The following is a 54,534-nucleotide window of genomic DNA, read 5'->3' on the forward strand; positions in this document are numbered from 1 at the left end:
TCAGCACTCAAATATAACGCGGGGTGGAGCAGCCCGGTAGCTCGTCAGGCTCATAACCTGAAGGTCACAGGTTCAAATCCTGTCCCCGCAACCAAAATTACTGAAGAAGCCCCGCCACAAAACGACGGGGCTTCTTCGCGTCCCCATCCCCCAAACCTACTGCGCGCGCAGAAGGCGAGCGTCGCGGGAGGTGGGCGTGAGATAAGCCGTGAACCAGGCGAGAGCGGTGGACGAAGCTGCTTCGAACTGGGCCAGATATGGGGCGAAGTGGCCGCCCGCGATAATCCGTAAGCGTTTCGGCTCCGTCGCGCGGTTGTATGCGGCCAAGGCCAAATCCGTGGGGAGTCACGTCATCCTTGTCGGCGACGATCATCACCTGCCCGCGTTCGTGACAATGGGGGAGGATGACGGTTCCGTTGTCATAGGTCCGGGTCAGCGCCCGGACCGGCGGGCCGGCGAGCCGCCCTTGAACCGTTTGCGGCTGGCGGGACGTCATGAGGATCTTTCCATGGGCGTCGATGTGAAGCGCAACAGCGTCGAAGCCAAGCGTCGACGAAGGCTCATCGTTTTGTGAGGGCGAGAATATCCTCGGGCGAAGCGGGATTTTGCGGATGGTGGCTGAGACAGAGCGGCGTGCGGATCTTGATGGGCGCGCTCATGGCCTCGGTCGCGTAATAGAACAGTCCGGCGGAAAGTTTTCCGAGATCGCCGGCCGCTTTCCCGCGCGCGCGCATCATCTCCTCGGTGGCGTCTATCAAGGCAGGGGAGCTCATGCGCCCATAGAAATGCGTTGTGCAGTTCGAAACGATTTTCGTTTCGATGCCTTTCGGCGCCTGCGTCGCGAAGATCATCCCCAGACCGAATTTTCGCGCCTGCGCGGCAAGCGCCATCGCGCTCGCCTTGCACGCCGTCGAGCCTTGGGATGGCGCGAAGTTTTGGGCTTCATCGAGGGCGTAGAGGCGCGGCGTCTCGCTCGGATGATTTCGGATGAATGTGAACAGCGCCATCTGCAACTGGTTGACGAAGTCCTGCCGGCTTCGCAAAGACGCGCGCGCCGAACAGAATGCGCTCATAGGGCGGGGAGGCCGGTGGAAGGTCGCGGCTCAGGACCATCACCGCCGCCCCCGCTGTCGTCGCCATCCATTCGACGGCCCGGACGAAGGCTTCCGGCGCCGCCGCGGCGTCGAGCGATGTGGCCAGCGCCAGCCCGTTCGGAGAGATGGCGTTGCAAAGCTGCGTGAATTCGACATCCGGACTGGCGCGCCTCACCCGTGGCGAACGGTCCTGGATGAGTTCCGAAATCGCGGCGCGCGCCCAGACCGGCGAAAGCGGGATTCCCCTGCGTTTCAGCGCGCGCAGCCTGATCGGGAGGGAGAGGCGGCCGAGCGCGTCGGCGCGCAAGTCGGAAAAATCTTCGCCGTCCCAGAGAAAGGGCCAAAGTTGGGCGACGGTGAGCGCCAGGCCGGAAATCGCCCGTTCGATCAGGGCTTCGGCGGAGGCGGCGTCCGCGAGTTCGATGAAAAGCAAGGGCCGCTTGACGCGGCGGCCAGCGCCCCCGTCTCGCAACTGATCGGCATCCAGTCCGACCAGAAGCCGAACTTCTCCGCCGCGAACGCTCTCGACGCAGTCGAAAGGGTCGGGCGGAACCAAAAAACAATGTGCCGAAAGGGAATGCACGAATGAACCTGCGGCGCAATGATGAAGCCCGTTGATCCGAGAGGATCGGAACCAAGCGTCAACGCAACGGAGTTTGTTGCCGCCGGCCGCCTTTTGCAACCGGCAAAATTCTCGTGTTGCGGAGCTCATCAAGCGCGGAATATTTTCGGTCGCCATTGGGCGCATCGGGCCGGACGCGCCGCCTTTGCTCGCGTCGCAGGAAACAATCAGAATTTTAATCATCATTTCGATTGCCGTCCGAAGATTTTCACCGATGATCGTGAAGGCGAGTGCACTTGATGGCGCTCTTGGCGATCGAGCAAGCCGATGCGTCATCGCGCCATTGGTCTGGCGGCGTCGGGCGCGCTAGGATAGGCGGACCCGCTCAGCCGAGCCGCCAACGTGAAACTGACCAGCTACAGCAACTACACGATCCGCGCGTTGATGATCGCCGCCATCCGCTTTCCCGCTCTGACGACCATCGGGGAACTGGCGGAGGCTTTCGCCATCTCGAAACCGCATCTGGTCAAATGCGTCCATCAGTTGGGCGTGTGGGGCTATGTCGAGACCGTGCGTGGCCATGGCGGAGGGTTCCGGCTGGCGCGCCCCGCCCATGCGATCTCCATCGGCGAGATCATTCGCCGGACGGAGGAAGGTTTCGACCTCACCGAATGTTTTCGCGCGGAGACCAACGCCTGTCCGCTGACCGCCCGCTGCCGGCTGCGTCCGGCGTTGCAGCGCGCCGTCGCCGCCTTCCTCGATACGCTGGACGCCATCACGCTGGACGAAGTCGCCGGCAATGGCGACGACGTCCTGCAGGCTCTAGGGTTGGCCGCGCCCGCGCGCCGGCGCCACGAGCTTCCGGCCTGAGGTTCAGACGTCGGCGTCCAGCGCGAGGTCGGCCACGGTTAACGTCTCCAATTCGCCGCGAAACGCCGCATGGGCCTTTTCGCAGGCGCGGCGCAGTTTGCAAACGGAGAGGATGCGGCATTCGCCGCTTTCGCCCACGCGACAGGGAAACAGGTTTTGCTTCGCCTCGAACAGGTCGATGATGTCGAGCGCGCCGATGCTGGACGCCGGTCGGTTCAACCGGTAGCCGCCGCCGCGGCCGCGCTGTCCCACAAGCATTCCGGCCTGCATGAGTTCGTTGCAGGTCTTGATCACCAAGGCTTCGGTCAGCCCGAGTTGGCGCATCATTTCGGGCATGGTCAGCGGCCTGTCTTCGCGACAGAGCATCAGAATGCGCAATGCGCCATTGGTCGCCGCGTTCAATCGCATGGGCGCCTCCGCCAACAGATCCGTCTTGACGTCCGGCGCGGGAAAACCGCGCCAGAGTCCCTCCGCGCGATGAGCCGGCGGCCACCATGGCGCGCCGGGTGGATCCAGCGGAAAAACATCCTATATTGCGAATGTCTTAAGTATCTTATAAACCGCATATATGTTCGGTGGCCGCGCAAAGATTTCCGGGCGGTCGCGCATCCGAGAAGGCGTTTTGGCCATGATCGATCCAGATTTCGTAGAATTGTCCCGCTGGCAGTTCGCCGCCACCGCGCTTTACCACTTCCTTTTCGTTCCCCTGACGCTCGGCCTGTCCTGGCTCCTTGTCATCATGGAGACGGTCTATGTCATGACCGGCAAGGAGATCTACAAGGACATGACCCGGTTCTGGGGCAAGCTGTTCGGCATCAATTTCGCCCTCGGCGTCACCACCGGCCTGACGATGGAGTTCGAGTTCGGCACCAACTGGTCCTATTACTCGCATTATGTCGGCGATGTGTTCGGCGCGCCGCTCGCCATCGAGGGCCTGATGGCGTTTTTCCTCGAATCGACCTTCATCGGCCTGTTCTTCCTCGGCTGGGAGAAGCTGTCGAAGCGCAAGCATCTCGCCGTGACCTTCTTCACCGCGCTTGGCTCCAATCTTTCGGCGCTTTGGATTCTCGTCGCCAACGGCTGGATGCAGAATCCCGTGGGCGCGGTGTTCTCGCCGCAGACCATGCGCATGGAGATGCAGAGTTTTTCGCAGGTGTTCTTCAACCCGGTGGCGCAGGTCAAATTCGTGCATACGGTGGCGGCCGGCTATGTCACCGGCTCGATGTTCGTGCTGGGCGTTTCCGCCTGGCATATTCTGAAGGGCCGCGACCTGCCGTTCATGCGCCGCTCCTTCGCGGTCGCCGTCGGATTCGGCTTGGCCTCCTGCCTGTCGGTGATCGTGCTCGGCGATGAGAGCGGCTACACGCTCGGCGACGTGCAGAAGGTGAAGCTCGCCGCCATCGAGGCGGAATGGCACACCGAACCCGCGCCCGCCGCCTTCACCCTGTTCGGGCTGCCCTCGCAGGAGAAGCAGGAGACGGAAGCCAAAATCCAGATCCCCTGGATGATGGGGCTGATCGCGACCCGCTCGCTCGACAAGCCGGTGGAGGGCCTGCGCGACCTGATGGTCAAGCACGAGCAGCGGATACGCTCGGGGATGCTCGCCTATGACGGGCTGATGAAAATCCGCGGCGGCGACGCCTCGCCGGAAACCAAGGCGCTGTTCGACGCCCACGCCAAGGACATCGGCTACGGCCTGTTGCTGAAACAATTCACCGACAATCCCGCGCAGGCGAGCGACGAGCAGGTGAAGGCGGCGGTCAAGACCACCATTCCCACGGTCTGGCCGCTGTTCTGGGCGTTCCGCGTCATGGTGGGCATGGGGTTTGTGATGCTGTTCGTGTTCGCCGCGGGCTTCTGGCTCAATGCGGCCAAGAGGCTGGAGCAGAACCGCTGGATGTTGTGGCTCGCCGTTCTCGCCATCCCCGCGCCATGGATCGCTTGCGAGACCGGCTGGCTCGTGGCGGAATTCGGCCGCCAGCCCTGGGCCATCGGCGAGGTGCTGCCGACCTTCCTGGCGACGTCGAGCCTCACCCGCGCCGATCTCGTCTTCTCGCTCGCGTGCTTCCTGACCTTCTACACGCTGCTGCTCGTGATCGAAATTTTCCTCATGCAGAAATATGCGCGGCTCGGCCCGAGTTCACTCGGCCTCGGGCGCTATCACTTCGAGACCAAGCACGCGCTCTACGCCGATTGAGGACCCCGCCATGTTCGACTTCCTGGACTATGCGACCTTGAAATTTATCTGGTGGATTCTCGTCGGCGCGCTGCTGATGGGCTTCGCCATCGCCGACGGCATGGATATGGGCGTCGGCGTCCTGCTGCCCTTCGTGGCGCGCGCCGACGCCGAGCGCCGCATCGCGATCAACACGGTCGGCCCGCATTGGGACGGCAACCAGGTCTGGCTGATCACCGCCGGCGGCGCGATTTTCGCCGCCTGGCCCGCCGTTTACGCCGCCGCTTTCTCCGGCTTCTACATGGCGATGCTGCTGGTGCTGTTCGCCCTGTTCTTCCGCCCGGTCGGCTTCGACTACCGCTCCAAGATCGACAACGACGTCTGGCGCTCGGCGTGGGACTGGGGGCTGTTTGTCGGCGGCGCGGTCCCCGCGCTGATTTTCGGCGTCGCGTTCGGCAACCTGCTGCAGGGCGTGCCGTTCCATCTCGACGACATGCTGCGCCCGCATTATCAGGGCAGCCTGCTGACGGCGCTGCTGCCGCTGCTGAATCCGTTCGCGCGGCTGGCGGGCGCGATCAGCCTGGGCATGTTCACGGTTCACGGCGGTCTGTGGCTGCAATTGCGCGCCGACGATCCCGTGGCGTCGCGGGCGCGCAAAACCGTGATGGCGCTGGCCCCGGCTGTGGCGCTGCTGTTCCTCGGCGCCGGCGTGTGGCTGTGGTTCGGCGTCGACGGCTATCGCGTGATCTCGGCGCCCGCCCATGACGCCCTGCCGAATCCGCTAGCCAAGGAGGTGGTTCGCGCCACTCACGCGTGGTTCGACATTTACGCCGCCGTTCCCGCCGCCGCTGCGGCGCCTGTCGCCGGCGTGCTCGGCCCGCTGGTCGCGGCGACGCTCGCCTTCGCGCGCCGCCCCGGCTGGGGTTTTGTCGCCAGCGCTCTGGGCATGGTCGGGGTCATCGGCTCCGCCGGCCTGTCGATGTTCCCGTTCATCATGCCGTCGAGCCTCGATCCGCGATCCAGCCTCACCATCTGGGACGCGCCGTCGAGCCATCTCACGCTGACGGTGATGCTGATCGCGACGGCGATCTTTCTGCCGATCGTGCTCGGCTACACGATCTGGTGCTACGCCAATATGTGGGGCCGCGTGACCGCCAAAGAAATCGAGGCGCAGTCGCATTCGGCCTATTGAACGGGAGGTTTCGTCATGTGGTATTTCGCCTGGATTCTCGGCGTGACGGCGGCCGCCGCCATCGGGGTCATCAATGTGATGTGGTTTGAATTTCAGGACAACCTGGATCGAAATGGATCAAGCGCGCAGTCGTCCAACTGATCCATTTCGCGCGCCCGGACGCGCCGCCTCCTGCGCGTCCGGGCGCGTCGCATGACCGACTCCGACTCGCTGTTGCAAGCGACGCGGGCGCAGGCGGGCGCCGCGCTGCGCCTCGCCATGGGCGCGGGCGTGGCGCGCGGCGCCGTCGCCATCCCCTTCGCCTGGCTGCTGTCCGACGCGCTCGCCCGGGCGGCGTTCGGCGGCGCCGATTTCGCGGCGCTCACGCCCACGCTCGCCGCGCTGGCGGGCTTGGTCGTTTTGCGCGCGCTGCTGTCCTATGCGGCGGAGCGCGCCGGATTTTTTGCGTCCGTGCGGGCGCGGACAGCCTTGTTCCGCCAATTGCTCGACCATGTGCGGGCGTTGGGGCCGGTGCGCCTGGCCGCCCGTCCCACCGGCGAACTGGTGGCGCTGCTCACCGACGCGGTCGCCGCCACCGATCCCTATTGGCGGCGCTATTTTCCCGCGCGCGCCGCCAGCGCGACGCTGCCCCTTCTCGTGCTGCTGTGCGTCGCCTTCGCCGATTGGCGCGCCGCGCTGGCCTTCGCGGTGGGCGCGCCGGTGGCGCTGCTGTTTCTGGTGCTGGCCGGTCGCGGCGCCGAGCAGGCGAGCCAGCGCCAATGGGCGCGTCTGCTGCGGCTGGGCGGTCATCTGCTCGACGCTGTGCAGGGTCTGCCCGATCTGAAAATCTTCAACGCCTCGCGGCGCGAAATCGCGCGGGTCGCGCGCATGGCCGAAGCCTATCGCAAGGATGCGATGGCGGTGTTGCGCATTGCTTTCCTCACCTCGCTGGTGCTGGAGTTCTTCACGGCGGTCGCAATCGCGCTGGTGGCGGTGCTGGTCGGCTTCCGCCTGCTGTGGGGCCAGCTCGATTTCCAAACCGGCCTGTTCGCGCTGCTGCTCGCGCCGGAATTTTACGCGCCGACCCGCGCGCTCGGCGCCGAGCGTCACGCCAAAATGGAAGCGCAGGCGGCGGCGGAAAAAATCGTCGCGCTATTGAGCGAGACGGCGCCCGAAATCCCGGCGGCGCCGCTCGCCGCGCCCATGGACGCCATTTCGCTGCGTTTCGAGCATGTGCGCTTCGCCTATGACGATGGGCCGCCCGCGCTCGATGACGTGTCGTTCGACATTGCGGCGGGCGAGACCGTCGCGCTGGCCGGGCCGAGCGGCGCCGGCAAGAGCACTCTGTTTGCGCTGCTTTTGCGCTTCATCGAGCCGGACAGCGGCCGCATTCTCGTCAACGGCGATCCGCTCGCCGCGTTCGACCCAAGGGACTGGCGCCGCCGGATCGCCCATATGCCGCAGCGCCCCTATTTCTTCGACGGCGACGTGATCGAAAATGTCGCCATGGGCCGCGACGCAGACGCGGATATCGCCGCCAGCGTCGGAACGGCGCTCGCGCAAGCGCGCGCGAAAATTTTGCCGGACGGCGCCCACATCGGCGAGGGCGGGGCAGGCCTGTCGGGCGGCGAGGCGCAGCGGCTGGCTTTGGCGCGCGCCTTCTATCGGCCGGGTCCGCTGGTCCTGCTCGACGAACCCACCGCGCATCTCGATGCCGAGACCGAGCGCGATCTCGCCGACAGCCTCGCGCGCCTGTGCGCCGGCCGCACCGCGCTCATCATCGCGCACCGGCTCGCCGCCGCGCGCCGCGCCGACCGCTTGATCGTGCTTGATCGCGGACGCGTCGTCGAGACCGGAACCCATGACGCGCTGCTGGCGGCGGACGGGTTCTACGCCCGCATGGTCGCGCCCGACCTCGCCCGGATGGAAGAGACGGCGACATGAGAAGCCTGTTGCGGCTGCTGGCGCTCTATCGCCCTTACGCGCTGTGGATCGGCGCGTCGTTGCTGGTGTCACTGGCGAGCCTGCTGGCCAATGTCGGCCTGATCGCCGTCGCAGGCTGGTTCATCACGGCCATGGCGGCGGCGGGCCTTGCTGGCGTCTCCATCGACTATTTCACCCCGGCGGCGCTGATCCGGGCGCTGGCGATCCTGCGCAGCGGCGGCCGCTATCTCGACCGCCTGATCAGTCACGAGGCGACGTTTCGCCTCATCGGCGGGTTGCGCGCCCATCTGTTCGCGCGCCTTGAGCCGTTGGCGCCGGGCGCGCTGGCGGACTTGCGGTCCGGCGACATTCTGGAGCGGCTGCGCGGCGATATCGACCGGCTCGAACATGTGTTCCTGCGCATGGTCTCGCCATTGCTCGTCGCCGGTCTCGCCGGCGCGATTCTGGTCGCCGCGCTGGCGCGCTGGAGCGGCGCGCTGGCTGCGGCGGCGGCGGCGATTTTTGTGCTCGCGGGCGTGGCGGCGCCGGCGTTGGCCGCATTTTTCGGGCGCGCGCCCGCCCGCGCGGCTTCGGCGGCGGCGGCGCGGCTGCGCGCGCGCCTGACGGAAGCGATCGAGGGACTCGCGCCGCTGCTGACGACCGGCGACGACGTCAGGCGTTTCGCGGGGTTGCGGCGCGACATGGCCGATCTGCTCGCGGCCGAATCCAGGGTCGCGCGCATCGGCGCCCTCGGCCAGGCCCGCGTCGGCGCGACCGGAGAGTTCGCCGCTCTCGCGATTCTCGCGCTGGGCGCGCCGCTGGCGCAGGCCGGCGCGCTCAAGAGCTCGGATCTGGTCATGGGCGCGCTGGCGGCGCTGGCCGCGCTTGAAGCTTTTGCACCGCTGGCGGGCGCGTTCGGCGGCTTCTATGGCGTGCTGGCCTCCGCCGACCGGGTGTTTGCGCTGATCGACCGCAAGCCCGTCGTCGCCGAGCCAGACGAAGCGGCGTCTCCCCCCGAAAAATTCGATCTTCGCCTGCGCGGGGTGTCGCTGACCTATCCCGGCGCCGCACGTCCCGCGCTGAGTCAGATCGACTGCGACATTGCGGAGGGCGCGCGCATCGCCTTCGTCGGGCCGAGCGGCGCGGGAAAGTCGAGCCTCGCGGATCTGCTGCTGCGCTTTCGCGATCCGAGCCTCGGCGAGATCCGCCTCGGCGGCGTCGCGCTGAGGAAGCTTTCGCGCCGCGCCCTTCACGCCCGCATTGTCGTGGCGCGGCAAAACCCGCATCTGTTCACCGCGAGCGTCGCGGACAATCTGCGTCTCGCGCGATCCGACGCGACGGACGCGGAACTGTGGGCGGCGCTGGCGGCGGTCGGGCTGGAGGAGACCATTCGCGCGCTGCCGCTCGGCCTGGAGGCGCCGGTCGGCGTCGCCGGTGAAAAACTTTCGGGCGGCCAGGCCAAGCGCCTGGGTCTCGCCCGCGTGCTGTTGAGCGCCGCGCCGGTGCTGTTTCTCGACGAGCCGACGGAGGGGCTCGACGCGGAAACGGCGCGGCGGGTTCTCGCCGCCATCCTGAAGCGCGCCGAGGGCCGCACGCTGTTGATCGCGACCCATCGCCCGGCCGAAATGGCCGCGATGGATCAGGTGATCGCGCTCGACGGCGGCGTCATCGTCGCGCGCAAGAGTCAGCCGGCTTTGCGGGCGACCATATAGGGGCCGTGCGGGTTCGCGCCGAACACGCGCTCCTCCACGATCGCGAAACCGGCGTCGCCGAGGGCCTGTCGCAGCGCCGTTTTGGTCAGCGCGCGCGCGGGCGGAAACATTTTGATTGCGCGCAAAATCGCGAACAGCGCGCGAAGATGAAGCCCCATGTCGGCGAAGCACCACGTCTTGGCGATCAGCAGGCCGCCGGGTTTCAGATGCGCGTGAATTTGGGCGAGCAGGCCGGGCAGGTCGTCCACCAGATGCAGGATCTGGAAGGCGCAGACGACGTCGAACGGGCCGTCGTCAAAGGCGTGTTCGGCGTCCGCGCGCACAAAGCGCAGAGTGTCCGGCGCGGGCTTGGCTCGGGCGATCCGCAGCATTGCGTCCGAAAAATCGGTCGCGATCCAGGCGCCGGCATGGGGCGCCAGCCGAATGGCCGTCGAGCCGGTGCCGCAGCCGATTTCCAGCACATGGTCGGTCGGCCGCAACCGGCTGGCCGCGGCGGCGAGCATGGCCTCGTAGGCGGCGACGTCCTTGATGGGACGGGCGGCGTAACGCGCGGCGATTCCGTCCCAAAAAGCTTCGGCGGTCATGGCGCTCTCCCGCTCACAGATGCAGCGCGATCAGCTCGCGCAGCGCGACGCGCGCCTGCAGACGCGTGGCCAGCAGGTAGATGCCGCCGAATTTGCGTTGCAGGAACAATGTGTCCATCGGCGGAATGACGAACGCGTCGCGATGCGCCGCCAGCGCCATGCCGCCATCGCGCAGCCGCAACGCGAGGTCCGACGCGCCGAAGTCGAATGGCGCATCCTGCCGCAGCGGTTCGATCGACAGGTCGAACAGGTCGAGCATGGCGCGCTCCAGCCCGGCGGGCGCGTCGGGCGCCAGAAAGCCGATTTGCCGCGCGGCGTCGCGCAGGCCGTCGCGGTCGCGCGCCATGCCGGCGCCGAGCAGGCGGCGATAAAGCGCGACGAAATCTTCGGGGAAGGCGCGGGTGGCGCCGAAATCGAGCAGAACGATCTGGCCGGTTTCGGGCGCATAGCGGTAATTGGCGAAATTCGGATCGGTCTGCATCAGGCGGAACTCGAACAGTTCGCGGAACAGCAAGCCGATCAGCAGCGTCATCACCCGGTCGCGCTCGGCCTGCGGCGCCGAAACGAGATCGTCGATCGGGCTGGACTCGACATAGTCCATCGCCAGCACGTTCTTCTGCGTCAGATCCGGGTGCAGCGCGGGCGCGCGAAACTCCGGCCGGTCGGCGAGCAGCGCGCCGAATTCGGCGAGGCGCCGGCCCTCGCACTCATAGTCCGCCTCTTCATGCAGCTGGCGCTTGGCCTCGGCGAGCATGGGCGCGATGTCCACGCTCTTGGGGACCAGTCCGGCGATGCGGATCAGCGTGGCGACATTGTCGACGTCGGAATCGATGCTGGCGCGCACGCCAGGATATTGCACCTTGATGGCGAGGTCGCGGCCGTCGTGGGTCCGCGCCCGGTGAACCTGGCCGATGGAGGCGGCGGCGATCGGATGGGTGTCGAAATCCGCGAATTGCTGCCGCCAGTCGGCGCCCCAGGCGGCGGTCAAAACCCGGCGCAACTGCACCCAGGGCATGTGATGCGCCTCGGCGCGCAGGCGCGAGAGAATCTCGGCAAGCTCCGGCGGCAGCATGTCGCCGGCGTCCATCGAAATCAGCTGCCCCACCTTCATCGCCGCGCCGCGCATCCGCGCCAGCTCGTCGGCCAGCTTGCGCGCATTGGCGGGCGTCAGCAGTAGATCCTCCAGCCGCGGACGCTCGCCGCGCGCAAACTTTCGCGCCGCATCGGCCGCGACATTGCCCGCGATGGCGGAGGCGAGGCCGCCGAGCCGCGACAGCCGCGACAGGCGGGAGCTCGGCACGGCCAGGGGTTTGCTCTCGAAGCGGCGGTTCGACATGAAAACTCCTTGGGCGCGGCTGCGAGCGACATATGGGGATCGGGCGTGTTCGCGGCCAGCCCCGCGCCCCAAATATGGAATATTTGTATATTGAAATATGCGATTTGACGGAGGTATTCTCGGCGCCTGAAACGAAGGCGGCGCCGCCGGCGCGGCCGGAACGGACGCCGCGTGGCGTCGGAGACGAAGCCATGAACTGCAAAGCGTTCGGCCTGATCCTGGCCTTGCTGGCGACGCCGGTCCTGGCGGGGCCTTACCAGCCGGTGGATGTGTCCCGGCTGCCGCAATCCAAGCAAACCGGGCTCGGCCTCTATCTGTCGGCGCCGGAAGCGTTCAAGATGAAGTCGGAGGGCGGCGCCAAGGTGTTGTTCATCGACGTCCGCACCCGCGGCGAGTTTCAGTTTGTCGGCGCGTCCGCGCTGGTGGATCGGAACATCCCTCTCATCGAACTCGATTCGCCGCCGCGCTGGGACGCCCGAAGCGGCCGCTACGCCATGTCGCTGAATCCCGATTTCGTCGCCGACGTCTCGGCTTTGGCGGCGCGCATGAACATCGGCAAGGGCGATCCGATCATTGTGATGTGCCGCTCCGGAGAACGCTCCGCCCGCGCCGCAGATCTTCTGCAGGCGGCCGGCTACGGCAAGGTCTATTCGGTGGTGGATGGGTTTGAGGGCGACATGAGCCGCAACGGCCGCCGCGAGGTCAACGGCTGGAAGAACGCCGACCTGCCCTGGACCTATACGATGACGGAAGGCCAGGCCTCGGTTCGCTGATCGGGCACGCAATGTCGAGAGCCGCCAGTTCTGGGCAAGCTTGATGAGGCAAGCAGACAAGGCAGGTAGGCAAGTTTTGGCGCCGCGACCGCCGTCGAAAAAACAGAACGGGCGATGGACTGTTTTTTTATCAATCTCGACAGGGAAACCGGCAGGCGGCGCCGGCTGGAAGAAAAGTTCAATCGGTTCCGCACCGAAAACTGGCGGCTCATCCGCCTTCCCGCAATCACGTCGCAAGATGTCATCGAGAACGAGATTGGCGGCTGTCTCAGTCCGGCGGAAAAAGCGTGTTTCCTGAGCCACAGGGAGGCGATCCTGAACGCCGCGAAAGGGGCTTCGGACGCCCTGATCACCGAGGATGACGCGTTGTTCGGGGCGTCGACCTTCGCGGTGCTGGACTCGATCCTGAGCGGGCCGGACGCTTTCGAAGCCGATGTCATTTTCACGGAGGTCGGCATTCCCGACGTCGAGACTCAGTTCAGGCTGGTCAAGATCAAGCAGAACCTTCCAAGCCAAAGCCCGTTCGTGCTGATGGACCTGAAGGGGATTCCCAGTTTCTTCGCGGCGTCGTCCTATGTGGTCAGGAAAAAATCGGCCCATAAGCTGCTGGACCGCCTGTCGCGGTTCGCCACATTCGATGCGCCCTACGATATCGCCTTGAGGCAGCTGATTCATGCCGGCGAAATCAGCGCCGCCGTGATATTTCCCTTTGTCACCTCGATTTCGGACGACAGTTTGACGTCCAGCATTCAGGCGCACGACCGCAGGAAAACCGATGCGGTGTGGATGGCGTTTCGCCGGATGATCTGGTCCGACGCCCGACAGGACGAGTGCGACGGCCTGCTCGGCCGGCTTGATGACGAGATCGACGCGGGATCGAGGTCTTTCGGACGGATTTGGGCGCTGATGGCCGACAAGAGCTTCACATTCAAATAAAGCGTCGCTCGCCCAGCGCGACCTCCATGCGGCGGAACAGTTCGGGCCAGTCGCCTGGCCGGGATTGCCGGAACAGGCGCGCCGTCGGGTAGAACGGACTGTCGTCGCGGTCCCGCAGCCAGCGCCATTCCGAGGCGACCTGCAACGCGATCCAGACCGGACGCCGCAGGCTTCCGGCAAGATGCGCCAACGCCGTGTCGCAGGTGACGACGAGATCGAGCGAGGCCATCAGCGCGGCGGTGTCGATGAACGCATCCGGGCCAGCGTCGAAAACCGGCCCCGGGTCTTCCACCGCGAACAGGCCGGCGATGTCGCGCATTTGCTCCGCACCCGCGTTCTTCTGCAGCGACCACAGTTTGACGCCGGGGAGGCGGCTGAGCGGGGCCAGCGCGGCGAGCGGGAAGGAGCGGCCGCGATCGACGTCGCCGCTCGGATTGCCTTGCCAGGCGACGCCGATGTGAAAAAGATCGGGCTGCAGTTTCGCGCGCCAACGGGCGAGAGGGGCGTCGCCGATGTCGAGGCGCGCCGGCTCCACGAACAAATCGGCCGCGTTGAGTCCCAGGCGGCGCGGCAGGCTCATCAGCGGCGCGTGGGCGTCGTGCGCTTCCTGCGACGCCTGATCCAGCCCGATCACGCGCACGCCTGGGAGCTTCGCCAGCAACCAGCGCAACGGATTTTGCACGGCCAATGTCACCGCCGCGCCGCGCGCCGCCAGCAGGCTGGCGTAGCGCGAAAAATGCAGCGTGTCGCCCAGCCCCTGTTCCGCCCAGACCAGGATTTTCGCGCCGGAGGCTTGGCCGCCGCGCCATTCCGGGAAAGCGAAACGCCGCTCCGTCCAGGCCGGGAGGCGGCGGCGCCATTCGAGCGCCGCCAGGCCCTCGCGGACCTCCCCCGCCGCCAGCAGCAGATGCGCCCGCGTCAGCCCGCTTTCGGCGTCGTTCGGATTGAGCGCCAGGGCGCGTTCGCAACTCGCGAGCGCCTCGGCGTCGCGGCCCAGATCGGCCAGGGCGCGGCCCCTGTTGGCGTGCGCTGGGGCGTAATCGGGGGCGCGTTCGACCGCGCGGTCGAGCAGTTTGATCGCCTCGCCGCTGCGTTGCGCCCTGGCGAGAAGCACGGCGCAATTGTTCAGGGCCTCGACGAAACCGGGGTTTTGCGCGAGGGCCTGCCGATAGCTGGCGATCGCGTCCTCCGGCCGGCCCAGAGCCGCCAGCGCGACGCCGCGATTGTAGTGGGCCGGCGCGAAATCCGGCCACAGACTGAGGGTGATTTCGCTGGCGGCGAGGGCGCGGGCGAATTCGCGCAAATCGTTCAGCGCGGCGGCGACGCCATTGTGCGCCTCCTTGTCGCGGCCATCCAACGCGACCGCCGCCGCGTAATGGTTCAGCGCGGCGCCGGGATCGCCCAGGCCGGCGCAGGCGGCGCCCAGGATTTTGCGCGCGAGGACGCTGTGCGGCGCGAGCGATGCGGCTTCGGCGGCGGCCGCCGCGCCGCCGCGAAAATCGCCGCTTTGCAGACAGGCGCCCGCCCGCCCGAGCCAGTGTTCGGGCGTGAGCGCATTGTCGCGCAACGCCGACTCGCACGTGCGCAGGGCGGATGCGGAATCGCCGGCCTGCGGGGCTGCGGATGGCGGCATGCGGCTCCTCGTTTCGAGAGATCGCCGGATCATGCGCGCCCAAGATTGCGCGAGGTTGGCGGGATCGGGCGCGACTTACTGCGCGGCTGTCGTCACGGGATCGGCGCCGCCCCGCTTTGGCGAGCGGACGTCGCTGACGCCGTCGCGCGCCGCCCGAAGGCCGCGTGGAAAACCGGACCGGTCGCGATAGGACGGGCGCGGATCCCTGCGTTTGCGATTGGCGCGGGCGGCGAGGACCTGCGTGGCGGCGACATCCAGCACGGTCACGCCCAGCACAAGCGCCAGCGCCAGACCAACCGTGTCGCGCCGGGGATTGTCGCGGCCGCGCGCCGCCATCAGCGTGGCGATGTCGAGCGCGTCGCCGCCCACCCGGCTCCACAGCCCCGCCTGCTTGTCGACCGACAGCGTGGCGACGCCGGCCGCCAGCTCGCGCACGCCATAGAGGCGCACCAGCCCGTGCCCGTTCAGGCCAAGGACGCGCGAAAGGCGGCGCGCGGCGAAAAGTTCGGTCAGCCCGAGCGCGATGCTGAACCAGCCCAGCGCCTTGGCGAGCCGGTCCACGGCGCCCAGCGAGCTTTGGCCGGCGTCGAGAATTTTCGGATCGCCGGCATTGCGGGCGACATTGGCGATGAAAGTCATGGTGCGTCTCCCGCTCGAAAAGCTTCAGGGTTTCAGGACCACCTTGACGCAGCCGTCCTGCTTGTCGCGGAACACCTTGTACATCTCCGGCCCATCCGCGAGCGGGACCGTGTGGGTCACCACGAAGGCGGGGTCGATCAGGCCTTCCTCGATGTAGCGCAGCAGATCGTCGGTCCAGCGGTTGACATGGGTCTGGCCGGTGCGAACGGTGATCCCCTTGTTCATCAATTGGCCCAGCGGAATCTTGTCGTCGAAACCGGCGTAGACGCCGGGAATCGAGATCACGCCGCCGCCGCGGCAGACATAGATGATCTCGCGCAGGGCGTGCGGGCGGTCGGTCTCGACGCCAAGCATCTGCTTGCCCCGGTCGTAGAGCGTGTCGGGCTGCGACGGCATGACGTGGGATTCCATGCCGACGCAGTCGATGCATTTGTCGGGGCCGTCGCCGCCGGTCAGTTCGTTCAGGCGCTCGATCACGCTTTCCCTGGAAAAGTCGATGGCGATCGCGCCGGCGGCCTCGGCCATTTCCAGCCGCTCCGGCAGGCGGTCGATGGCGATCACCTGTTCAGCGCCAAGCAGCAGGGCGCTGCGGATCGCCATCTGGCCGACCGGGCCGCAGCCCCAGACCGCCACAATGTCGGTCGGCTCGATGTCGCATTGCACGGCGGCCTGCCAGCCGGTGGGGAAGATGTCGCTGAGAAACAGCAGGGATTCGTCGGGCACGCCGTCGGGGACTTTGATGTGCGTCGCATCGGCGAAGGGCACGCGCAAAAATTCGGCCTGGCCGCCGGGATAGCCGCCGGTGAGATGCGTGTAGCCGAACAGGCCGGCGGTTCCGTGGCCGAACACTTTGTCGGCGAGGCGCTTGTTGCGGTTGCTGCGCTGGCACAGCGAGAAATTGCCGCGTTGGCACTGTTCGCATTGACCGCAGAAAATGGTGAAGGGCACGACGACGCGGTCGCCGACCTTCAGTTTGCCCCTGGCCTCGGCGCCGACCTCGACGACCTCGCCCATCGCCTCATGCCCCATGATGTCCCCGGGCAACATGGCCGGAATGAAATTGTGGAACAGGTGCAGGTCCGAGCCGCAAATCGCGCAACTGGTCACCTTGACGATGGCGTCGCGCGGGTCCTCGATTCCGGGGTCCGTCACCCTGTCGCAGCGGATGTCTTCCTTGCCATGCCAGACCAGCGCTCGCATGCTTTTCTCCTCTAGGGGAAAGACGGCGCGTTCGCATCCGCCTCGCGCTAGAACCCCGAGGGGATTCCAGATGTTCCGTCGCGTCGGGCGCGGCGCTAAATCTCGCGCGCGCCCGCTAAATCTCGCGTGCGACCTGGGCGTAGGCGAGCAGCGCGAACAGCGCGGTGCCGCCGATGATGTTGCCGGCGAGCGTGGGGAGAATGAACGTGGCGGCGACATCGAGGAATGTGGAATGGCCGTTCACGACGACGAAAAACGCCTCCACGCTGCCGGCGACGACATGGGCGAACCCGCCCGCCGCGATCAGCCAGGTCATCATGGCGATCATATGGATCTGGGTGGATTGCGCGGCGGGCAGCAGCCACACCATGGCGGCCATCAGATAGCCGGCGGCGACGCCCTTGACGAGCGTGGTCGGCCACGCTGCGCCGACAGCCTCGACGCTCTGCGCGAGCATCGCCGCATGCAGGTCGGCGGACAGAACGGGCGCGGCGCTGAAGAACAGCGCCGCGAGAAAATCGCCGGTCATGTTGGCGATAAAGACCACGCTCCAGACCCGCGCCAATTGCCGCAGGTTTTCGCGCGAAAAACGCGCCAGCAGCGGCAGAACCAGCGTGATCGTGTTTTCGGTGAAGAGTTGCTGCCGCGACAGGATCACCACTTCGAAACCGACGGCGTAGCCAAGCGCCGAGACGAGGCGGCCCCAGGAGGTTTCGGGCAGGCTCATCGCCAGCAAGGCCTGCGCCAGCGGCGAAAGGCTGATCGAAAGGCCGGCGGCGAAACCGGACCACCACAGAGAGAAGGTCGGCCGCGCCATCTCCTCCTCGCCGAGCCGTCGCACCACCTGATAGATGACAGGGGTGCGCGGACCCGAACGGTCCTCGACGTCGCGGTCCTCGGTTGCGGTCAGCGCGCTTGGCGGCCGCCCATTCTCTGCAGCGTCGACGAGGTCGGCTTCGCGGTCGGTCATGCCGACCAGTCCCGCGCCGCGCGCCGTGCGCCGCGTCCATAGCTTAACCACGCCCGGGGCCAGGCGACATGGACGGTCAGGCGGCTCCTGAAATCGACCAGCAGCCTCAGAGGAAGCAGCGACCAGGCGAGCCAGCCCGGAACCCCGCGCATGTGCAGGCCGAGCGGCGCGCCGAGGATAAAGAGTCCGGGCGGGCCGGGGTGCGTAGGATCTGGCGCAAGAACGGCTGTCGGCATGGCGGCCCGCAGATGGGAGACGCCGGGTCAACTTCGGCGGCCGGCTTCCGTTCCCCGCGCGGCGCGGCGCCGGCCGTTCAGCCTCGGCCGAACGTCTCGTCGAAGGCGTAGCCGGCGCCGCGGACGGTGCGGATCGGATCTTCCTCGCCGCGCTGCGCCAGGGCCTTGCGCAGGCGCCCGATATGGACGTCCACCGTGCGCTCGTCGATTTCGGCGGAAAAGCCCCAGACGCTGTCGAGCAATTGCGAGCGGGCGAACACCCGGCCTGGCTTTTCCATCAGATATTCCAGCAGCCGGAATTCGGTCGGCCCCAGATGAATGTCGCGGCCGGCGCGGCGCACGCGGCGGGTCTCGCGGTCAAGCTCGATGTCGCCGGCGGCGAGCTTGGTCGCCACCCGCTCGGGCCGGGCGCGGCGCAGCAGGGCGCGCACGCGCGCCATCAGCTCCGGCACCGAGAACGGCTTGACCACGTAATCGTCGGCGCCGACCGAGAGGCCGCGCACGCGCTCTCCCTCCTCGCCGCGCGCCGTGAGCATGATCACCGGCAGGGTGCGCGTCGCCTCGCGGGCGCGCAGGCGGCGGCAGATCTCCAGGCCGGACACGCCGGGCAGCATCCAGTCGAGAATGACGAGGTCGGGCGCGGCCTCCTCCAGTCGCAATTCCGCCTCGTCGCCGCGCTCCACGCGCTCGACCACATAGCCTTCGGCTTCGAGATTGTAGCCCAGCAGCAGCGACAGAGCGGATTCATCCTCGACCACCAGAATGCGCGGCGCCCCGCCGGGGGAGGCCGCGGTGATGGCGTTGGCGCGCGTCTCGTTCATGGTCGGTCCTCAAAGTGTTTTCGAGCGAAGCAGGCGCCGGCTCGCGGAAATGGATATGCCGGGCGCTGTCGGGCGAACCGGGGTTCGCCCGCGGGCTCCAGCGCATATTCCCGAAAAGCGTGCGCGGTTTTCGGAAAAGAATATGCGCCAAAACAAAAAGCTAGCGTGTGTTCGGCGAACGGAAGCTCATCGAACGCGCGCTACGGCGTGACGGCCGACGCGACGCCGCGCGGCCGTTCGGTGGGCAGGGCCTTTCCGGTCCGAATGTAATAGACCGTCTCGGCGATATTGGTGGTGTGGTCGCCGACCCGCTCGAGATTCTTCGAGCAGAACAGAAGATGGGTGCAAAACGTGATGTTGCGCGGATCTTCCATCATGTGGGTGAGCAATTCGCGGAACACCGAATCTTCGAGCGCGTCGAGTTCGACGTCGCGCAGCCACACCGCCTTGGCGCGGTCGGCGTCGCGCTGGGCGTAGGCGTCGAGCACGTCGTTGAGCTGCACCACCGCGAGATCGTGCATGCTCTTGAGGCCGCCCACGGCGCGGGGAATGCGGCCCTCGCCGGCGATCTTGGCGGCGCGCTTGGAAATATTCTTGGCGAGGTCGCCGACGCGCTCCAGCTCGTTGGAAATGCGCAGCGCGCCGATGATCTCGCGCAGATCCACCGCGACGGGCTGGCGCTTGGCGATGATGGCGACGGTCTCCTCCTCGACCAGGCGCTGCAGCGCGTCAAGCCGGGCGTCGGCGGCGACCACCTGCTGCGCCAGCACGGCGTTGAGGCCGGCCAGCGCGTCCATGGCGTCGGCGAGCATCTTTTCGGCGATGCCGCCCATTTCGGAAATGTGGCGGCCGAGCAGTTCCAGTTCGACGTCGAAAGACTTGACGGTATGATCGATCATGAGGTCCTCTCAGCCGAAACGGCCGGTGATGTAGTCCTGGGTGCGGCTTTCCTTCGGCGCCTGGAACATTTGCGAGGTCTCGCCGAACTCGACCATTTCGCCGAGATACATGAACGCGGTGTATTGCGAGACGCGCACCGCCTGCTGCATGTTGTGGGTGACGATGGCGATTGTGTACTCCTGGCGCAATTCGTCGATCAGCTCTTCGACCTTGGCGGTCGAGATCGGGTCGAGCGCCGAGCAGGGCTCGTCGAACAGGATCACTTCGGGCTGGATCGCCACGGTGCGCGCGATGCACAGGCGCTGCTGCTGGCCGCCGGACAGCGACAGGCCGGAGGCGTTGAGCTTGTCCTTCACTTCGTCCCAGATGGCGGCGCCGCGCAACGCTTTTTCGACGCGCTCGTCCATGTCGGCCTTGCCGATCTTCTCGTAGAGCCGCACGCCGAAGGCGATGTTCTCGTAGATGGTCATCGGAAACGGCGTGGGTTTCTGGAACACCATGCCGACCCGCGCGCGCAGGGCGTTGAGGTCGAGCTTGGGGTCGAGCACGTTCTCGCCGTCGAGCAGAACCTGTCCCTCGGCGTGCTGGCCGGGATAGAGGTCGTACATGCGGTTGAGCACGCGCAGCAACGTGGATTTGCCGCAGCCCGACGGGCCGATGAAGGCGGTGACCTTGCGGTCGAACAGCGGCACGCAGACCTTCTTCAAGGCGCGCGAGTCGCCATAGAAGAAGTCGAGATCGCGCACCGACATTTTTTCGGGGAGGGCGGGCAGCTCGGGGGCGGCGAGTCCTTCCGGCGCCAGCGGGTGCGCGGTTTCCTGAACCCGGTCGTGGGGAATGGATTCGTTCATGGGACGGCCTTACTTCATGGTTTTCTGGGCGCCGAGGATGCGCGCCGTGACGGAGAGCGCGAGCACGGCGGTGGTGATGAGCAGCGCGCCGGCCCAGGCGAGGTTCTGCCAGTCCTTGTAGGGCGACAGCGCGAACTGGAAGATCACCACCGGCAGGCTGGCCATGGGCGCGTTGAGGTTGGCGCTGAAGAACTGGTTGTTCAGCGCGGTGAACAGCAGCGGCGCCGTTTCGCCGGAGACGCGCGCCACCGCCAGCAGCAGGCCCGTGATCAGCCCGGACCGGGCCGCCTTGTAGGCGATGTGGCGGATGATCAGCGCGCGCGGCAGGCCGAGCGCGATGGAGGCTTCGCGCAGGCCGCCGGGCACGAGATTGAGCATGTCCTCGGTGGTGCGCACGACGACGGGAACCACCAGCAGCGCCAGCGACAGGGCGCCGGCGATGGCGGAGAAATGCCCGATCCGCACCACGGTGATCTCGTAAACGAACAGGCCGATCACGATCGAGGGCGCCGACAGCAGAATGTCGTTGATGAAGCGCACGACCATGGTGAGCTTCGCGTGGCGGCCGTATTCCGCCATATACGTGCCGGCGAACAGGCCGAGCGGCGCGCCGAGGGCCACGCCGAGCACGGTCATGATCAGAGATCCGACAATGGCGTTGAGCAGCCCGCCGGTCGCGCCGGGCGGCGGCGTGTTCTGGGTGAAGACGGCCAGGTTCAGGCTGGTGAACCCGTTCCAGAGCAACGCGCCGAGGATCAGGGCCAGGGCGAGCAGTCCGAGCGCGGCGGAGCCGATGCAGGCGCCCATGGCGAGCGCGCTGCGCGCTTTGCGGGTGGCGGCGAGCGACATTAGCGCCCCTCCTGTCTCTTGATGCGCGCCAGCATCAGGCGCGAAGCCGCCAGCACGACGAAGGTGATGATGAAAAGCACAAGACCGAGCGCGATCAGCGAGGATGTGTAGAGCACTCCGTCGGCTTCGGTGAATTCATTGGCGATGGTCGCCGAAATGGTCGTGCCCGGCCCAAGGATCGACGGGTGGATCTTGTGGGCGTTGCCGATGACGAAAGTGACCGCCATGGTTTCGCCGAGCGCGCGGCCCAGCGCCAGCATCACGCCGCCGATCAGGCCGGCGCCGGTATAGGGCATGACGATGCGCCGCACGACTTCCCAGCGCGTGCAGCCGACGCCGAACGCCGCCTCTTTCAGCACGGTCGGCACGGTGGCGAACACGTCGCGGGAGATCGACGCGATCAGCGGCAGGATCATGATGGCGAGGATGATCGAGGCGGTGAAAATGCCGATGCCATAGGGCGGGCCGGCGAACAGGTCGTTCAGCAGCGGCACGTCGGCGAAGCCGGCGATCAGCCAGGGCTGCAGCGTCGCCTGCAGCACGGGGGCGAGAATGAACATGCCCCAGATGCCGTAGATGATCGAGGGAATGCCGGCCAGAAGCTCCACCGCCACGCCAATGGGGCGGCGCAGCTGGAACGGGCAGATTTCCGTGAGGAAGACCGCGATGCCGAAGCCGACCGGCGCCGCGATCAGCAGCGCGATGAACGAGGTCAGCAGCGTGCCGTAGATGGCCGGACCCGCGCCGAATTTCTCCGTCACCGGGTTCCAGGACTGCGAGGTCAGGAAGCCGAAGCCGAATTCCCGCAGCGCCGGGGCAGAGCCGTGGATCAGCGAGATAATCACGCCGCCGAGCAGGACCAGCACGGCGATGGCGGAGGATTTGGTCAGGGTGTGGAAGGCCCGATCGCCCAGTTCGAAGCGTTTGAGCGCCGCCTCGCGACTGACGATCAGGGCGCGGGCGTCGAACGACGCTTTGGCCCGTTGGGGCGCTGCCGTCTCCGTCATGAAACCTGTCTCCTTCGGGGCGCGTCGCGCCGACCCGCCTCGGGAATGAAGGGCCGGAGGCGGCGCCCCCGGCCCGGCGTTGCGTTACCTGGCCGCGATTTACCTGGCCGCGATTTACTTGGCCGCGTAGACCGGCTTGCCGTCGGCGCCCTTGATGTCGGTCGCCCAGCTCTTGCGGATCAGGCCGACGACATTGTCGGGCATCGGGATATAGTCAAGAGCTTCCGCCTCCTTGGCGCCGCTCTTGAAGGCCCAGTCGAAGAACTTGACCGCTTCGGCGACGGCTACGGCGTCGCTCGGCTGCTTGTGGACCAGGATGAAGGTGGCGGCGGTGATCGGCCAGGACTTTTCGCCGGGCTGGTCGGTCAGGATCTGGTAAAAGCCGGGGGCGTGGACCCAGTCGGCGTTGGCGGCGGCGGCCTGGAAGGTCGCGATGGCCGGGGCGACGGTTTTGCCGGCCTTGTTCACGAGATCCGCGAACGGGATCTTGTTCTGCTTGGCGTAGGCGTATTCGACATAGCCGATCGCGCCCTTGGTGTTGGCGACGGTGTTGGCGACGCCTTCATTGCCCTTGGCGGCGAGGCCGACGGGCCATTCCACGGCGGCGTCGGAGCCGACCTTGGACTTCCAGTCCGCCGAAACCTTGGCCAGGTAGTCGGTGAAGTTGAAGGTGGTGCCGGAGCCGTCCGAACGATGCACGACGGCGATCGGGGCTTCCGAGAGCTTGAGCTTCGGGTTCAGCTTGGCGATGGCCGGATCGTTCCAGGCCTTGATTTCGCCGAGGAAAATCTTGGCGAGGGTGGGGCCGTCGAGCACGAGCTGGTCGGAGGCGACGCCCTCGACATTGATGACCGGCACGATGCCGCCCATCACCTGCGGCCACTGGACCAGGCCGTTCTTTTCCAGTTCCTCGACCTTGAGCGGCTTGTCGCTGGCGCCGAAGGTCACGGTGTTGGCGATGATCTGCTTGATGCCGCCGCCCGAGCCGATCGACTGGTAGTTCAGGCCGTTGCCGGTCTGGGTCTTATAGGAATCCGCCCATTTGGCGTAGATCGGGTAGGGGAAGGTGGCGCCGGCGCCGGAAATGTCGGCGGCGAGGGCCGGCGCGGTCGCGCCGACGAAGGTGGCGGCCAGGACGGCGCCCAGGAGGAATTTCGACATTGGGACCTCTTGAGAGGATGCGCGCCGGGCGAACCGGCGACCTGCGCATTTTTTGCGCAGGGCGGTCTCTACGACAATAGGGTGACAGTTATATGACGGGGACGGCCCCAGCGTCAGCCCGGCGGTTTCGGCGCGGGCGTCTCAGCCCGGGGCCTTATTCGAACAAGGGCGCGTGCGCGGAGAAGGTCGCGCCTTCGCCCGGCAGCGACTGGATCGACAGCCGGCCGCGATGACGGGCGAGAATGTGCTTGACCAGGGCGAGGCCGAGGCCGGTGCCGCCCTTGGCGCGGCTCTGGCCGACATCGACGCGATAGAACCGCTCGGTGAGGCGGGGAATATTCTCCGGCGCTATGCCCGGCCCCTCGTCGCGCACCGAAAGGATGCCGACGCCGTCGTGGGATTCGATGCTTATCCACACTTTTCTGTCGGCCTGACCCGGCTCGGGCGCGCTGTACTTGATGGCGTTCTCGATCAGGTTTTCGGCGACGCGCAACAGTTCGTCGCGATCGCCGCGCACCAGGATCTTGCGCGCCTCGACCACCAGCTCGATGCGATTGTCCTTGGCGAGCGGCGACAAGGCGTCGCGGACCTGTTCGACCACGGCGGCCAGATCGACCGCCGCGCGCGGCTGGACATGCAGGGTCTGCTCGATGCGCGACAGCGACAGCAGGTCGTCCACCAGCCGCGCCATGCGCCGGGCCTGATGCAACATGATGCCCAGAAACTTTTCGCGCGCGGCCGAGTCGTCGCGGGCCGGGCCGATCAGGGTCTCGATGAAGCCGAGCAGCGAGGCCAGCGGCGTGCGCAATTCATGGCTGGCGTTGGCGACGAAATCCACGCGCATCTGCTCCAGCCGGCGCGATTCCGTCGCGTCGTGCAGCGTCACCGCCACATGGCGCGCCTCCCCGGAGTCGAAAGCCGCGACGCGGGCCTGGTAGAGCCGCTCGACCGGGGCGCGCGCCAGCCAGGAAATGTCCTCGGCCGGGCCGCCGGCCAGCACGCGCGCGACCGCGTCGTGAAGATCGACGGCGCGCAGCGAGGAGGCCAGCGGGGCGTCGAGGCGCAGGTAGGGAAACAGCGCGCGCGCCGGAGTATTGGCGGCGGACAGCCGCAGCGAGCCGGCTATCACCAGCACCGGTTCGGGCATGGCGTCGATCAGGGCCGAAATCAAAGCTGCGTCCCGGCCTGCGGTCATGCGTTGTCCTTATCGGGCGTCCCGGTCTCCGCCCTCGGCCTGATTCATGGCCTCGCGCAAGGCGTCCCAGCGGCGCCCGCCCTCGGTGGCGCCCAGAAGCACCAGAGCGAACACGAAAGGAATGACATAATAAAGAATGCGGAACATCAGCAATGAGGCCAGCAGCGCCTCCTGCGAGGGGGCGGGCAGCGCCTTGAGCATGGTCGCCTCGAACACGCCGATGCCGCCCGGCGCGTGGCTGGCGATGCCGAGCAGGCAGGCGAAGACGTAAACCGAGGCGAAGGTGAAGAAGTCCAGGCCTTCGTGGCTGGGCAGCAACACGTAGAGCACGGCCGCCGCGCAGCACAGGTCGAGCACGCCCAGCGCCATCTGCCCCAGCGTGAGGCCAAGGCCCGGCAGTTCGAACGTCAGGCCCTGCAGTTTGGCGCGCCGGGGCCGCGCCGACACCCAATACAGATAGCCGCCCACGGCGCCGAGCACCGCGGCGCCGATCATGCGGTTGAGAATGACCGCGAACTGGTTGATTTCGGAAATCGAATCCGCCTTGATCATCAGGCCGAAGCCGATGACCACGGCCATGCCCAGCCAAAACGTGACGCCCGCCACCACGGTCAGGCTGGCGATCTTGCCCGGCCGCACGCCTGCGCGGGAGTAAATCCAGTAACGCACGGTTCCGCCGGTGAAAATGGGGAAGCCGAGCGTGAACGAAACCGCGTAGGAGGCGAACGAGCCCAGCGCCGTGGTGCGATACGGCACTTTCAGGCGCAATTGCTTCAGCGCGATGGCGTCATAGCCGGTCAGCATCAGATAGGAGCAGGCGGTGAACAGCAGCCCATAGGAGATTTGCGTCCATGACGTCGCCGCCACGGCGGTGCTCAATTCGGCGAGATTGAGTTTGGCCAGCGTCCGCGACAGGACGAAAAAGGCGATCAGCACCAGCAACAGGCTGGCGACGGCGCCAATCAGCGCCTTGATCTTCGGGCTCGATCGTTGCGGAACCGGCGCGAGCGCGCGGCTTCCCGAGGCGGGCGCGGACGTCGCGTCCGGATCTGCCTCATTTGCGCCGGCGTCTTGCCCGTAATCGCTGTTCATACGCTCCATAGCCCAACTGCCGTTTGTCCGAACGGCCGCCGGACGATTTGCGGTTGATTTAGGGCGCCGGGCTGGGTTCGGCAAGCTCTGAGCCGTATTTAGCAAAATCCATGGCGCGCTGGGGGGAGGATTTATCGCCGCCGTGTCGGCGCCGGTGGCGGGCGGTGGAGCCCGCGACCGACGCCTTTCCCTCAGGTTCGCCCGAAATCAGCCAATGACGGTGGCCGACGACTTGCTCACCTTCACCGGCGTGGCCTCGTCGCCATCAAACTTCACGATAATGTCCTCATCGCGAAAGATATACTGGCAGGCGAGCCGGTAGTGCGGCGGCATGTCGTTGACCTCGGCGTTGGCGACTTCATCGTGAGATATCTTGCCGAGCTGTTTCAGCACTTCCTTTTCCTTTTCGGTCAGGGAAATGGCGCGTGGCGTCTTGCTCAGGATCGTCACTTCGCACAGGCAGGAGCCGCATTCGCCGTCCTGACAGTCGTAGGGAATCGGAACCTTGTGCTCCTTGGCGAGATCGAGCAGCGTGTTGCGCGCTCCCGCCACGGCGTAGACGGTCACATCGCGAGACAATTTCGGCGAGGTAAAAGTCACATTGGCCATTGGTATGCCCTCGGGTTTGCGGAGACGAAGGTTTCCGCGCCGGAGGGCAGCAAAAGACATGCCCCCTCAGGATCGGCGCCAGACCGGATGTTCGGGCGACGAAGTGTCGCGGCTGCTTCAACAGCGAGGCGAAGCCGACAGCGCCTGTCGGCGGCGCGACGGCGGTGTAAGATATGTGCGAGGCGAGAGGGGAGGGCGATCGGCCATGCCGCAACAGGCGAAACCGCAGGCGCTGGAGCAATTGCGCAATGTCGGCAAGGCGGCGCTGGCCGACTTCAGCCGGCTCGGCGTGACAAACGTGCGCCAGCTCGCGGAGCAGGACGCCGACGCGCTTTATGTTCGGCTCATGCGGGAGACGGGACGCCGGCATGACCCCTGCGTTCACGACCTCTTCGCGGCGGCGATCCATCAGGCCCGGACCGGCGAGGCCCTGAACTGGTGGGTTTTCTCGCCGGCGCGAAAGGCGCGTCAGGCTGCGGGCGCTTTCCCGAGTTTTGAGTCTTAGGCCGCGCGGGCCTTGTCCATCATCTCGACGAAGCGCGCGAACAGGTAATGGCTGTCCTGCGGGCCGGGCGAGGCTTCGGGGTGGTGCTGCACGGAAAAGGCCGGGCGGTCGGTGAGGGCGATGCCGCAGTTCGAACCGTCGAACAGCGAGCGGTGGGTTTCCACCGCATTGGCCGGCAGGGTTTTGGGATCGACGGCGAAGCCGTGGTTCATCGAGACGATCTCGACCTTGTCGGTGGTGAAATCCTTGACCGGATGATTGGCGCCGTGATGGCCCTGGTGCATTTTCTCGGTCTTGGCGCCCACCGCCAGCGCCATCATCTGATGGCCCAGGCAGATGCCGAAGGTCGGGATCTTGGCGTCGAGGATCTTCTGAATGGTCGGCACGGCGTATTTGCCGGTTTCGGCGGGGTCGCCGGGGCCGTTGGACAGGAACACCCCATCGGGCTTCAGCGCCAGGATATGCTCCGCCGACGTGGTCGCGGGCACGACCTCGACTTCGCAGCCGGCGTCGGCCAGCAGGCGCAAAATGTTGCGCTTCACGCCGAAGTCGAGCGCCACCACCTTGTAGGCGGTCTTGTCCCGCGCGCCATAGCCGGAGCCGAGCTTCCAGGTGGTTTCGGACCAGGCATAGTCCTTTTCGGCGGTGACGCCGGGAACGAGGTCCATGCCATCAATGCCCGGCCAGGCCGCCGCCTGCTTCTTCAGGGCTTCCACGTCGAACTTGCCTTCGGGGTCATGGGCGATGACGGCGTTGGGCATGCCCTTTTCGCGGATCAGGGCGGTGAGGGCGCGGGTGTCCACGCCGGACAGGCCGACGATGTTGCGGGCCTTGAGCCATTCGACGAAATGGTTTTGCGCGCGGAAATTCGAGGGGTCGGTGACGGGCGCCCGCACGATCACCCCGCGCGCGCCCTCGACCCGCGCCATGTCCACCGTCTCGACGTCCTCGCCATTGGCGCCGACATTGCCGATATGGGGAAAGGTGAAGGTGACGATCTGCGCGGCGTAGGAGGGGTCCGTGAGGATTTCCTGATAGCCGGTCATGGCGGTGTTGAAGCAGACTTCCCCGACCGCCGCGCCGGCCGCGCCGAAGCCGAAGCCTTCGATCACCGTGCCATCCGCCAGAACCAGCAGGGCGGTGGGAAGGGGCTTGGTCCAGCCGTTTTGTTCGGTCATGTCGGTCTCGATCGGGAGTGGCGCGTGCGAAAAAGCGTTTCGTGCGGGACGAAACGCTTTTTTCCATACGGGGGTTGAAATCCAGGTGCAACCTAGGCATTCGAGGCTCAATCGTCAATGCCGACCCTCGGCCGACCAGCGGGATGCTCACATGTTGCGCGAACAATTCACAGCCGAACTCAAGACAGCCATGAAGGCGGGCGACAAGGCCCGCGTGGCCACGATCCGTATGATCACCGCCGCGCTCAAGGATAAGGACATCGAGGCTCGCACCTCCGGCAAGGAGGTCGGCGAGGACGACATTCTCGCGCTGTTGCAGAAGCTGGTGAAGAGCCGGCAGGAGAGCATGACAATCTACGATCAGAACGGCCGTCCCGAACTCGCCGCGCAGGAGCGCGAGGAAATCGCGGTGATCGCCACCTTCCTGCCGCAGCCGCTGAGCGATGAGGACGTCGCCGCCGCCATCAAGGCCGCCATCGCCGAAACCGGCGCGACCTCGATCAAGGAGATGGGCAAGGTCGTGGCCGCGCTCAAGGCCGCCCATGCCGGCAAGATGGACTTCGCCAAGGTCAGCGGTCTGGTGAAGGCCGCGCTGGCTGGGTGAGTTGATGCGGCGCCGGCGCGATTGTTGTCGCGCCGGCGTTCACGCCGGCAGCGCGACGCCCGCCACCAGCCGGCCGTAGTCCGGCTCCTTGCGATGCGTCGTGCGGCGGTAGGAGAAGAAGCGCTCCTCGTCCGAATACGTGTCGAGGCGCGTGTTGTCGAAGCGCCCGATTCCCGCTTGCTCCACCCGGAGTTCGATCAGGCCCGGCAGGTCAAACATGAAATGCTCCGCCTGACGCGATGGGGTGAAGAACCGTGCGTAATCGGCGTTCTCGCCGATGAAGCGTGCGTAAAACTCCGGCCCGACTTCGTAGGATTGCGGGCCGATGGTCGGCCCCAGCGCGCCGGAAATATTTTCGCGGCGCGCGCCAAGCCCCTCCATCGCCGCCACAAGCGCCTCGACCATGCCGGTCAGCGCCCCTTTCCAGCCGGCGTGGGCGGCGCCGATCACCCCGGCCCGGGCGTCGGCCATCAGCAGCACGCCGCAATCGGCGCCGGTCACGCCCAGGCCCAGGCCGGGGGTGTTGCTGACCAGACCGTCGCAGCGCGGCCTTGCGTCCGCCGCCCAGGGGGCCGAAACCGTCCGCGCGTCGGCGGAATGAATTTGATAGGGGACAAGAAAATTTTCCGGCGCGACGCCCAGAAACGCCGCCATGCGCGCGCGGTTTTCGGCCACGGCGGCGGGATCGTCCTGCGAGCCGACGCCGCCGTTCAGCGAGGCGTAAATCCCCTGCGATGCGCCGCCCTTGCGGGTGAAAAAGCCGTGGCTGACGCCGTCGAGCGCCTGCGACCGGATCGCCTCAAGCGTCATGGCCGTCCTCGTCCGGTTCGGTGAAGCCGGGCAGGTCGCGCAGGCCGCGACGGGTGACGGCCAGCACCTTGAACAGGGCGCCCATCCCGGTCTCCTCCATGTCGGTCAGCCGCGCCAGCGCGGCGTCGATCTGCGCGCGCTGGTCCTCGCTCGCGCGGCCGGCCAGCGCCTCGGCGCGCTCGATAATGCCGATGTCGATCAGGAAACGGCCCTGCGGCACGGGGCCGTGCGCTTCGGCATGGACGGCGCGCGCCGCGCGCGACAGGGCGGAAAAATCGACATGGGTGGTCAGGTCGGCCTGTCCCGGTTCGGCGAGCGGATCGACGAAGCGATGCGCCTTGATCGCCTGCAGCGTCTCGCCGAAGCCGGTTTGCAAATAGCCGTAGTCCACCGCCAGCAGCGCGCCGTTCTGTTCGACGATGCGCGCGGCGATTTGCGACATCACCCTTTGCGCCGCCGCATTGATTTCGAGCACGGCGCCGTCCTCGGCCTCCGCCTTGAGGAACGGCTCGATCTGGTCGCCGAGGCCGAAGGCGAGCCGGCCGTCGCCGTCGAGGCCGATCAGCTTCTCGCGCCAGCCCTGCGGCGTCTTCACGTAATGGCGCGTCGGCAGGGCGTCGAAGAATTCGTTGGCGATGAAAATGGCGGGGCCGGCCGGAACGCCGTCGAGGGTGCGATGCCAGCTCACCGGGCGGCCGCACGAGGCCAGCGCCTCGCTCTGGCGGTCCGCGAGCTTGTCGCTGGCCTCGACGAGATGCACGTCGAGCGCGGCGAAAAAGCCCGGCGCCACCCGCGCCGCGCGCAGGAAATCCGACATGAGCGCGCCGCGCCCCGGTCCGAGTTCGACCAGCCGCAGCTCTGCGGGCGCGCCGATGCGCTCCCACAGATCCGCCGCCCACAGACCGATCAGCTCGCCGAACATCTGCGAAATTTCCGGCGCCGTCGTGAAGTCGCCGGTCGCGCCAAACGGATCGCGGGCGGTGTAATAGCCCTTCGACGGATGGGTCAGCGCCAGCGCCATGAAGCGCTCGATCGAAATCGGGCCGTCGTGGGCGATGATCTCACGGATGTCCGCGCCAAGATCGTCCGGTTCAGCCATGTATCGTCTCCAGTTGCGCGCCCGCTCTCCGGCGTAGGGCGAAAATGATCAGGGCGCCGCCGGCCAGCGCCAGCGGCACGGACAGCAGCATGCCCATTGTGGCGCCTCCGAACAGGAAGCCAAGCTGCGGGTCGGGCTCGCGGAAAAATTCGCAGGCGATTCGCGCCAGCGCATAGCCGACCAGGAACAGGCCGCTGGTCAAGCCGGACCGCCGGAAGGCGCCGGCGCGGACCGCGAGCGCCATGACGAGGCCGAGGGCCAGCCCTTCGAGGCCGGCCTCGTAGAGCTGGCTGGGATGGCGCGGCTCCGGCCCTGCGCCCGGAAACATCATGGCCCAGGGGACGTCGGCGGGCCGGCCCCATAGCTCCGGCTTGATGAAATTGGCGAGGCGCCCGAGGAACAGGCCGATGGGCGCGACGCAACAGCAGAGGTCGCCGACCGAAAGAAACAAGACCTTTTCGCGGCGCGCGAACAGGAAGGCGCCGAGCGCGGCGCCGGTCATGCCGCCGTGGAACGACATGCCGCCCTGCCAGACGGCGGGGATTTCCAGCGGATTGGCCAGGAAAAACGGCAGATTGTAGAACAGAACATAGAACAGCCGTCCGCCGAGCACGGCGCCGAAGGCCACGTAAACCAGCAGGTCGTCCAGGCTTCGCGCCGAGGGCCGCGCCACCGCGCCCCATGGGGCGTCGCGCGTCACCAGCCGCTGCGCGATCAGCCAGCCGACGACGAGGGAGACGATATAGCTGAGGGCGTAATAGCGAATCGGCAAAGGCCCGAGCTGGACCATGACCGGGTCGATGACGGGATAGGGCATGACGTAGAGCGGCATGAGCGGTCCCTAAATGAGCGGTCCCCGAATGATCGGTCCCTGGAATGAGCGGTCTCTGAACGTGCGGCCTCCAGGAATGTGCGGTCCTGGGCGGCGGACAAACGCGAGAATCAAGCGATCCGGCGGCACATTAGGCCGGTTTCGCAAAGCTTGCGCGAAAAACTTGCTTTGGCGGCGGAAAAGCCCCATCTCATCGGCGACAACCAGGAGCCCCGCCATGCAGGAACGCCCCCGCTTTTTCGATGACATGTCGCGTTTGTTCAATGACGCCGCCGGCGCGGCCAAAAGCCTCGGCAAGGAGGCGGAGACCATGATCAAGGCGCAGGTCGAGCGGATGATGTCGACAATGGATATTGTCTCGCGCGAGGAATTCGAGGCCGTGCGCGACATGGCGGTCGCCGCCCGCAACGCCAACGACGCGCTGGAGCGGCGCGTGGCCGAACTGGAAGCCAAGCTCGCGGCGACGGCCTCATCCAACGGCGCCGAATAAGGCGCTGTTGCGATAGTTGTGGACTTTTTTTTGGCAGCATGGACTACCCTCCGCGAATCCAGCAGTTTGATCCTGCCGTAAGGGACGATTCACCTTCCGGGTCGTTGCAGCTATATTGACCTGGTCAGGTGATTCGCCGCTGCCTTGTCCGCCGTCCGCAGGGGTGGCGGCGCAAGGCGTCCGCGCGGCGAACAGTATCGGCGCGAGTTTAGCCATATCTTCACTCCTTCGCGCATTGCGCGCCGGAAACGATCCATGCTGCTTACTGAACTGGAACATAGCGAGAGATTCGAGCACCCGGTCGACGTGATCGAGCGGCTCGCCTGTCTGAAGGACTGGAGCTTCGACCGCGACGACGCGGATGAAATCTCGCTCGGCGTGACCGGCTCCTGGGCGGATTACAACATCGCCTTCACGTGGCTGTCGGAATGCGAGGCGCTGCATCTGGCCTGCGCCTTCGATTTGAAGGTTCCCGAACGGCGCCGCGCCGAGACGGCGCGTCTGGTGACCAAGATCAACGAGCAGATGTGGATGGGCCATTTCGACGTCTGGTCGCGCGACGGCGTGGTGATGTTCCGTCACGCCCTGCCGCTGGCCGGCGGCGCGCAGCCCGGCATGGCGCAATGCGAGGCGATGCTCTCGGCCGCGCTCGACGCCTGCGAACGCTATTACCAGGCGTTCCAGTTCGTGGTCTGGGCCAACAAGCCGGCGGAGGAATCGCTGTCCAGCGCCCTGTTCGAGACCAAGGGCGAAGCATGACCGCGCCCGAAACTTTGGCGCTGGTGGGCGCCGGCAAGATGGGGTCGTCCCTGCTTGGGGGCTGGCTCGCCGCCGGCTTCGAACCGCGGCGCATCAGCGTCTACGATCCCGCGCCCTCCGACGCGCTGCGCGCGCAGGCCGGCAAATGGGGCTTCGCGCTGAACCCCGCGCACGCGCCGGCCGAAGCGGTGGTGCTTGCGGTCAAGCCGCAGGCGCTCGACGCGGTGGCCGCCGGAATCGCGGCGCTGTTCGGCCGGGACAGCTTTCTCCTGTCGATTCTGGCGGGCAAAACCGTTCATAATCTCGCCGCCCGTCTGCCGGCCTCGGCGATCCTGCGCGCCATGCCCAACACGCCCGCCGCGGTCGGACGCGGCGTCACCGGCGTGTTCGCCAATGAAGCGACCCGCCCCGACCAGCGCGAAAAGGCGCAGTTCCTGCTCTCGGGCGTCGGCGGCGTCGAATGGGTCGAGCGCGAATCGCTGATTGACGCCGTCACCGCCATTTCCGGCTCGGGGCCGGCCTATGTGTTCAATCTGGTCGAGGCGCTCGCCGAAGCCGGGACGCAACTCGGGCTGCCGGCCGATCTGTCGCTGCGGCTCGCCCGCGCCACGGTGGAAGGCTCCGGCGAACTGCTGCGCCGCCAGCCCGACATCTCCGCCGCGACCCTGCGCAAAAACGTCACATCGCCCGGCGGAACCACGCAGGCCGCGCTCGATGTGCTGATGGCCCCCGACGGCTTGACGCCCCTGATGGTCCGAGCCGGCGCCGCCGCGCGGAAGCGCGCCGAGGACTTGTCCGGCTGAACTTGCGCGCGGCCGCGCTTCGACCCATCTTGTGCGTGGAGGGCCAGCCATGAGCGCGCATAAGCATAGATCGGACGAGAACGCGGAAAGCAAGCCGAAGGACGCCCGGGAAAAAGCCGTGGACGCGCTGATGGCGCTGGCGGCGGAAAGGACCTGGGTCGAAATATCGATGGCCGATGTCGCCGATCGCGCCGGCCTGTCGCTGGCGCAGTTTCGTGACGCGTTCCCGTCCAAGGGCGCCGTTCTCGCCGGCTTTTCCCGGCGCATCGACCGCATTGTGCTCGATGAGACGCCGGACGATCTCGCCGGCGAAAGCGCCAAGGACCGGCTGTTCGACGTTCTGATGCGCCGGTTCGACGCGATGAAACCCTACAAGGCCGCGCTCGTCCATATCGACGCCTGGGCGATGCGCGATCCCCCCGCCTTGGCCGAGATCAACCGACTCGCGATCAATTCGCTGCGCTTCATGCTGGAGGCGGCCGGGGAAAGCAGCGAGGGGCCGCTCGGCGCGGTGAAACTGCAGGGGCTGGTCCTGGTCTGGCTGCGGACGTTCCATGTTTGGCTTGACGACGACTCCGACGATTCCGCGCGGACCATGGCCGCGTTGGACCACGAGCTTGAACAAGGCCGGGTCTGGGCCGCAAGGCTCGACGACGCCGGCCGGGCGCTGGCCCCGCTGGCCGATCCGCTGATGGGGCTGGCGCGGCGGCTCGTCGGCGCGCGGTGAGACGAAAGGTCGGCGTCATTTTCGGTTGATAGGAGTAGCGGGAAGCGCGTGAGCGAATCGCAATGCCGGAGAAGGCCGGGCGGCCAACCGGGGCGGGGGTGGTCTTGCCGAGTCTTAGAATAACGATTTTCGACCGAACTGCGCAGAATCGCAATGAGATCGACTTCATTCACAAGAGACTCGTCCCCGGTCTCGCCGCCGCCAACGACAAGGTGAAGGTCAGTTCCCTCGATTATGACGAGTGCGATGTCGCGGTGATTCTCTGGTCGCCGCGCGGCGGCCCCGTGGAGCGGGCGCGCGCGGCGCGCAAAATCCGTCATTTGCACAGCCGCAATCTGCTGATTTTCGAAACGCCGATCCTGCGCGATTTCGACCAATGGCGCTTTCGCGCCGGCTTCGACCATGTCCATCGCGCCGGCCGTTTTTTTCGCCGCGACATGCCGTCGGACCGGGCCGAGGCGATGAATCTGGTCGCCGCGCCGTGGAAGGAAGGCGACGGGCCGGTGTTCATCGCCGGGCAATTGCCGGGCGATTATTCGCTCGACGGCGTTGACGCGCTCGAATGGGCCTTCGACGCCGCCAATTATATCGACCGCAAATGGCGCCGGCGAATCGTGATGCGCCCGCATCCGCTGGACACGTCCCTGCAATGGATCACCTATGCGTCCGCGCTCGGGGCCGATGTCTCGCGCCGGCCCTTGAGCGAGGATCTGGCGGCGGCCGGCGCCTGGGTGACCTTCACCAGCGGGTCGGCCGTGGACGCCGTCATGGCCGGCGTGCCCACTTTTTTGCCTCAGCCCCAACAATTTCGCATGGGAGGTGTCGGGCCATCGCCTGGCCGACCTGGCCGACCCCTGGCGCGGCGACCGCAGCCAGTGGATCGCCAATCTCGCCTACTGTCAGTGGACGGTGGACGAGATCGGCGCCGGCCATTGCTGGCGGCATTTGCGCGACTGCGTCGAGCGCTGACCCCGCCTCACTCCGCCTGCAAACAGCATTTCTTGTATTTTTTGCCGCTGCCGCACGGGCAGGGATCGTTGCGGCCGACATGCTTGAACTTGTTTTCGGCGGGCGGTTGGGGGGCGAGATCCTCCTCGTCCATGTCGAACACCTCCAGGGCCGCCACGGCGTCGTCGATCGGCCCCAGGCCGCGCTCCTTGAAAAAGCCGGCGCGGTCGGCGCGCGCCGCGCGCAGGTCGTCCTGGAAATCCTCGAAGCCGAGAATGTCGTTGTCCACCAGTTTCTGGCGGAAGGCGCGGGCGACCTGCGGCTCCAGTTCGCTCAAGCCCAGCAGGGCCACGCCCGCCTGCAGGCCGTACCAGACGACGTGAGTCTCGCGCGGCTCCAGCGTCTCGAACCAGTTCGCCAGCGTTTCGCGCATGTCTTCCAGCGGGATTTCGCCCGTATGGACGAACCAGGCCAGCGCCTCGATGGCGGCGACGCGCGCCCATTCGTCGGCCTGCGGCGTCTCCACGATCTTGCGCAGCGTGGCGAAATCGCCGTCGCACAGGCTGACGAACAGCGAGGGCAGCGTCTCGGTCGTTCCATCGCCGAGCATGTCGTAAAGCGGCGCGCCTTCCAGCGCCACCGCGACCAGCGGCGCGAAAGCGGCGGCGTCGCGCTTTTCCGCCAGCAGGTGCAGGCCGAAGAAGGCGCGCGAGGCGGTCTCCTCGGAGCGGTCGGCGCCGGACGCATACGCTTCGAGCGCCGCAAACAAGGGGGCGCGCGCCTCAGTCCATTTCTGGCGCAGCGTCATCAGCGCGTCGAGGGGGAAGGTTTCCGCGCCCGAAAGATCGGCCAGCGCGACGTCGACAAGGTTCATGGTGTTTCCCAACAGATTCAGGCGCGCCTCTATACCGCCAGGACGAAAAAATCGGAAATCCGCTCAGACCGGCACGCGCACGCTGGCGCGCAGTCCCCCCAGCGGGCTGGTGGACAGATAGATGTCGCCGCCATGCGAGCGGGCGATGTCGCGGGCGATGGCGAGGCCGAGACCGGTGCCGCCTTCGTCCTGGTTGCGCGCGGCGTCGAGGCGCACAAACGGCCGGAAAACCTCCTCGCGCTGGTCGGCGGGGATGCCGGGACCGTCGTCATCGACATGAATTTGCAGAAACTTCCGGTCGCAGGAGCCGTCGAGCGCGATGGTGCGGCCATGACGCAAGGCATTGTTGAGCAGATTGGCGAGGCAGCGCTTGAAGGCGTCGGGGCGCACGGTGGCGACGGGTTCGCCGGAATAGGCCACATGGGTCTCGTGGCCGAGCCGCTCCGAATCCTGGCGCAGCGCGTCCAGCAGGTCGGGAATGTTGGAGGGCGCGGCCACTTCGCCGGAATCGCCGCGCGCGAAAGCCAGATAGGCTTCGAGCATGCGCTGCATTTCGTTGACGTCGCCGGCCATGTCGACGACCTCCGGTTCGTCAGGCAGCAAGGCGAGCGACAGTTTGAAGCGCGTGAGAATGGTGCGCAGGTCATGGCTGACGCCGTTGAGCATGGTGGTGCGCTGCTCGATGGCCCGCTCGATGCGGCGCTTCATCTCAAGAAAAGCATAGGCGGCGCGGCGCACTTCGCGGGCGCCGCGCGGGCGGAACTCCACCTCGCGGCCCTTGCCGAATTCCTCCGCCGCATCGGCCAGCGCCATGATCGGGCGAATCTGGTTGCGCATGAACAGAATCGCCACCACGATCAGCACCGCCGCCGTGCCCACCATCCACACGATGAAAATATGAGTGTTGGAGGCATAGGCCTGGCTGCGCCGCGCCACCACGCGCAGCACGGCGTCGCCCAGGTCGATGCGCACCTCGATGAAATCCGACTGGCCCACCGTGTCGATCCAGAACGGCTGCGTCACCAGCCGGCCGATCTCCTGCGACATGGCGCGGTCGAGCAGGGAGAAGAACGGACGGGGCAGGGCGGAGGGCAGCGGCCCCGGCGGGAGAAGCTCCGCCTCGAAACCGAACCGCCGGCGCGCGATCTGTTCCAGCTTGGCGTTGTCGGCGCCGAACTCGCGATGAATGTCGATCAGCGCCGCGATGTCCTGGCTGACGGCGTTGGACAGGCGGAAGGTGACCAGATTCCAGTGGCGCTCCATGAACACCACGACGATGGCCGATTGCAGCAGCACCATGGGCGCGATGACGATCAGCAGCGAGCGGGCGTAAAGTCCCTTGGGCATCACGCTCGCCAGCGCGCGCGCGAATCCTTGCCAGGCGGCCAGAAGTCGCGCCGCCGCCGTCATCGCTCGGCCGCCAGCCGGTAGCCGATGCCCCGCACGGTCTGCAGCAGCAGCGGATTGGCGGGGTCTTCCTCGATCTTGCGGCGGAGGCGATTGACCTGCACGTCCACCGTGCGCTCGTTGGCCGCCTCGCCGCCGCCCAGGGCCTCGCGCGACACCGTCTCGCCGGGCTTTTCGCTGAGGATGCGCAGCATGTCGCGCTCGCGCTCGGTGATGCGGATGATCTCGTCGCCTCGCTTCAATTCGCCGCGGTCGGGATCGAAGCAGAACTCGCCGAACCGCGCCGGATTGGACGAGGCGGGCGCGCTGGTCCGGGTCATGCGGCGCAACAGGGCGGCGACGCGCAGCGTGAGTTCCCGCACGTCATAGGGCTTGGCGAGATAGTCGTCGACGCCGGCTTCAAGGCCCTGGATGCGGTCCTCGATCTCGGCGCGGGCGGTGAGCATCAGAATCGGCGCCTCGGCGATGGGCGCGTTGTCGGCGCGGAGCCGCGCGGCGAATTGATAGCCGTTTTCGCCGGGCATCATCACGTCGAGAATGATCAGGTCGAATTGCAGGCCGCGAATGCGCGCGCCGGCGTCCTCGGCGCTGTTGGCCACGGTGACGCGATAGCCCTCGCGCTGCAGCACCCGCGACAGCAATTGCCGGATGCGGCGGTCGTCGTCCACCAGCAGGATGTGCGGCGCGTCGTCGGAGGGCGCGGGGATTTCGGTCGGACTCATGGAATTTCCCCGGAATCGCTGACGGCGGCGAGAAAAGCCGCGCCCTGCGCCCGCGCTCCCGCCGGCAGCCGGTCCAGCGCCCGCGCGAACCGTTCCGATTGCACCAGCGCGATTTCCAGCGCCAGGGCGTGGCCGGCCTCGGTCGGAAACAGCAGCCGCTGGCGGCGGTCGGCGAGGCCGGGCCGCTGCTCGATATAGGCCTGGTCGAGCAGTTCCTTCAACACGCGGCTCAGACTCTGTTTGGTGATCCTGAGCAGGTCGAGCAGTTCGGCGACCGACAGGCCGGGCCGGCGATCGACGAAATAGAGCACGCGGTGATGGGCGCGGCCGAAATTGTAGCGCAGCAGCAGCCGGTCGGCGTCGCCGACGAAATCGCGATAAGCGAAAAACAGGGCTTCGATCAGGTCGAACATGGGCTCGTCCGCCGGTTCGCGCCCGGCGGGCTGCGGTGCGGTCTGGCGCTGCAAGGCTTGATCCATGCGGGCCCTTTCCAGGCTGAGGCTGGTCCGGCGAACGGGCCTCAGGTTTCGTTTCAAGGCGTTTCCTCATGCGAACCGGCGCCGTTTCGCGCGAAAACGCTCTGAATATGTCAGTTCTATTGACATATTTCAGGTCGGTTGCTACTCGTCAAGCTTCCCTCGAGCGGCGATCGAGCCGGCGCAGTCCGTGCTTCCCTCACAAAGCCGCCCATATTCAACTTTCCCGGCAGTTTGCAGGAGCGCGACATGTCCGTTTTGCCTTTCGACCAGCGTGATGGATTCATCTGGAAAGACGGCGAGATGGTCCCTTGGAAGGACGCCAAGCTGCATGTCCTCACCCACGGCTTGCATTATGGCTCCTGCGTGTTCGAAGGCGAGCGCGCTTACAATGGCGTGATCTACAAGTCGCACCAGCATGCCGAGCGGTTCAGGAAATCGGCGGAGCTGCTCGATTTCGAAATCCCCTATTCGGTGCAGGAGATCGAAGCCGCCAAGAAGCTGACCATCGCAAAGAACAATCTGACGAATTGCTATGTGCGCCCGGTGGCCTGGCGCGGCTCTGAAATGATGGCGGTCGCCGCCCAGAACGCCAAGATCCACATGGCCATCGCGGTGTGGGACTGGCCGTCCATGTTCGACATCGCCACCAAGATGAAGGGCATCCGGCTCGACATCGCCGAATACCGCCGCCCCGATCCGGCCTGCGCGCCCTGCGCCTCCAAGGCGGCGGGCCTTTACATGATCTGCACCATTTCCAAGCACCGGGCCGAGCGGCGCGGCTATGCCGACGCCATGATGCTCGATTGGCAGGGGCGCGTCGCCGAATGCACCGGCGCCAACATCATGTTCGTCAAGGATGGCGAAATCCACACGCCGATCGCCGACTGCTTCCTGAACGGCTTGACCCGCCAGACCGTGATCGGTCTCGCCAAGGACAAGGGAATCAAGGTCAACGAGCGCCGCATCATGCCGGAAGAACTCGCCGGCTTTGACGAGTGTTTCGTCGTCGGCACGGGCGCGGAGGTCACGCCGGTGTCGGAGATCGGGCCGTATCGCTTCACGCCCGGCGCCATCTCCCGCACGCTGGTCGAGGCCTACGCCGCCGAAGTGCAGCCCAAGGTTCACGCCTGAACCAGACAGGGCGCGAGGCGCGACAAGCGTCGATTCGCGCCCCGCGGCTTCGCGATCGAAGCCGCCCGCCCCAGGGCGAGGGAACGCGCGGCGCCGCGACAAGCGCCGCGCAAGGTCGATCGGGCTTCTTGTTCATGTCTCAGATTCGCGCTTGGCGCGAGCCTGACCCGGCGAACAGGATTGCGGAGATTCGGCATGGCGGCCCTCGACTCAGGCACTGACGACTCGGCTGGCGGAGGCGCCACAGGCGCCCGAGCGGTCCGGAAATCGAGCGCCCTGTTCGAAGTCGCAAGCGTCACGGCCGTGTTCGCGCTGGTCGGCGGCGCGACCTATCTGATCGACAGCTACACGCGCCTTCCGGCCTCCGTCGAAATGGCGCGAGCCAGGGCGACGACGCCGTTCGCGCCGGCCCCGGCGATGGACCCGGATACGTTCGAGACGGTGGCGGAGCGTCCTGCGCCGGAGCCGGTCGCTGAACCGGCGTCTTCGGAGGCCATCGCCGTGGCGTCCTCGCCTTTGTATCGCCGGCGCGATCTCGCGCGGCGCGCTGCTCAACCGCCCGCCGCGCCCGAGCCGAGCGTCGTCGCCGCCGCGCCGGTCGAGCCGTCCCCTTCCGCTGCGCCCGAGACGGTCGCTGTGGCTGAAGTTCCCGCAACGGCGGCCGCGCCGGAGCCGAGCGTCGCCGCCGCCGCGCCGGTCGAGGCTCCCCCGTCCGCTGCGTCTGAGACAGTGGCTGCGGCTGAAATCCCCGCCGCGCCGGCCGCGCCGGAGCCGAGCGTCGCCGCCGCCGCGCCGGTCGAGCCGCCCCCTTCCGCTGCGCCCGAGACGGTCGCTGCGGCTGAAATCCCCGCCGCGTCGGCCGCGCCGGAGCCGAATGTCGCCGCCTCCGAGCCTGCCGCGACAGCGGCGCCCGAAACGCTTGTTGCAGCTGAGGCTCCTGCCGCGCCGGCCGAGGCGGTTGTGGTGGCCGAGGCGCCCGCCGCGCCGGAGCCGAGCGTCGACGCCGCCGCGCCCGCGCCGACCCCGAGCGATCCTGCGCCGGCGCCGGTGGTCGCGGCGACAAGCAATCCCGCCGTGGATGACCAGATCATCACCGGGTCGATCCCGCCCAAACCGATTCGTCCGGCCGACGACCTGCCCCCCGCCAGCTTCGAGTTCAGCACGGCCGCCGGCCGTCTCCATGTCTCGGGCGTGGTGGCGGACCCGGAGACCCGCGCCGCCTTGCTGAACGCGCTCAAGGCGGTTCATGGCCCGCGCCGGATCGTCGGCGCCATCGCCGTCGAGCCTGGCCGCGCTTCGGCGCCTTGGCTCGCCGCGATGCCGGCCGCGCTGAAGACATTAAAAGTGTCCGGCCTCACCGTGCTGTTCAGCGGGAACGATCTCATGATCCGGGGCTATATGGGCGACGCCGACCGCACGCGCCTCTCGTCCAATGTGGAGGGCCTGTTCGGCGGCGACGTCAAGGTGGTGTCGCTGGCCGATCATTTGAGCGCGGTGTCGGCGCGCGCCAACGCCCGCGTGGCCGAAGCGCTGGCGGCGCTGCCGCCGGGCTTCGCCGCCGCCGATCTCGTCGGTGCGCTCAACTGCTCCGTCGTCAATTTCGCCTCGGCCAGCGCGGAGGCGCCCGCGACGGAGCGCGCCCTGCTGGGCCAGGCCGCCGCCCTGATGGCGCAACTTCCGCAGGGAACCGTGATCGAGATCGCCGGCCATACCGACGGCACCGGCGACGAGGCCGAGAATGTCGCGCTGTCGCGGCGCCGCGCCGAAGCCGTGCGCGCCGCGCTGATTCAGGCCGGGGCGAGGCCGGACATGCTCACGGCCAAAGGCTATGGCGGCGCCGCGCCAATCGTCGCCAACGACAGCGTCGAGGGGCGCTTCCGCAACCGCCGCATCGAATACCGGCTGGTCGGAAACCGCCTCGCCGGAAAGTAGGGGGCGGGCGTCAGCCCTGCGGGCGCTGCCATCGCGCCAGCGCCTGTTCGTCGGCGTCCTTGGCTTCGACCCAGGCGCCTGCGGTTCCGTCGGCGCGATGCTCCTTTTTCCAGAACGGCGCGCGGCTTTTCAGGAAATCCATGATGAATTCGGCGGCGGCGAAAGCGGCGGCGCGGTGGGCGCTGGTCGCCGCCACCAGCACGATCGGCTCGCCCGGCGCGATCTTGCCGTAACGATGCACGACGGTCAGCCCCAGCAGCGGCCAGCGGCTTTCGGCCTCGGCGGCGATGCGCTCCAGCTCCGCCTCGGCCATGCCGGGATAATGCTCCAGCTCCAGCGCGGCCAGACGGCCCGCCTCGTCGCGGCACAGGCCGACAAAGCTCACCAGCGCGCCCACATCCGTGCGCCCGACCGTCAGCGCGGCGGCGGCGTGGCCGGCGTCGAACGCCTGCGGCTGAACCCGGATCGTCCGTGTCACGGTCACTCTTCTGGCCTCGCGCGTTACATTGCGCGACTATTGCGCAAACGCGCGCCCCGCTCAATGCGGTGCTGTTGCTTAACCCAAAGGAAAGCCGCGTCGCCTAGCCTCGGCCCGATCTTTCAGGAGCGCATATGACCGAACAGCCCGCCGCCCTGCGCCTGCGCAACCTGCACAAATCCTTTGGCAAGAAAGCCGTGGACGGACTCGATCTCGCCATCAGGCCCGGTGAATTCTATGCGCTGCTGGGCGCCAACGGCGCCGGCAAGACAACCACCCTGCGCATGGTGGCGGGTCTGCTGCAGCCGGATGAGGGCGAGATTTTCGTCGATGGGATCGACGCGCGGAACGATCCGATCGCCGCCAAGCGGCGCATCGCCTGGCTGCCGGACGAGCCGCTGCTCTACGACAAGCTGACGCCGCTGGAATATCTCGAATTCGTCGCGGGCCTGTGGGGCATGAAGGCCGAGGAGGCCGGTCCGCGCGCGGACGCCTTGCTCCGCCGCCTGAACCTTTGGGAGCAGCGCAACCAGCGTTGCGAGGGGTTTTCGCGCGGCATGCGCCAGAAAACCGCGCTGGCCGGCGCGTTGATCCATGCGCCGCGCCTGCTGATGCTCGACGAGCCGCTCACCGGCCTCGACGCCGGCGCCGCCCGGCAGGTGAAGGACATGCTCGCCGAGCAGACCCGCGCCGGCGTGGCGGTGATCCTCACCACCCATATCCTTGAGGTCGCGGAAAAACTGGCGGACCGGATCGGCATTATCGCTGAGGGACGGCTGATCGCCGAGGGCGACCTCGCCCATCTGCGCTCGCTGAGCGCAGCGCAGACCGCCAGCCTCGAAGACGTGTTCCTCGACCTCACCGGCCCCGGCCGCCATTCCGTCGCGGGAGCGGCGGCGTGACCTCGCTCTCGCTGCCGCGTCTGCTGCGCCACGATCTCACCCTGTCGTGGCGCCGGCTGTGCGCCTTTTTGCGCGCGAAAAACGATGCGCAGGGCTTCGCCGTCATTGGCGCCGTCGTGCTCGCCCTGCACGGCGCCGGCTGGTGGTTCGCCACGTCGCTGACACAGGCGGCGGCGGATGACGGACGGGTCTTCCTCATGGCGGCCGGCATGGTCATCGTTCTGCCCTGGCTGTTTTCGCAGGGCCTCACCGGCGCGACCCGCGCGCTCTATTCGCGCGGCGATCTCGACCTGCTGCTGTCCTCGCCGCTGTCGCCGCGCAAAATCCTGACCTCGCGCGCCCTGGCCGTGGCCATCGAAAGTTTTGGCGCCGTCGGCCTGTTCCTGCTGCCGATCGCCGATGACGCGGCGCTGCAGGACGGCGCGGTCTGGCTGGCCATCGGCCCGGCGCTGGCCGCCACCGTGCTGCTCACCACCGGCCTCGCGCTCGCCGCCACGCTTGGGCTGGTCGCGCTGCTCGGCCCCAAGCGCACCCGCAGCGTCGGGCAGGTGCTGGCGACGCTGGTCGGCGCCTGGTTCGTGATCCTCGCGCAAATCTTCAATTTTTTGCCGGCGGATTGGCGCGCCGCGTTGCACGCCCAGATGAGCGCGCCGGCGCCGGGCGGCCTGTTCGACCCGGCTACGCCGCTGTGGCTGCCGGCCCGCGCCGCCGCCGGCGATTCTTTCGCGCTGGCGCTGTGGACTTTGCTTGGCCTCGGCGTGTTCATCGCTTCGATCGGCCTGCTCGGCCGCGCTTTCGCGCGCGGCGCCCTGAGCGCGGCGGGGGATGCGCACGCCATGCCCGTCGCGTGTGCGAAAGACCGGGGCTTCCGCTGCGACCGCGCCGGGGCGCTGCGCCGCAAGGAATGGCGCCTGCTCGCGCGCGACCCGTATCTTGTGTCGCAGGTTCTGCTGCAATCGCTTTACACCCTGCCGATCGCCCTGGTGATCTGGAAGGCGCTCGGCGGCGGGGGCGCGCTCGCGGTCTCGATCTCTCCGGCGCTGGTCGCCATCGCCGCGCAATTGGCGGCGGCGCTGGCGTTTCTTGCGGCGTCGAGCGAGCAGGCGAGTGATTTCGTCGCCAGCGCGCCGGTGTCGCCGCGCGAAATCCTGCGGCGCAAGCTGGAGGCGGTGGCGGCGCCCGTCGGCCTGTTCCTCGCCTTGCCGTTGGGCGCGCTCGCCTGGGTCGACCCGCGCGTGGGCGCCATCACTCTGGGCTTCGCGCTGGCGGCGGCGGCCTCGACCGCGGCGCTCAATTTCTGGAAACCGCTGGAAAACCGTCGCGGCGACCTGATCAAGACCCACGCTCAGAACAAGCTGGTCGGACTGGTCGAACATGGCCTGTCGCTCTGCTTCGCCATCGCCGCTCTGCTGGCCTGCCTCGACCTCTGGCAGACCATTTTGCCCATCGGCGCCGCCATGGGCCTGCTCTGGCTGAACGCGCCGCGCCCGGCCCGCATGGCGCCGCGCGCGGCTTAGCGCCGCGCCCCCCCGTCGGTTCAATCATCCCTTAGAGGCGGACGGCGCCGGCGCGACATTGTGTCGCGCGGCGCGTCCGAGGGGCACGCGGCTGCGGCGCGACCCAATTCATGGCGCGGGCCGGGTCGTCCGGCGTTCGTCGCCGCAAGCTTGCCGGCGCCGGGCGTGACGCCGCGCGTCGCTTTCGCAAAGTCAGAGTGGGGGCTGTGCGACTGTCTTCGCGCTTGCCGGTCCGTCGCGCGCGCCGCCAGAGCGTGCGCGGCGCGGGTGCGTCATTGTCATGTCTCTGCTTGTTGCGACAGGATGCTGTTGAAGTTGAAAAATAAATAAAAACGTAACAAATTACCTTGCGTCATGTGGACAATGTTTTGGAAAGTTTCTGAATATTACGATCTATACTGAGCTTTAAACGCGTGTTAATTTTTTGTTCATAATGCGTAGGCTAGGTTCACATTGCTTTCATGAGGAAGGCGCCATAGAGGAGCGGAGCATGAAGCTCGCCTATTGCAGACCGGCCACCGCGGCGCCGGACTTCAAGCCGCGGACCCGGGCGGACGTCCGTCTGTGCCTGGAGCAATGTCACGCCGATCTTGCGCATCAACCCGCCAGCGTCGCACGCCGGTTCGATCGTCTGCTGCGGCGTTTCGCCAGCGCGCTCGAAGGCGGCGACGCCGGGTCCCGCGCCGCGCGGCAGGCCGCCGACGCGCTCCATGCGCAGGCGCGCCAGCTCGAGGAAATGGTCGCCTGGCTGGCCGCGCTTCGAGGCTCTCACCCGGAGAGTTTGCAATTGCAGCGCAATATGGCGCGGTTGCTGCACGAGGTTTTCCGCACGCCGGAATGGCGGCGGCGTTTCATCGAAGGTCTTTGAAACAGGGACACCCTCTCCCCGCGCAAATCGGGCGCTCCCGGTTTGCGCGGGCGGCGGTCATCGCTGGCCTGGCGGGAGAGGGGTCTAATTTTGAGTTTGTGTTGGCGCGCGGTGTTTGCGGAAAGCGGGCGTCCGCTTTCCGTCGGCTGTTTCGCTTGAAAACGCGTTAGCTGCGTGAAACCATGAACAGCAATTGCGTGTCGAAGGCCGGCACTTTGGTCAGGCCGAGGGCGCGCAACGCGCGCGGCGCCTCGACATCGACGACGGAAAACCCTTCCGCGACGCTGCGTTGCTGCAATTCAACGGTCTCGCGGGCGAAGGTTCCGACAGGGTCGATCAGTCCGGTGAGATCTTCCGGCGACCATTTGGCGGTCCATCCCCACAATGTATCGTGCCCTGCGGGCAAGTCATGCGAAATGAAGTCCTGGGGCCGCGACGGCCCCCAGGCGGTAATGTTCATGATGTCCTCCCCTCCTGCCGGGCTGGGTCGCCGTCTCGCGGCCGCCGCTTTTTGCGGCTGTCCCAAACCTGACGTTGGAAAGATAAGCCTTTAGCAGCATACGCGCAACCGGCAAATGATCTGGCGCAACGCCCGGACGGGGGCGCAATCGCAAGGGAGATCAGGCGGGGTCCGCGGTTTCCGGCGCCGGCAGGGGATAGACTGTGGTCGCCTTGATCCGCTCCATGGCGAAGCGCGACGTCACTTTTTTCAAGGGCACGGCGGCGATCAGGCGCTGGTAGAACGCGTCATAGGCGGCCGTGTCCGGCGCCACCACGCGCAGCAGGTAATCGACGTCGCCGGCCATGCGATAGACGTCCATCACCTCGGGCATGGCCGATACGGCGGCGGCGAATTTCGCCAGCCAAGGCTGCGAATGGTCGTCGGTCTCGATCGAGACGAACACCGTCAGGGCGAGGCCGACCTTGCGGGGGTCGAGCAGGGCGACCCGGCCGGTGATGACGCCCGCCTTCTCCAGCTTTTGCACGCGCTTCCAGCACGGCGTGGACGACAGGCCGACCGCGCGCGACAGATCGGCCAGCGCGATGGCGGCGTCCTGCTGCAACAGCGCCAGGATCTTGCGGTCGAGGGCGTCGATCGGCTTCATTTATTGCTGGATCTGCCAGCTCGCCTGCCGCGCGGAGGAAATGGCGAGGCGCGTTTCGACCTTTTCGTCCGCATAGCCGAAAAAGGCGCCGCGCCGTGGCGCCGCGCTGAAGAAATCGACGCCATGGCCGAGGCGCAGATGGGCGTCGCGCGGGCAAAAACCCAGCGCGCTGTCGAAGCCGATCCAGCCGAGCCCGTCGACATAGGCCTCGGCCCAAGCGTGGATCGGCGCGCCTTCGCCGCCGTCGAGCCGCAGGCCGGAAACGAAACGGGCGGGAATCTCCTCGGCCCGCGCCGCCGCGACGAACACCTGCGCCAGTTCGCGCGCCGAGCCCTCGCCCGCAGCGAACACTTCGGCGGCGGGGCGCGGCGGCACATCGGCCGGCGCGAAGCGGAGTTTTTCATGCAGCGCCGCCATCAGCCGGTGCAGTCCGGTCAGGCGGTCGGTCTCCCCGTCCAGCGCCTGCGCCGCGTAAGCGGCGATGTCGCCGGGGCTTTCATGATGGCGCAGGAACACGTCGAGCGGCTGCTTTTCGTGCAGGCCGCGCGTCACGCCGGCGGCGTCCTGGGTTTCGACCAGGCCTTCCGCCGTGATGAGGATCTTGTCGAGCGGGCCGGCGTGCGAGCAGGAATGCACGATATTGCCGAAGCCGTCCTCGCCGCGCCGCAGGGTGGCCACGGGTTCGACGCCGACGAACCAGTCGAGCACATGCAGCCCGTCGAACGCGCGCGGCGTCAGCCGCAACAATTGGTTGGCCGAGCGCGCGGCGTCGGAAAACCTCACCTCGATCTGCAGCGTCAGTTGCGCGCGCATGTTCTATCCCAGCAGATATTGTTCCGCGATGGCGCTGGCGAGGCCATTGGTCTCGGTGATGAACCCATCGACGAATTCATGCAAGCCCGACTGGAAAATCTCCTTGATCGAGGCGCCTTCCAGCTTGCGCTTGATGGCGCGCGCCTGCCGCTGCGCGGCGCCGTGGCGGCCATACTGGTTGCCGATGGCGTCGAGCCAGCGCACCACCTCGCCATAGCAGGACAGCAGCGAGCGTGGCATTTCCGGGCGCAGGATCAGCAGGTCGGCCACGTTCCAGGGCTTGATGCTCTCGCGATAGACCCAGTGATAGGCCGTCAGCGCCGACACCGAGCGCAAAATCGTGCTCCACTGGAAATAATCGACCGAGCCGCCGACCGTCTCGTTTTCCGGCAGCAGCAGCTGATATTTCACGTCGAGCACGCGCGCGGTGTTGTCGGCGCGCTCCAGCGACACGCCGAGCCGCGCGAAAAAATAGACGTCGTTGCGCAGCATGGTGCGATAGCCGTGGCCGTCGTAAAGGCTAGACGTCTCCTTGACGAAATCGAGGAAACCGTTGAGCGCCTCGCGGTCGATGGCGGTCGGCTCGGGGTGCTGGCTCTCGAAGTTCTTCAGCTTGAGCCAGGCGCTGTTGATATGCTCCCACATTTCCACCGTGACCGCCGTGCGCACGGCGCGGGCGTTGGTGCGGGCGAACTGGATGCAATTGCGGATGCTTGAGGGATTGCGCGCGTCGAACGCCAGATAGGCGGTGACATTGGCCTCGTTGGCGACCTCGAAATGGTCGGGAAACGTCTCGTCGGCGCCGGAGGCGATCAGCACGCTGGTCCATTCGTCCTGCTTGGCGGCGTAAGCCGTGGGCAGGGCCGAAATGCGGCTGGACGCCTCGATCAGGCGGGCGAGGAAATCGGCGCGCTCCAGATAGCGCGAAACCCAATAGATGTTGTCGGCGGTGCGGGCGAGCATGACGAAGTCCTATTTCGCGTTATCGGCGAGAACCCAGGTGTCCTTGGTGCCGCCGCCCTGGCTGGAATTGACCACCAGCGAGCCCTCCTTCAGCGCCACGCGGGTCAGCCCGCCCGGCACGATGCGCACGCCGTCGGCGCCGCAGAGAACGAACGGGCGGAGATCGACATGGCGCGGGGCCACGCCGCCGGGCAAGGAGGTGGGGCAGGTCGAAAGCGACAGAGTCGGCTGAGCGATGAAGCCGTCGGGATCGCGCAGCAGCTTTTGCCGAAACGTCTCGATCTGCTCCTTGCTGGCATGCGGGCCGACCAGCATGCCATAGCCGCCGGAGCCGTTGACCTCCTTGACGACAAGTTCCGACAGATGCTCCAGCACATATTTCAGCGCGTCCGGCTCGCGGCAGCGCCATGTCCGCACATTCTTCAGCTTGGCGTCTTCGCCGAGGTAGAAGCGGATGATCTCGGGCATGTAGGTATAGACCGCCTTGTCGTCGGCGAGGCCCGCGCCCGGCGCATTGGCGAGCGTGACATTGCCGGCGAGATAGGCGCCCATCAGCCCGGCGGCGCCGAGCACGCTGTCGGGGCGGAACACCAGCGGATCGAGGAAATCGTCATCGACGCGCCGGTAGATCACGTCGACCCGCTTTTCGCCCTCGGTGGTGCGCATATAGACGATATCGTCGCGCACGGTGAGGTCGCGGCCCTCCACCAGCTCGACGCCCAGCTTGTCGGCCAGGAAGGAATGTTCGTAATAGGCCGAGTTGAACTGGCCGGGCGTGAGAATGACGATGCAGGGATCGCCCGGGCAATGCGGCGGGGCGGCGGAGCGCAGCGAGGCCAGCAGGTTGTCGGGATAATTGTCCACCGGCAGCACGGCGTGCTGGGCGAACAGGCCCGGCAGCAGCCGCATCATCATCTCGCGGTCCTCCAGCATGTAGGACACGCCGGAGGGGGTGCGGCAATTGTCTTCGAGAACGTAAAAATCCTCGTCGTCGATGCGGACGATGTCGATGCCGGCGATATGGGTCCAGATGTCGTGCGGCGCGCGGCGGCCCTGCATTTCCGGCCGGTAGCATTCGTTGCGGAAGATCAGGTCCTGCGGGATCAAGCCGGCCTTGATGATCTCCTGGCGGCCGTAAATGTCGGTCAGGAACATGTTCAGCGCCTTGACGCGCTGGACGAGGCCGGCTTCCAGCCGCGTCCATTCGTCGCGGCCGAGCAGGCGGGGAATGATGTCGAACGGGATCAGGCGTTCCGCCGCCTCCTTGTCGCCATAGACGGCGAAGGTGATGCCGATCTTGCGGAACAGGATTTCGGCCTGTTCGCGGCGGGCGTCCAGCAATTCGGGCGGCGCGGAGCGCAGCCATTCGGCGATCCGGCGGTAGAGGGCGCGGGGTTCCGCCGCGCCATTGGTCATTTCGTCAAAAAACTGGGACATCGGCTGAAATCGCCCCTAACAAGCAAACGATCCGCTCGGGGGGAGACGGCCGCTTGAATCGCCTCGCCCTTTTCGCTTTGACCTAGCTTAAATGCCTTGTGAAAGGCTGTGATAGCCTAAATTTTACGCACCATGCGACGATTTCGTCCATTCCTTATGCGGAGGTCCGGTATTGCACAAAAAGTGATCTTTACCAGCGTCAGGCGGTGGGGCTGACGCGTCGGGTCGGCAGCAATTCGCCGCGCCGGTCAAGGATCGGATAGGCGGCGGCGACGATATGGCTATTGACCAGCTTGAGGCCGCGCACAAGGTCGAGCCGCAGCGCGCTGGCCTGGGCCTCGCCGCGGCAGGCGAGCGCCTCGAAATGGGCCTGCGCCGCCTGCTCCTCGCGCTCTCGGAACAGGGTTTTCTCGTCGAGCAGCAGATGGGCGGCGCGGGCGTCCTCGGTCATAAGCAGGGCGCAGGCCGTGCGCAGGTTGGCGCTGGTGCGGTCGAGCATGGCCAGGATTTCGTCGCGTGGCGGTTCGGGAAGCGCAACCGTCTTCTTCAGGTATTTGGCGGCCGGAGCCAGCACATTGCGCGCCAAAACGCCGCCGGCCTGTTCGACCTGCGCGACAAAGGTCAGGATGGCGCCGATTCTCTGGTCGTCGGCCGGCGTGACGTCCTCGCTGTCGAGTTCGGCGAGGAAGCCGCGGATGGCGGCGGCGAGCCGGGCCAAAGTCGAGGCGCTGCGCCGCGTCTCCACGACGGCGCGCCGGTCGCTGGCGCGCAGGCCGGCTTGTCCCTGCGCGATCATTTCGGTCAGCAGATCGGCGAGCCGCAGCGATTCGCGCGCCGCCGCGCTCAGGCCCAGCGCCGGCGCCTCGCGCGCGGCGGCGTCGAGATAGACGGGACGGGCGGGGTCGGCGGGGTCCGGCCGGTTCGGCAGCAGGCGGCGCAGCAGCGCGGCATAGGGCGACAGCAGGGGGAAGAAAACGGCGGCGACCGCAAGATTGAACAATGTATGAAAGTCGATGGCGACGCGGCCGACGTCGGGCTGGAGCGTCACCATCCAGCGGCCGAGCGGCCAGAGCATCGCCAGCGCCACGCCGCCGCCGATCAGGCGCGTGAACAGATTGCCGAGCGGCAGGCGGCGCGCGGCGGGATCGTCGCCGGGCGTTTCGAGCAAGGGATTGAGCGCCGATCCGATATTGGCGCCGATCACCAGCGCCAGCGCCGCGTCCGGCGGCACGACGTTGCGCGCGGCGAGCGACAGGGTGAACAACACGACGGCGACGCTGGAATGCGCGGCCCAGGTCAAGGCCGCGCCGAGCAGGACATCGACGACCGGTTCGGTGGCGACCGCGCCGAACAGGATGCGCAGATTGGGAGAATCCTCGTAATGCGTCATGATGTCGAGCAATTGCCCGAGCGCCAGGAACATCAGGCCGAGGCCGATCAGGGCGCGGCCGAGATCGCGGTTCTTGCCGCCATCCGGGCGCCGGAACAGGATCACGCCGATCAGGATCAACGTCGGCGACAGCGCCGCGCTATGGAATGAAAACGCCTGGGCGACCACGGTGGCGCCGACATTGGCGCCGAGCATCACCGCCAACGCCCGCTCCAGTTCGACGGCGCCCGCCGCGCACAGGCCTGATGTCATCAATCCCGTGGCGGTGCTGCTCTGCAGCAGGGTGGTCACGCCGAGGCCGGCGAGGAAAGCGCGGGAACGGCTGCGCAGCGCGCCGCCCAAAAGGTCGCGCAGACGCGGCCCGAAGGCGCGCTGCACCCCGGTCTGAACCATATGCGAGCCCCACAGCAGCAGGGCGACCGCGCCGGCGAGATTCAGCAGCGTCAGCGGGAAGGTCATGGCGTCGCTCCACGCCCCGCTTCAGGGACGTGGAGGGCTAACCGGCAAGGGGGGCAAAAGTTTCGGGCGCGCGAACGTCAGTAGCGATCGGGAACGTACATGGCCTCTGGAATGTCCTCGCGCTTGTAGCCGGGCGTGTGTTTGCGGTCGGGCAGCTCCACGTCGGCATGAGCGATGTCGCCGTAAGGGAACTGGCTCAACAGATGGCTGATGCAGTTGAGCCGGGCGCGTTTCTTGTCATTGCCGTCGATCACCCACCAGCGCGCTTCCGGGATATGGGTGCGCTCGAACATGTCCTCCTTGGCGCGGGTGTAGTCCTCCCAGCGCACGCGCGACTGCAGGTCCATCGGCGACAGCTTCCATTGCTTGAGCGGATCGTGGATGCGCATCAGAAAGCGGAAATGCTGCTGTTCGTCGGTGATCGAGAACCAGTATTTGATCACGGTAATGCCGGAGCGCACCAGCATGCGCTCGAATTCGGGGACGGAGCGATAGAATTCCTCGACCTCGTCCGGGGTGGCGAAGCCCATCACCCGCTCGACCCCTGCCCGATTGTACCAGGAGCGGTCGAACAAGACGAGTTCGCCGCGCGCCGGCAGATGCGGCGCATAGCGCTGGAAATACCATTGGCCCTTTTCGCGCTCGCTCGGCGCCGGCAGCGCCACAACGCGGCAGACGCGCGGGTTGAGCCGCTGGGTGATGCGCTTGATCGCGCCGCCCTTGCCGGCGGAATCGCGGCCCTCGAACAGCACCACCGCCTTGGCGCCCGTCGCGCTGATCCAGTCCTGCAGCTTCACCAGTTCGCGCTGCAGGCGGAACAGCTCCTTGAAATAGACCGAGCGGCTCAGGCTCTTTTCGTCGGGATGGTCCGAGGCGTGGTCGAGCAGGGCGGCGAGGCGGTCGTCGTCAAGCTCCTCCTCCAGCTCCTCGTCGAAACTGTCGAGCATGTCGGCGTGGACGCGCTCGCGGAACGCGGCTTTGGGATCGGTGGGTTTCTCAGTCGGTTTCTCAGTCGGTTTCTTGGACAAGGATCGTCTTTCCGTTCCGGGCGCTGCGGGAGATCCGGCGACGATAAGGCCGTCATGTGCAAGTTTTATAAAACTTCCGGCTCAGAGGCGGGGAGACCCCGGCCGTTTTGGCGGCTTGCGCGTGGTTTCCTTCTTGCCGGAAGGCGCGGCGAGGCCCCAGCGCATCAGCATGACCAGCGTGCCGACCGCCGCCGCGATGCACAGCATGGTCGCATAGAGCGTGGCGTTCTCGCCCTCGGCGAACGGCAGGCCCTTGGTGTTCATGCCGAAATAGCCGGTGACGAACGTGGCGGGCAGCAGCACCGCCGTGACCAGGGTCAACACGTAGAGCCGGTCGTTGGTTTCGAGCGTCAGGATGGCGTTGATCTCTTCCTGCAGCACGCGGGCGCGATCCTGCAAGTTGCCGACGTCGCGGGTCAGAGAGGCGGCGCGCTGGCCCAGCGCCGAGGCCACCGCCGAGAAATCCTCGTCATGCTGCTCGTCGGCCTCCTCCTCCAACCGTTCGAAGGTCGAGGACAGGCCATTGACTTGCCGGGCCAGCCGGACCGCCTGCCGCCGCGCCTTGCTCAGCCCGACGCGCTGGTCGCGTCCGCGCCCGTCGATGACGATGTTTTCCTCGATCTGGTCCAGCGTGGTGGAAATGGCGCGGCACATTTTCATCGTGCAATCGCAGATGTTCGATCCGAGCATTTCCAGCAGCAGCGCGGGCGTTTCCGCCTTGGCGCCCTCCGCCAGCGCCCGCCGCGTCGTCTGCGCCGAATAAAGCGCGGCGCGCCGGGCGGTGACGATGAAGCCGCGGCCGCAGGCGAAGCGCAGGAAATCGGAATCCATCCGCGCGCCGTCGATGCCGATCTGGTGGTCGGTGATCGCGCCGGAGATGACGCCATCGGCGCGTTCGACGAACTGGTGATCGACCTCGCCGTTGAGCGCCTCGCGGGCTTCCTCGGTCAGGGCGGGCAGACGTTGCAGCAGGTCGGCGATGCGGCGGTCGACATGGTCGAGATGCGCCCAGACATAGCCTTCGCGCGCCGCCCCGAGCGTGTGCAGGTCGTCGGCCGTTCCCGCCTCGGCGCGGCCGGCGGCGTCGAAGCGGATGATCCAGACGCAGCCGGGCACGCCGGTTTCGAGAGCAGGCTTGAGACGATCGACGGACATGAGCTTCCTCGGCAGAATGTTCATCGCTTCTAGCCCGTCGATTTTGAAGCTTTCTTGACGTGCGCGCGTCGGATCGCCCGAAAGCGCCGGCGCGCGCACCAAATTAGCGCACCAGAATGTTGCGGAACTGCCAGGGGTCGCTTTCGTCAATGTCTTCCGGGAAGAAGCCGGGACGTCCCTGCAGCGGGGTCCAGTCGGTGTAAACGCCGACGACCGGGCCGAGATAGGGCGTCTGGATTTCCAGGCAGCGCTTGTAGTCGAGTTCGTCGGCTTCGAGAATGCCGGCGTTGGGGTTCTCCAGCGCATAGACCATGCCGGCGAGCACCGCGGAGGACACCTGCATGCCCGTGGCGTTCTGGTACGGGCACAGCTTTCGGGTCTCCTCGACCGAAAGTTGCGAACCAAACCAATAGGCGCCCTTGGCGTGGCCGAACAGCAGCACGCCGAGTTCGTCGACGCCGTCCACGATCTCGTGCTCGTCGAGAATGTGGATCTTCTCCTGGCGCACGCCGCCGGCGCCGAACATTTCGTGCAGCGACAGCACGGCGTCGTCGGCGGGGTGATAGGCGTAATGGCAGGTCGGGCGATAGACCGCCTCGCCCTTGGGGCCGCGCACCGTGTAATAATCGGCGATCGAAATCGACTCGTTATGGGTCACCAGGAAGCCATATTGCGGGCCGGGCGTCGGCGTCCACGAGCGCACGCGGGTGTTGGCGCCGGGCTGCATCAGATAGATGGCGGCGCCGCAGCCGGTCTCGTGCTTGCGGCCGTTCTCCGGCATCCATTTCTCATGCGTGCCCCAGCCGAGTTCGGCCGGC

At 66.9% G+C, this 54,534-nt stretch carries 57 protein-coding genes and 1 tRNA gene (1 of these 58 only partly in view); 22 read left to right on the forward strand and 36 right to left on the reverse strand.

What is annotated here, in order from left to right:
• Positions 1–17: 17 nt before the first annotated feature.
• Positions 18–94, forward strand: a tRNA-Met gene (locus CFB24_RS17635).
• A gap of 132 nt (positions 95–226) precedes the next feature.
• Positions 227–574 (forward strand): hypothetical protein, encoded by a 348-nt coding sequence (locus CFB24_RS22650; RefSeq protein ID WP_141098484.1) that lies wholly within the window; start codon positions 227–229, stop codon positions 572–574.
• Here CFB24_RS22650 and CFB24_RS17640 read toward each other — a convergent pair.
• Both CFB24_RS17640 and CFB24_RS17645 read right to left on the reverse strand, forming a co-directional pair.
• Complete coding sequence (locus CFB24_RS17640; protein ID WP_141098485.1) at positions 561–890, reverse strand: ATP-binding protein; 330 nt, start codon at positions 888–890, stop codon at positions 561–563. The two genes, CFB24_RS22650 and CFB24_RS17640, sit on opposite strands and share 14 nt — an antisense overlap.
• 52 nt (positions 891–942) lie before the next feature.
• Complete coding sequence (locus tag CFB24_RS17645; RefSeq protein WP_141098486.1) at positions 943–1,992, reverse strand: hypothetical protein; 1,050 nt, start codon at positions 1,990–1,992, stop codon at positions 943–945.
• Positions 1,993–2,058: 66 nt separating this feature from the next.
• Between CFB24_RS17645 and CFB24_RS17650 the strand changes: the two genes are divergently transcribed.
• Entirely contained in the window at positions 2,059–2,526 is a 468-nt protein-coding gene (locus tag CFB24_RS17650; protein ID WP_088521963.1) for an RrF2 family transcriptional regulator, read from the forward strand.
• Positions 2,527–2,529: 3 nt separating this feature from the next.
• Here the strand turns inward: CFB24_RS17650 and CFB24_RS17655 are convergent, their stop codons facing one another.
• Positions 2,530–2,934 carry an Rrf2 family transcriptional regulator gene (locus CFB24_RS17655; protein WP_141098487.1) on the reverse strand — a complete coding sequence of 135 codons (405 nt, stop codon included), beginning with the start codon at positions 2,932–2,934 and terminating at the stop codon, positions 2,530–2,532.
• Positions 2,935–3,154: 220 nt separating this feature from the next.
• Here CFB24_RS17655 and CFB24_RS17660 point away from each other — a divergent pair, with 220 nt between their 5' ends.
• From CFB24_RS17660 to cydC, 5 genes are read left to right on the forward strand one after another with little or no spacing between them, the layout of a single operon-like run.
• A complete protein-coding gene (locus CFB24_RS17660) occupies positions 3,155–4,723 on the forward strand; it encodes a cytochrome ubiquinol oxidase subunit I (protein WP_088522046.1) in 1,569 nt (522 codons plus the stop codon).
• A 10-nt stretch (positions 4,724–4,733) separates the two neighbouring features.
• A complete protein-coding gene (gene cydB, locus CFB24_RS17665; protein WP_088521965.1) occupies positions 4,734–5,894 on the forward strand; it encodes a cytochrome d ubiquinol oxidase subunit II in 1,161 nt (386 codons plus the stop codon).
• Between the two features lie 15 nt (positions 5,895–5,909).
• Complete coding sequence (gene cydX, locus CFB24_RS17670) at positions 5,910–6,035, forward strand: cytochrome bd-I oxidase subunit CydX (protein WP_088521966.1); 126 nt, start codon at positions 5,910–5,912, stop codon at positions 6,033–6,035.
• Between the two features lie 51 nt (positions 6,036–6,086).
• The gene (gene cydD / locus CFB24_RS17675; protein WP_088521967.1) at positions 6,087–7,817 is read left to right on the forward strand and encodes a thiol reductant ABC exporter subunit CydD; all 1,731 of its coding nucleotides are present in this window, start codon (positions 6,087–6,089) and stop codon (positions 7,815–7,817) included.
• Positions 7,814–9,508, forward strand: coding sequence for a thiol reductant ABC exporter subunit CydC (gene cydC, locus CFB24_RS17680; RefSeq protein WP_088521968.1), 1,695 nt, complete (start codon positions 7,814–7,816; stop codon positions 9,506–9,508). Before cydD ends, cydC begins: the two co-directional genes overlap by 4 nt.
• Here cydC and CFB24_RS17685 read toward each other — a convergent pair.
• Both CFB24_RS17685 and CFB24_RS17690 read right to left on the reverse strand, forming a co-directional pair.
• Positions 9,481–10,092 (reverse strand): class I SAM-dependent methyltransferase, encoded by a 612-nt coding sequence (locus tag CFB24_RS17685; protein ID WP_088521969.1) that lies wholly within the window; start codon positions 10,090–10,092, stop codon positions 9,481–9,483. The genes cydC and CFB24_RS17685 overlap by 28 nt on opposite strands.
• A 13-nt stretch (positions 10,093–10,105) precedes the next feature.
• A complete protein-coding gene (locus CFB24_RS17690; RefSeq protein WP_088521970.1) occupies positions 10,106–11,428 on the reverse strand; it encodes an ABC1 kinase family protein in 1,323 nt (440 codons plus the stop codon).
• Between the two features lie 191 nt (positions 11,429–11,619).
• Here CFB24_RS17690 and CFB24_RS17695 point away from each other — a divergent pair, with 191 nt between their 5' ends.
• Together CFB24_RS17695 and CFB24_RS17700 are read left to right on the forward strand one after the other, a co-directional pair.
• Positions 11,620–12,201, forward strand: a complete 582-nt coding sequence (locus CFB24_RS17695) for a rhodanese-like domain-containing protein (RefSeq protein WP_088522047.1) — start codon at positions 11,620–11,622, stop codon at positions 12,199–12,201.
• Between the two features lie 114 nt (positions 12,202–12,315).
• Positions 12,316–13,137, forward strand: a complete 822-nt coding sequence (locus CFB24_RS17700; RefSeq protein WP_088521971.1) for a glycosyltransferase family 25 protein — start codon at positions 12,316–12,318, stop codon at positions 13,135–13,137.
• Here CFB24_RS17700 and CFB24_RS17705 read toward each other — a convergent pair.
• From CFB24_RS17705 to CFB24_RS17765, 13 genes are all read right to left on the reverse strand, one after another.
• On the reverse strand, positions 13,130–14,770 hold the full coding sequence (locus tag CFB24_RS17705; protein ID WP_158255257.1) for a tetratricopeptide repeat protein: 1,641 nt from the start codon (positions 14,768–14,770) through the stop codon (positions 13,130–13,132). The genes CFB24_RS17700 and CFB24_RS17705 overlap by 8 nt on opposite strands.
• A gap of 75 nt (positions 14,771–14,845) precedes the next feature.
• Complete coding sequence (locus tag CFB24_RS17710; protein ID WP_088521973.1) at positions 14,846–15,409, reverse strand: hypothetical protein; 564 nt, start codon at positions 15,407–15,409, stop codon at positions 14,846–14,848.
• A 24-nt stretch (positions 15,410–15,433) separates the two neighbouring features.
• Positions 15,434–16,609: a zinc-dependent alcohol dehydrogenase gene (locus CFB24_RS17715; protein ID WP_088521974.1), complete on the reverse strand. Its 1,176-nt coding sequence runs from the start codon at positions 16,607–16,609 to the stop codon at positions 15,434–15,436.
• A 115-nt stretch (positions 16,610–16,724) separates the two neighbouring features.
• Complete coding sequence (locus tag CFB24_RS17720; RefSeq protein ID WP_206605478.1) at positions 16,725–17,630, reverse strand: formate/nitrite transporter family protein; 906 nt, start codon at positions 17,628–17,630, stop codon at positions 16,725–16,727.
• A gap of 262 nt (positions 17,631–17,892) precedes the next feature.
• Positions 17,893–18,636 carry a phosphate regulon transcriptional regulator PhoB gene (gene phoB, locus CFB24_RS17725; RefSeq protein WP_088521975.1) on the reverse strand — a complete coding sequence of 248 codons (744 nt, stop codon included), beginning with the start codon at positions 18,634–18,636 and terminating at the stop codon, positions 17,893–17,895.
• 200 nt (positions 18,637–18,836) lie between these two features.
• Positions 18,837–19,535, reverse strand: coding sequence for a phosphate signaling complex protein PhoU (gene phoU / locus CFB24_RS17730; protein WP_088521976.1), 699 nt, complete (start codon positions 19,533–19,535; stop codon positions 18,837–18,839).
• Between the two features lie 9 nt (positions 19,536–19,544).
• A complete protein-coding gene (pstB, locus tag CFB24_RS17735) occupies positions 19,545–20,288 on the reverse strand; it encodes a phosphate ABC transporter ATP-binding protein PstB (protein ID WP_244593249.1) in 744 nt (247 codons plus the stop codon).
• A 108-nt stretch (positions 20,289–20,396) separates the two neighbouring features.
• Positions 20,397–21,236 carry a phosphate ABC transporter permease PstA gene (pstA, locus tag CFB24_RS17740; protein ID WP_088521978.1) on the reverse strand — a complete coding sequence of 280 codons (840 nt, stop codon included), beginning with the start codon at positions 21,234–21,236 and terminating at the stop codon, positions 20,397–20,399.
• The gene (gene pstC / locus CFB24_RS17745) at positions 21,236–22,243 is read right to left on the reverse strand and encodes a phosphate ABC transporter permease subunit PstC (protein ID WP_088521979.1); all 1,008 of its coding nucleotides are present in this window, start codon (positions 22,241–22,243) and stop codon (positions 21,236–21,238) included. Before pstC ends, pstA begins: the two co-directional genes overlap by 1 nt.
• Positions 22,244–22,357: 114 nt before the next feature.
• Positions 22,358–23,404 carry a phosphate ABC transporter substrate-binding protein PstS gene (gene pstS, locus CFB24_RS17750; protein WP_088521980.1) on the reverse strand — a complete coding sequence of 349 codons (1,047 nt, stop codon included), beginning with the start codon at positions 23,402–23,404 and terminating at the stop codon, positions 22,358–22,360.
• Positions 23,405–23,558: 154 nt separating this feature from the next.
• Positions 23,559–24,599: an ATP-binding protein gene (locus CFB24_RS17755; protein WP_088521981.1), complete on the reverse strand. Its 1,041-nt coding sequence runs from the start codon at positions 24,597–24,599 to the stop codon at positions 23,559–23,561.
• Between the two features lie 9 nt (positions 24,600–24,608).
• Positions 24,609–25,691 (reverse strand): lysylphosphatidylglycerol synthase domain-containing protein, encoded by a 1,083-nt coding sequence (locus CFB24_RS17760; RefSeq protein ID WP_244593248.1) that lies wholly within the window; start codon positions 25,689–25,691, stop codon positions 24,609–24,611.
• A gap of 207 nt (positions 25,692–25,898) precedes the next feature.
• Complete coding sequence (locus tag CFB24_RS17765) at positions 25,899–26,300, reverse strand: 2Fe-2S iron-sulfur cluster-binding protein (RefSeq protein ID WP_088521983.1); 402 nt, start codon at positions 26,298–26,300, stop codon at positions 25,899–25,901.
• Between the two features lie 205 nt (positions 26,301–26,505).
• Here CFB24_RS17765 and CFB24_RS17770 point away from each other — a divergent pair, with 205 nt between their 5' ends.
• Entirely contained in the window at positions 26,506–26,805 is a 300-nt protein-coding gene (locus CFB24_RS17770; RefSeq protein ID WP_088521984.1) for a helix-hairpin-helix domain-containing protein, read from the forward strand.
• On the opposite strand, the gene carA is transcribed toward CFB24_RS17770, so the two are convergent.
• Positions 26,802–27,983 (reverse strand): glutamine-hydrolyzing carbamoyl-phosphate synthase small subunit, encoded by a 1,182-nt coding sequence (carA, locus tag CFB24_RS17775; protein WP_088521985.1) that lies wholly within the window; start codon positions 27,981–27,983, stop codon positions 26,802–26,804. The two genes, CFB24_RS17770 and carA, sit on opposite strands and share 4 nt — an antisense overlap.
• 151 nt (positions 27,984–28,134) lie before the next feature.
• Between carA and CFB24_RS17780 the strand changes: the two genes are divergently transcribed.
• The gene (locus CFB24_RS17780) at positions 28,135–28,587 is read left to right on the forward strand and encodes a GatB/YqeY domain-containing protein (protein ID WP_088521986.1); all 453 of its coding nucleotides are present in this window, start codon (positions 28,135–28,137) and stop codon (positions 28,585–28,587) included.
• Positions 28,588–28,626: 39 nt separating this feature from the next.
• Here CFB24_RS17780 and pgeF read toward each other — a convergent pair whose 3' ends face one another.
• Genes pgeF through lgt form a run of 3 tightly spaced genes read right to left on the reverse strand, consistent with a single transcriptional unit; the run spans position 28,627 to position 31,328 of the window.
• The gene (gene pgeF / locus CFB24_RS17785) at positions 28,627–29,397 is read right to left on the reverse strand and encodes a peptidoglycan editing factor PgeF (protein WP_088521987.1); all 771 of its coding nucleotides are present in this window, start codon (positions 29,395–29,397) and stop codon (positions 28,627–28,629) included.
• Positions 29,387–30,496 carry a class I SAM-dependent methyltransferase gene (locus CFB24_RS17790; RefSeq protein ID WP_088521988.1) on the reverse strand — a complete coding sequence of 370 codons (1,110 nt, stop codon included), beginning with the start codon at positions 30,494–30,496 and terminating at the stop codon, positions 29,387–29,389. Before CFB24_RS17790 ends, pgeF begins: the two co-directional genes overlap by 11 nt.
• Complete coding sequence (lgt, locus tag CFB24_RS17795; RefSeq protein ID WP_088521989.1) at positions 30,489–31,328, reverse strand: prolipoprotein diacylglyceryl transferase; 840 nt, start codon at positions 31,326–31,328, stop codon at positions 30,489–30,491. Before lgt ends, CFB24_RS17790 begins: the two co-directional genes overlap by 8 nt.
• A 217-nt stretch (positions 31,329–31,545) precedes the next feature.
• On the opposite strand from lgt, the gene CFB24_RS17800 reads away from it, so the two are divergent.
• The 5 genes from CFB24_RS17800 (at position 31,546) to CFB24_RS23160 (ending at position 35,076) form a co-directional block, all read left to right on the forward strand.
• A complete protein-coding gene (locus CFB24_RS17800) occupies positions 31,546–31,818 on the forward strand; it encodes an accessory factor UbiK family protein (protein WP_088521990.1) in 273 nt (90 codons plus the stop codon).
• Between the two features lie 255 nt (positions 31,819–32,073).
• A complete protein-coding gene (locus tag CFB24_RS17805) occupies positions 32,074–32,577 on the forward strand; it encodes a type III secretion system chaperone family protein (RefSeq protein WP_088521991.1) in 504 nt (167 codons plus the stop codon).
• The gene (gene proC, locus CFB24_RS17810; protein ID WP_088521992.1) at positions 32,574–33,380 is read left to right on the forward strand and encodes a pyrroline-5-carboxylate reductase; all 807 of its coding nucleotides are present in this window, start codon (positions 32,574–32,576) and stop codon (positions 33,378–33,380) included. Before CFB24_RS17805 ends, proC begins: the two co-directional genes overlap by 4 nt.
• A 49-nt stretch (positions 33,381–33,429) precedes the next feature.
• The gene (locus CFB24_RS17815; RefSeq protein WP_088521993.1) at positions 33,430–34,107 is read left to right on the forward strand and encodes a TetR family transcriptional regulator; all 678 of its coding nucleotides are present in this window, start codon (positions 33,430–33,432) and stop codon (positions 34,105–34,107) included.
• An 819-nt stretch (positions 34,108–34,926) separates the two neighbouring features.
• Positions 34,927–35,076 (forward strand): hypothetical protein, encoded by a 150-nt coding sequence (locus CFB24_RS23160; RefSeq protein ID WP_158255256.1) that lies wholly within the window; start codon positions 34,927–34,929, stop codon positions 35,074–35,076.
• Between the two features lie 7 nt (positions 35,077–35,083).
• Here CFB24_RS23160 and CFB24_RS17825 read toward each other — a convergent pair whose 3' ends face one another.
• The 4 genes from CFB24_RS17825 to CFB24_RS17840 all read right to left on the reverse strand — a co-directional run bounded on the left by CFB24_RS17825 (position 35,084) and on the right by CFB24_RS17840 (position 38,537).
• Positions 35,084–35,929, reverse strand: a complete 846-nt coding sequence (locus tag CFB24_RS17825) for a DUF1186 domain-containing protein (RefSeq protein ID WP_141098493.1) — start codon at positions 35,927–35,929, stop codon at positions 35,084–35,086.
• Positions 35,930–35,992: 63 nt separating this feature from the next.
• Positions 35,993–37,339, reverse strand: coding sequence for an ATP-binding protein (locus CFB24_RS17830; RefSeq protein WP_088521996.1), 1,347 nt, complete (start codon positions 37,337–37,339; stop codon positions 35,993–35,995).
• The gene (locus tag CFB24_RS17835) at positions 37,336–38,058 is read right to left on the reverse strand and encodes a response regulator transcription factor (protein WP_088521997.1); all 723 of its coding nucleotides are present in this window, start codon (positions 38,056–38,058) and stop codon (positions 37,336–37,338) included. The genes CFB24_RS17830 and CFB24_RS17835 overlap by 4 nt, the downstream gene beginning before the upstream one ends.
• Entirely contained in the window at positions 38,055–38,537 is a 483-nt protein-coding gene (locus CFB24_RS17840; RefSeq protein ID WP_088521998.1) for a MarR family winged helix-turn-helix transcriptional regulator, read from the reverse strand. Before CFB24_RS17840 ends, CFB24_RS17835 begins: the two co-directional genes overlap by 4 nt.
• A gap of 246 nt (positions 38,538–38,783) precedes the next feature.
• Between CFB24_RS17840 and CFB24_RS17845 the strand changes: the two genes are divergently transcribed.
• Both CFB24_RS17845 and CFB24_RS17850 read left to right on the forward strand, forming a co-directional pair.
• A complete protein-coding gene (locus CFB24_RS17845; RefSeq protein ID WP_088522049.1) occupies positions 38,784–39,668 on the forward strand; it encodes a branched-chain amino acid aminotransferase in 885 nt (294 codons plus the stop codon).
• A 195-nt stretch (positions 39,669–39,863) separates the two neighbouring features.
• Positions 39,864–41,600: an OmpA family protein gene (locus CFB24_RS17850; protein ID WP_088521999.1), complete on the forward strand. Its 1,737-nt coding sequence runs from the start codon at positions 39,864–39,866 to the stop codon at positions 41,598–41,600.
• Positions 41,601–41,610: 10 nt separating this feature from the next.
• Here CFB24_RS17850 and CFB24_RS17855 read toward each other — a convergent pair whose 3' ends face one another.
• Entirely contained in the window at positions 41,611–42,078 is a 468-nt protein-coding gene (locus CFB24_RS17855) for a molybdenum cofactor biosynthesis protein MoaE (RefSeq protein ID WP_244593247.1), read from the reverse strand.
• Positions 42,079–42,212: 134 nt separating this feature from the next.
• On the opposite strand from CFB24_RS17855, the gene CFB24_RS17860 reads away from it, so the two are divergent.
• The 3 genes from CFB24_RS17860 to CFB24_RS17870 all read left to right on the forward strand — a co-directional run bounded on the left by CFB24_RS17860 (position 42,213) and on the right by CFB24_RS17870 (position 45,365).
• On the forward strand, positions 42,213–42,980 hold the full coding sequence (locus CFB24_RS17860; RefSeq protein WP_088522000.1) for an ABC transporter ATP-binding protein: 768 nt from the start codon (positions 42,213–42,215) through the stop codon (positions 42,978–42,980).
• Entirely contained in the window at positions 42,977–44,497 is a 1,521-nt protein-coding gene (locus CFB24_RS17865) for a hypothetical protein (RefSeq protein WP_088522001.1), read from the forward strand. The genes CFB24_RS17860 and CFB24_RS17865 overlap by 4 nt, the downstream gene beginning before the upstream one ends.
• Positions 44,498–44,987: 490 nt before the next feature.
• Positions 44,988–45,365, forward strand: a complete 378-nt coding sequence (locus CFB24_RS17870) for a hypothetical protein (RefSeq protein WP_088522002.1) — start codon at positions 44,988–44,990, stop codon at positions 45,363–45,365.
• 166 nt (positions 45,366–45,531) lie between these two features.
• Here CFB24_RS17870 and CFB24_RS17875 read toward each other — a convergent pair whose 3' ends face one another.
• The 9 genes from CFB24_RS17875 to CFB24_RS17915 all read right to left on the reverse strand — a co-directional run.
• Positions 45,532–45,825, reverse strand: a complete 294-nt coding sequence (locus CFB24_RS17875) for a hypothetical protein (RefSeq protein WP_141098488.1) — start codon at positions 45,823–45,825, stop codon at positions 45,532–45,534.
• A 160-nt stretch (positions 45,826–45,985) separates the two neighbouring features.
• Positions 45,986–46,462, reverse strand: a complete 477-nt coding sequence (locus tag CFB24_RS17880; RefSeq protein ID WP_088522051.1) for an Lrp/AsnC family transcriptional regulator — start codon at positions 46,460–46,462, stop codon at positions 45,986–45,988.
• A 9-nt stretch (positions 46,463–46,471) separates the two neighbouring features.
• The gene (locus CFB24_RS17885) at positions 46,472–47,284 is read right to left on the reverse strand and encodes a transglutaminase family protein (RefSeq protein ID WP_088522004.1); all 813 of its coding nucleotides are present in this window, start codon (positions 47,282–47,284) and stop codon (positions 46,472–46,474) included.
• A gap of 3 nt (positions 47,285–47,287) precedes the next feature.
• Positions 47,288–48,247 (reverse strand): alpha-E domain-containing protein, encoded by a 960-nt coding sequence (locus CFB24_RS17890; RefSeq protein ID WP_088522005.1) that lies wholly within the window; start codon positions 48,245–48,247, stop codon positions 47,288–47,290.
• Positions 48,248–48,256: 9 nt separating this feature from the next.
• Positions 48,257–49,684, reverse strand: a complete 1,428-nt coding sequence (locus CFB24_RS17895; protein WP_088522006.1) for a circularly permuted type 2 ATP-grasp protein — start codon at positions 49,682–49,684, stop codon at positions 48,257–48,259.
• Positions 49,685–49,883: 199 nt separating this feature from the next.
• On the reverse strand, positions 49,884–51,533 hold the full coding sequence (locus CFB24_RS17900) for a Na/Pi cotransporter family protein (RefSeq protein ID WP_088522007.1): 1,650 nt from the start codon (positions 51,531–51,533) through the stop codon (positions 49,884–49,886).
• 77 nt (positions 51,534–51,610) lie between these two features.
• The gene (ppk2, locus tag CFB24_RS17905) at positions 51,611–52,480 is read right to left on the reverse strand and encodes a polyphosphate kinase 2 (protein ID WP_176440462.1); all 870 of its coding nucleotides are present in this window, start codon (positions 52,478–52,480) and stop codon (positions 51,611–51,613) included.
• Between the two features lie 162 nt (positions 52,481–52,642).
• Complete coding sequence (locus CFB24_RS17910; protein WP_158255255.1) at positions 52,643–53,716, reverse strand: CorA family divalent cation transporter; 1,074 nt, start codon at positions 53,714–53,716, stop codon at positions 52,643–52,645.
• 103 nt (positions 53,717–53,819) lie between these two features.
• On the reverse strand, positions 53,820–54,534 hold the 3' end of the coding sequence (locus CFB24_RS17915; RefSeq protein ID WP_176440461.1) for a homospermidine synthase. 722 nt of this gene lie beyond the right edge of the window; only the last 715 of its 1,437 coding nucleotides appear in the window; its start codon lies beyond the right edge, outside the window; its stop codon occupies positions 53,820–53,822.

Source organism: Rhodoblastus acidophilus (assembly GCF_900187365.1).
GTDB classification, from domain to species: domain Bacteria; phylum Pseudomonadota; class Alphaproteobacteria; order Rhizobiales; family Beijerinckiaceae; genus Rhodoblastus; species Rhodoblastus acidophilus.

Excerpts from the sequence above, each read along its gene's own strand:
- CFB24_RS17640 (WP_141098485.1), bottom strand. The coding sequence starts at position 890 with ATGGCGCTTGCCGCGCAGGCGCGAAAATTCGGTCTGGGGATGATCTTC.
- CFB24_RS17645 (WP_141098486.1), bottom strand. The coding sequence starts at position 1,992 with ATGACGCATCGGCTTGCTCGATCGCCAAGAGCGCCATCAAGTGCACTC.
- CFB24_RS17655 (WP_141098487.1), bottom strand. The coding sequence starts at position 2,934 with ATGCGATTGAACGCGGCGACCAATGGCGCATTGCGCATTCTGATGCTC.
- CFB24_RS17660 (WP_088522046.1), top strand. The coding sequence starts at position 3,155 with ATGATCGATCCAGATTTCGTAGAATTGTCCCGCTGGCAGTTCGCCGCC.
- cydB (WP_088521965.1), top strand. The coding sequence starts at position 4,734 with ATGTTCGACTTCCTGGACTATGCGACCTTGAAATTTATCTGGTGGATT.
- cydX (WP_088521966.1), top strand. The coding sequence starts at position 5,910 with ATGTGGTATTTCGCCTGGATTCTCGGCGTGACGGCGGCCGCCGCCATC.
- cydD (WP_088521967.1), top strand. The coding sequence starts at position 6,087 with ATGACCGACTCCGACTCGCTGTTGCAAGCGACGCGGGCGCAGGCGGGC.
- cydC (WP_088521968.1), top strand. The coding sequence starts at position 7,814 with ATGAGAAGCCTGTTGCGGCTGCTGGCGCTCTATCGCCCTTACGCGCTG.
- CFB24_RS17685 (WP_088521969.1), bottom strand. The coding sequence starts at position 10,092 with ATGACCGCCGAAGCTTTTTGGGACGGAATCGCCGCGCGTTACGCCGCC.
- CFB24_RS17690 (WP_088521970.1), bottom strand. The coding sequence starts at position 11,428 with ATGTCGAACCGCCGCTTCGAGAGCAAACCCCTGGCCGTGCCGAGCTCC.
- CFB24_RS17695 (WP_088522047.1), top strand. The coding sequence starts at position 11,620 with ATGAACTGCAAAGCGTTCGGCCTGATCCTGGCCTTGCTGGCGACGCCG.
- CFB24_RS17700 (WP_088521971.1), top strand. The coding sequence starts at position 12,316 with ATGGACTGTTTTTTTATCAATCTCGACAGGGAAACCGGCAGGCGGCGC.
- CFB24_RS17705 (WP_158255257.1), bottom strand. The coding sequence starts at position 14,770 with ATGCCGCCATCCGCAGCCCCGCAGGCCGGCGATTCCGCATCCGCCCTG.
- CFB24_RS17710 (WP_088521973.1), bottom strand. The coding sequence starts at position 15,409 with ATGACTTTCATCGCCAATGTCGCCCGCAATGCCGGCGATCCGAAAATT.
- CFB24_RS17715 (WP_088521974.1), bottom strand. The coding sequence starts at position 16,609 with ATGCGAGCGCTGGTCTGGCATGGCAAGGAAGACATCCGCTGCGACAGG.
- phoB (WP_088521975.1), bottom strand. The coding sequence starts at position 18,636 with ATGAACGAGACGCGCGCCAACGCCATCACCGCGGCCTCCCCCGGCGGG.
- phoU (WP_088521976.1), bottom strand. The coding sequence starts at position 19,535 with ATGATCGATCATACCGTCAAGTCTTTCGACGTCGAACTGGAACTGCTC.
- pstB (WP_244593249.1), bottom strand. The coding sequence starts at position 20,288 with ATGTCGGTGCGCGATCTCGACTTCTTCTATGGCGACTCGCGCGCCTTG.
- pstA (WP_088521978.1), bottom strand. The coding sequence starts at position 21,236 with ATGTCGCTCGCCGCCACCCGCAAAGCGCGCAGCGCGCTCGCCATGGGC.
- pstC (WP_088521979.1), bottom strand. The coding sequence starts at position 22,243 with ATGACGGAGACGGCAGCGCCCCAACGGGCCAAAGCGTCGTTCGACGCC.
- pstS (WP_088521980.1), bottom strand. The coding sequence starts at position 23,404 with ATGTCGAAATTCCTCCTGGGCGCCGTCCTGGCCGCCACCTTCGTCGGC.
- CFB24_RS17755 (WP_088521981.1), bottom strand. The coding sequence starts at position 24,599 with ATGACCGCAGGCCGGGACGCAGCTTTGATTTCGGCCCTGATCGACGCC.
- CFB24_RS17760 (WP_244593248.1), bottom strand. The coding sequence starts at position 25,691 with ATGAACAGCGATTACGGGCAAGACGCCGGCGCAAATGAGGCAGATCCG.
- CFB24_RS17765 (WP_088521983.1), bottom strand. The coding sequence starts at position 26,300 with ATGGCCAATGTGACTTTTACCTCGCCGAAATTGTCTCGCGATGTGACC.
- CFB24_RS17770 (WP_088521984.1), top strand. The coding sequence starts at position 26,506 with ATGCCGCAACAGGCGAAACCGCAGGCGCTGGAGCAATTGCGCAATGTC.
- carA (WP_088521985.1), bottom strand. The coding sequence starts at position 27,983 with ATGACCGAACAAAACGGCTGGACCAAGCCCCTTCCCACCGCCCTGCTG.
- CFB24_RS17780 (WP_088521986.1), top strand. The coding sequence starts at position 28,135 with ATGTTGCGCGAACAATTCACAGCCGAACTCAAGACAGCCATGAAGGCG.
- pgeF (WP_088521987.1), bottom strand. The coding sequence starts at position 29,397 with ATGACGCTTGAGGCGATCCGGTCGCAGGCGCTCGACGGCGTCAGCCAC.
- CFB24_RS17790 (WP_088521988.1), bottom strand. The coding sequence starts at position 30,496 with ATGGCTGAACCGGACGATCTTGGCGCGGACATCCGTGAGATCATCGCC.
- lgt (WP_088521989.1), bottom strand. The coding sequence starts at position 31,328 with ATGCCGCTCTACGTCATGCCCTATCCCGTCATCGACCCGGTCATGGTC.
- CFB24_RS17800 (WP_088521990.1), top strand. The coding sequence starts at position 31,546 with ATGCAGGAACGCCCCCGCTTTTTCGATGACATGTCGCGTTTGTTCAAT.
- CFB24_RS17805 (WP_088521991.1), top strand. The coding sequence starts at position 32,074 with ATGCTGCTTACTGAACTGGAACATAGCGAGAGATTCGAGCACCCGGTC.
- proC (WP_088521992.1), top strand. The coding sequence starts at position 32,574 with ATGACCGCGCCCGAAACTTTGGCGCTGGTGGGCGCCGGCAAGATGGGG.
- CFB24_RS17815 (WP_088521993.1), top strand. The coding sequence starts at position 33,430 with ATGAGCGCGCATAAGCATAGATCGGACGAGAACGCGGAAAGCAAGCCG.
- CFB24_RS17825 (WP_141098493.1), bottom strand. The coding sequence starts at position 35,929 with ATGAACCTTGTCGACGTCGCGCTGGCCGATCTTTCGGGCGCGGAAACC.
- CFB24_RS17830 (WP_088521996.1), bottom strand. The coding sequence starts at position 37,339 with ATGACGGCGGCGGCGCGACTTCTGGCCGCCTGGCAAGGATTCGCGCGC.
- CFB24_RS17835 (WP_088521997.1), bottom strand. The coding sequence starts at position 38,058 with ATGAGTCCGACCGAAATCCCCGCGCCCTCCGACGACGCGCCGCACATC.
- CFB24_RS17840 (WP_088521998.1), bottom strand. The coding sequence starts at position 38,537 with ATGGATCAAGCCTTGCAGCGCCAGACCGCACCGCAGCCCGCCGGGCGC.
- CFB24_RS17845 (WP_088522049.1), top strand. The coding sequence starts at position 38,784 with ATGTCCGTTTTGCCTTTCGACCAGCGTGATGGATTCATCTGGAAAGAC.
- CFB24_RS17850 (WP_088521999.1), top strand. The coding sequence starts at position 39,864 with ATGGCGGCCCTCGACTCAGGCACTGACGACTCGGCTGGCGGAGGCGCC.
- CFB24_RS17860 (WP_088522000.1), top strand. The coding sequence starts at position 42,213 with ATGACCGAACAGCCCGCCGCCCTGCGCCTGCGCAACCTGCACAAATCC.
- CFB24_RS17870 (WP_088522002.1), top strand. The coding sequence starts at position 44,988 with ATGAAGCTCGCCTATTGCAGACCGGCCACCGCGGCGCCGGACTTCAAG.
- CFB24_RS17875 (WP_141098488.1), bottom strand. The coding sequence starts at position 45,825 with ATGAACATTACCGCCTGGGGGCCGTCGCGGCCCCAGGACTTCATTTCG.
- CFB24_RS17885 (WP_088522004.1), bottom strand. The coding sequence starts at position 47,284 with ATGCGCGCGCAACTGACGCTGCAGATCGAGGTGAGGTTTTCCGACGCC.
- CFB24_RS17890 (WP_088522005.1), bottom strand. The coding sequence starts at position 48,247 with ATGCTCGCCCGCACCGCCGACAACATCTATTGGGTTTCGCGCTATCTG.
- CFB24_RS17895 (WP_088522006.1), bottom strand. The coding sequence starts at position 49,684 with ATGTCCCAGTTTTTTGACGAAATGACCAATGGCGCGGCGGAACCCCGC.
- CFB24_RS17900 (WP_088522007.1), bottom strand. The coding sequence starts at position 51,533 with ATGACCTTCCCGCTGACGCTGCTGAATCTCGCCGGCGCGGTCGCCCTG.
- ppk2 (WP_176440462.1), bottom strand. The coding sequence starts at position 52,480 with ATGCTCGACAGTTTCGACGAGGAGCTGGAGGAGGAGCTTGACGACGAC.
- CFB24_RS17910 (WP_158255255.1), bottom strand. The coding sequence starts at position 53,716 with ATGTCCGTCGATCGTCTCAAGCCTGCTCTCGAAACCGGCGTGCCCGGC.